Genomic DNA, 53,577 nt, shown 5'->3' with positions numbered 1-53,577 from the left:
CCGTCCCGGCTGATCTCGGCGTGCGTGTGGACATCGATCGCAACGAGGCCGGCGACGTCCATCACGCGTCCGGGGCCTTCGGCGCGGGGATGCCGGCCTGGCAGTCGCTCGCCAGATCAACTGAACTGCGGAATCACCTCTTGGGCGAACCGCTGCATGGGCTCGTGGTCGTACGCCACCCGCGGCACGTAGACGATCACGTAGTCGGCGCCGGCCTCGGCCATCCGCTCGATCCGGCCCACGGTGTCCGCCGACGACTCGTTCAGATCCAGCTCCAGGCTCGTCGACTTGACGATCCGGTCGTAGTCGCGGCCCAGGTTGTCGCAGTGTCCGCGCAGCACCTCGAGCTTGCGGCGGATCAGCTCAGGGTCGCCGCCACCCACGTTGCAGGCGTCGGCGTACCGGGCGACCAGCTTCAGGGTCACCTTCTCGCCGCCACCACCGATCCAGAACGAGGGATGCGGCTTGCGTACGCCCTTCGGCTCGTTGATCGGCCGGTCGATCGAGTAGTACTTGCCGGAGAACTCCGGCCGCGGCTCGGTCCACATCTTGTGCACCACCTCGACCGCCTCCCGGAACGCCGCCATCCGCTGCGGCACGTCGGCCCACTCGTAGCCGTACGCCTTCCACTCCTGCTCGTACCAGCCGGCGCCGATGCCCGCGTAGAGCCGGCCGTGGCTGGCCACGTCGACGGTCGACGCGATCTTGGCGTACAACGACGGATGGCGGTAGCCGTTGCAGCCCACCATCTGGCCGATGTTGACCCGGCTGGTGTCCCGGGCCAGGGTCGAGGAGACCGTCCAGCACTCGAACGTCGTGTTCAGGGTGGGCTCGGGAATGGTGTGGAAATGGTCGTACACCCAGACCGAGTCCCACGGGCCCGCGTCGGCCAGCCGGGCGACGGCGGTCATCGCCTCGTACTGCTCGACCGGGTCGGCGATCTCCGTCAGGTCCATCTTCCAGCCCTGCGGCACAAACACTCCGAAGCGCATGCTCATGACCGCAACCTACCGCGATCTTGGCCGGTGTAAACGCCGGCCGGGAGTAAAGGCCGGCAGTACGTCCGACGCGATCAGATCCACGTGGTCCAGGTCCGCCATGTCGATGATCCGCAGGTAGACCCGGGACGCGCCGATCGCCGCCAGCTCCGCGATCCGGTCCACCAGCACCCCCGGCACGCCCACCACCGGGTCCTCCGGCGGCAACGCGCTGGGCACGTGCAACGGCGCCGCCCGCCGCCCGGCCTCCCGGTCCGTACGCCCCAGCGCCACCACCACCCCGGCCGACAACGCGACCGTCCGGCCGTACCGGGAAGCCGCCTCCCGTACCCGCCCGAAAGCCTCCGCCGTCTCCGCGACCGTGCGGAACGGCATGTTGAACTCGTCCGCGAAGCGGCCCGCCAGATCCGGGGTACGCCGCGGCCCCCGCCCGCCCACGATGATCGGCGGCCCCGGACGCTGAACCGGCTTCGGCAGCGCCGGAGCGTCCACCAACCGGTAGTGCTTGCCCTCGTACGAGTACGGTCCCGGCGCCGACCACAGACCCGTGATGATCTCCAACTGCTCGGCCAGCCGGTCGAACCGCTCACCGCGCGGCGGGAACGGGATGCCGTACGCCGTGTGCTCCCGTTCGAACCAGCCGGCGCCCAGGCCCAGCTCGATCCGGCCACCACTCATCGCGTCCACCTGAGCCGCCATGATCGCCAGCGGGCCGGGCAGCCGGAACGTCACCGAGTTGACCAGTGTGCCCAGCCGGATCCGGGACGTCTCCCGCGCCAGCCCGGCCAGCGTCAGCCAGGCGTCGGTCGGGCCGGGCAGGCCCGCGTCGGCGCCCATCGACCGGTAGTGGTCGGCCCGGAAGAACCCCTCGAACCCGGCGTCCTCGGCGTGCCGCGCCAGCCGCAGCTGAGTGTCGTAGGTGGCGCCACGGTGCGGCTCGGTGAACAGGCAGACACGCATCGAGGCAGACTAATACGCTAGACCGGGTCCAGCCCTCTCGGTCGGAAGGAAACACGTGCCCAGGAAGACCTTCATCCGTACGCTCGCAGCGGCGGCGCTCTCCCTCAGCCTCACCGCCGCGGCCGGTTGCGCCGGCGACACCGACCAGCCCGGCCCCGGCGCCCCGGCGCTCGAGAAGGTCACGTACCTGACCTCGTTCGGCACGTTCGGCCGCGACGCGTACGCCTACGTGGCCAAGGAGAAGGGCTACTTCCGCGACGCCGGGTTCGACGTCGAGATCAAGGCCGGTAACGGCAGCCTGGAGAACATCAAGAACGTCGTGGCCGGCCAGGTCCAGTTCACCCCCGTCGACCTGACCGGCGGCCTGCTCGCCGCCGGCGGTGAGCAGAAGGTCACCGGCTTCACCGCGGTCGCCGCGATCCAGCAGCACACCATGGCCGCGATCATGTCGCTCGAGGGCTACGGCATCACCGCACCGAAGGACCTGGCGGGCAAGACCCTCGCCGACACCCCGGGCTCTGTCGTTCGCAACCTCTTCCCGACGTACGCGAAGAAGGCCGGCGTCGACCCGGCCGAGGTGACGTTTGTCAACGGAACGCCGCAGACCCTCTTCAGCACCCTGGTCCAGCACAAGGTCGACGGCATCGGCCAGTTCGTCGTCGGCAAGCCCACCGTCGAGGGCATCGCGAAGAAGGACGCCGTCCTGCTCCCGTACCGCGACTTCCTCCCCGACCTCTACGGCAACGTGCTGATCACCTCCAGCGAGTACGCCAAGGAGCACCCCGACAAGGTGCGGAAATTCACCGCCGCCCTGCTCGAGGGCCTGCAGGACGCGATCACCAACCCGGACGAGGCCGGCGCTCTGCTCAAGAAGAACGTGGCCACCGCGAACCCGCAGAGCGCCGCCGCCGAGCTGGCCCTGATGGCGCCGTTCGTCCGCGGCGACGCCGGTGTGGTCGTCGGCGCGCTGGACCACGCCCGGGTCACCAGCGGCATCACCATCCTGCGGGAGTCCGGCCAGATCCCGGCCGGACTCACACCGGGCCAGGTCATCAGCTTCGACCTGGTGCCCAAGACCTGACCCGCGACGAGACATGACCGACACCGACCGGCCGAGCCCCCCGCGCCGTCGTACCGCCTCCGCCGTGCTCTGGCCCCTGCTCGGCCTGAGCGTGACGATCGGCGCCTGGTGGACCGCCACCACCGTGTTCGCCGTCAACACGGTGGTGCTGCCGTCCCCGCCCGACGTGCTCGACGGCTTCCAGCGCTACCGCGGCCTCCTGGTCGCGGAAACCTGGCACACCACCGTCGCCGCCGCGCTCGGCTTCGCCCTGTCCGCGATCGCGGGCGTGCTGATCGGGACGGCCATCGCGGCGTGGCGTCCGTTCGAGCGGATGTTCTCGCCGCTGCTGGTCGCCTTCAACGCGGTGCCGAAGGTGGCGCTGGCCCCGCTGATGCTGATCTGGTTCGGCTACGGGCGCACCCCGGTGCTGGCGATGGCCTTCATGGTCTGCTTCTTCCCGATCGTGCTGTCCACGGCGGTCGGTCTGACCACCACCCCCGCCGATCTGGCCGAGCTGGCCCGATCGGTGAACGCGACCCGATGGCAGACCTTCCGATGGGTACGGCTGCCCGCCGCGTTGCCGCAGATGTTCGTCGGACTGCGCGTCGCCATGCCGCTGGCGGTGATCGGGGTGGTGGTCGGCGAGATGCAGTACGGCGAGACCGGCCTCGGCATGATCATCGTGCAGACCAGCGGTCAGGGCGACACCGCCACGGCGTTCACCGCGATCACCCTGCTGGCCGTGGTCAGCATCGTGCTGTACTACCTTCTCCTGATGGTCGAGCGGCTCGCGCTGCCGTGGGTACGAGCCACGACATCAGCGCGCTGACGACGAATTCGCTGGGGGAAGCCGATGAGCACGCCGTTGCGCACGAGCGATCCGACCCGCCTCGGCGACTACGAGCTGCTCGGCCGCCTGGGCGCGGGTGGCATGGGCACCGTCTATCTCGGCCGTGGCGCCGACGGCCGCCGGGTGGCGGTCAAGACCCTGCGCCATGAGTACGCCTGGGACGCCGTGCTGCGCGGCCGGTTCCGCAGCGAGGTCAACCGGCTCCGCCAGGTCCCGCCGTTCTGCACGGCGGCCGTGCTGGACGCCGACCCGGACCACGAGCCGCCGTACCTGGTGGTCGAGTATGTGTCCGGCCCCAGCCTGGCCGACGAGATCCGGAAGAACGGTCCCCTCGGCCCCGATCTGCTGCCCGGCGTGATCATCGGCGTCACCACGGCGCTCGCGGCCATCCACGGCGCCGGGGTGGTGCACCGTGACGTCAAGCCGACCAATGTCCTGCTCACCCTGGGCGGCGTCAAGGTGATCGACTTCGGCATCGCCCGGCCGATCGACCTGACCAGCGAGCACACCCTGACCGGCCAGCTCGTCGGCACGGTCGAGTACATGGCCCCCGAGTGCTTCGACACGGTCGGCAGCGCGGTGAGCCCCGCCGCCGACATCTTCGCGTGGGGTGTGCTGGTGGCGTACGCCGCGACCGGCCGCACCCCGTTCACCGCCGGCACCGCCGCGGCCACGGCGGTCCGGATCGCCACCCAGCCGCCCGACCTCGGCGCGCTCTCGGGGCGGCTCCGCGATCTGGTCGGCCGCGCCCTCGCCAAACGACCCACCGACCGCCCGACCGCCCGCGAACTCCTCGACACGCTGCTCGGCACGGCGCCGGTCGCGGCCCGTCCGCCGGTTTCGCGGCCGGTCCCGCCGGCGATACCGCGGCCGCGGCCGCCCCAGCTCCAGAGGCCGACGCCGAGGCCGGCGGTTCGCGAAAACCCTCGCCACACCCGGGTCTTCGTCGTGCTCATGGTGCTGACCGGCCTGCTCGGCACGATCCTGACCCTCACCCTCCTGTGGGTGCTGGACGACTTCATCTCGTAGCCGGCCTTGACGACATCGGTGATGGTCGATGTATGGTGGGAGCGCTCCCAGACCGCGTCCGCCACTCTGCTCGAGGAGCCGACATGTCTCGTAGGCGTCATCGCCTGGCCACCCTGCTGGCCGGCCTGCTCGTTCTGGCCCTTTCCACGCCATTGCTGACGTCGGCGCCGGTCGCTGCCTCCCGTACCCATGCCGTGCCCCTGGCTGAGCTGACGGTGGTGTCCGAACAGGTGGCCTCCGGCCTGCGGCGCCCGATCGCGATCACCGGGCTGCCGGACGGCCGGATGCTGATCGCCGAGAAGGACGGCACCGTCCGCGCCTACCACCCCGCCACCGGCCTGTCGGCCGAGCCGCTGCTCGACCTGACCGCCCGGATCGACACGTCGGACAACGAGCGCGGCCTGCTCGGCCTCACGCCCGCCCCGAACTTCGCCCGGACCGGCATGCTCTACATCGCCTACACCAGCCTCCCGGCCGGTGCGCTGACCCTGGCGCGCGTGCCCATCAACGCTCCCGAGCGGCTGCAGGTGCTGCTCACCCAGGAGCACGCCGAGTACGGCAACCACAACGGCGGACAGGTGGCGTTCGGCCGCGACGGCTACCTCTACTGGTCACTCGGCGACGGCGGCCACGCGAACGACCCGTTCAAGTCCGGTCAGAGCCTCCGCACCCTGCTCGGCAAGATCGTCAGGATCGACGTCAGCCGCACGTGCGGGGCGAAGCCGTACTGCGTGCCCGTCACCAACCCGTTCGTCCGCGAGCCGGGCGCGCGGCCGGAGATCTGGCTGTTCGGGCTGCGCAACCCGTGGCGGTTCTCGGTCGACCCGGTCGACGGCTCGCTGTGGATCGGTGACGTCGGTCAGGGGCTGGTCGAGGAGATCAACCACATCCGCCCGTGGCAGGGCGGGGCGAACCTCGGCTGGTCCTGCCGGGAAGGCACCCCGATCTTCGACCAGCAACAATGCCGTCCCGGTGTGCGGTACACCGACCCGGTCTTCGAGTACGACCACTACAACGACAACTGCTCGGTGACCGGCGGCGTGGTGTACCGGGGCACGCTGACCCCGGAGGCGTGGGGAACCTACGTCGCGAGCGACTACTGCTCCACCCGGGTGTTCGCCGTGCGTCCCCGGCCCGAGGGCGGCTACGAGACCGCCACGATCGGCAACTTCCCCACCCAGCCGTCCGCGATCGGCACCGACGTGCACGGCGAGTTGTACGTGCTCAGCGACCTCCCGGGAGGGATGAGCCGGGTGCGGTTCGAGCGGGTACCGCCACGGGCTGCCCCGCCCGCCTGAGCGCCCCGCCGGCGCGGAAGAATGGCGTCATGACCGACGACTCCAGGTTGGACACCACGGTTCCGCATTCGGCGCGGATCTGGAACTACTGGCTCGGCGGCAAGGACAACTTCAAGGCCGACCAGGAGGCGGGCGACGAGGTCATCGCCCACATCCCGGACATACCCATCGGCGCGAGGTCCCACCGCACCTTCCTCAAGCGGGTGGTGAGATTCCTGGTCGAGGAGGCCGGCGTCCGTCAGTTCCTCGACGTCGGCACCGGGCTCCCCTCGGCCGACAACACCCACGAGGTCGCGCAGTCGCTCGACCCGCGCTGCCGGGTGGTCTACGTCGACAACGATCCGCTGGTCATGGCCCATGCGCGTGCGCTGCTGTCCAGCACCCCGGAAGGTGCCTGCGACTACCTCGAAGCCGACCTGCGCGAGCCCGAGACGATCCTCGCGTCCGCGCGGCAGACCCTCGACTTCTCGCAGCCGATCGGGCTCATGCTCCTCGGCGTCGTCAACCACCTCATGGACGACGACGTGGCGTACGACTGCGTCGCGCGGCTGGTGCGGGAAATGCCCGCCGGCAGCTACCTGGCGCTCACCCATTCCACCGCCGAGATCCACGGCGAGCCGATGCTGCGCGTGATGCGAGAGACCACCGAGCGCGGCGGTACGCCGATCCGCGCCAGGACGAAGGCCGAGCTCGAGCGCTTCTTCGACGGACTGGATCTGGTCGAGCCCGGCGTCGTGACGTGCTCGCGCTGGCGCCCCGAACCGCAGTCCGGCGAGCCGGAGGTCTACCTGTTCGGCGGCGTCGGCCACATCAGCTGAACTCGCCCTCGATCATCACGGCTATATTCGGCAAAGCCGTGGGTTCCCGTCCCAGGACGGCACGAGCGCACGGAGACGCCTTGGTCGAGCACGAGGACGACAGCCTGATCAAACAGGTCGAGTTCTACCGGCGACGGCTGGCCGCCGTGGCGGAGTCGGCCGGTAACACCACGGAGACGGCGGCGATGGCGGCCGCCTTCGCCGAGGCGCAGCGGGTGGCCGCCCGGGGGCTTCGGTCGGCCGTGGAACTCGGGCTGGAACGGGGGCTGAGCTGGCGGCAGCTCGCCGAGCTGCTCGACATCCCGGCCTCGACGCTGCACCGCCAGTACCGCAGCGGCGCCGCCATCCTGACGGCCCGCGAATCGCCGCCGGACCGGCCCGACGCGCCCTCGACGGCGGGCCGGGTGCCGCCGTGGTTCGACACCTTCGTCGGCCGCGAGCGCGAACTCGCCGACCTGACCGATCTGCTGGGCCGGACGCGGCTGCTCAGCGTCATCGGCCCGGTCGGTGTCGGTAAGACCAGGCTCGCCGCCGAGCTGGCCCGGCGCGTCGAGCCGGCCTACCCCGGCGGGGTCAGATGGGTCCCGCTGGCGCCCGTGACCAAGCCCTGGCAGGTGGCGTCGGCCGTCGGCACGGCGGGTGAGCCCTCCGCGACCGGAGCCGCCCTGCTCGTGCTCGACAACTGCGAACACGTGATCGACGGCGTGATCGACGTCGTCTCGAAACTGCGCGCCTCAACCCCGCAGTTGCACATCGTGACCACCAGCCGGGAGGCGCTGCGGGCCCAGGGCGAGACCGTCATGGTGCTCGAGCCGTTACGGGCCGATGCGGTACGCCTGTTCGGCACCCGGGCGTCGGAGTCGACACCCGGCTTCGAGGCCGGCGCCTGGGCCGGCGTCATCGCGGAGATCTGCGACCGGCTCGACGGTCTGCCGCTGGCGATCGAACTCGCCGCGGGCCAGATGGACGTGCTGACGCCGGAGCTGTTGCTGCCGAAGCTCGCGGATCGGTTCGAGCTGCTCGTCGACGCCCAGCGCGGGCCGGTCGGCCGCCGGCGAAGCCTTCGCGACGCGATCCGGTGGAGCTACGACCGGCTGGACGAGGCCGGACGCGAGGTGTTCGCCCGGCTCTCCGTCCTGCCCGGCGGGTTCGACGAGCAGAGCGCCGCGGCCGTGACGGCCGGCCTCGGCCTGCCCCGGGCGCGGTTGTCGGCACTGCTGACCGGCTTGGCCCGCAAGTCGCTGATCGTCCTCGACGCGCAGCGGCCGGGCCGGTTCCGGATGCTCGAATCGCTGCGGGCGTTCGGCCAGGAGGTGCTGCTCGACGCCGGCGAACTCGCGCCCACGCAGGTCTTGTTGCTGGACTGGCTGGTCGGCTTCGAACAGCAGCTGGTGAAGTACCCCGGGGGCGACGAGCTGACGACGATCGAGCAACGGATCGTCGCCGAGCTGGACAACCTCCGCCACGCGGTGAACGTCGCGGCCACCATCGGTCACCCGGCCCACCCGATCCTGTCCATCCTGCTCGCGCGTTTCCTCGCCAACACCTCCGACCTGGCCGAGGTGGAAAAACTGCTCACCGACGTGCTGAGCAACCCTCTGACGTCGCCGCCGCACCGCTCGAACGCACTGACCTGGCTCGCGAAGAACGACACCCGCCAGGGCGATCTCGACGCCGCGGTCCGCCACTCGAACGAGGCCCTCGCGCTGGCCCGTGAGCTCGATGACGTGGAGACGCTGGCGATCGCGCTCACCAGCGTGATGTTCACGCGCGGCTCCACCGGCGACCTCCGCGGCGGTGTCCGGGTCGGAGGGGAACTGGTCGCGCTGCTGCGGCGGGAGGATCGGGCCGGCCTGGCCGGGTGGGTCCTCAACAAGCAGGCCTGGCTGCTCGTCGCCGACGGCGACCTGGCGGCGGCGCGCGAGGCGATCGCGGAGTCCATCCGGATCTACGAGTCGCGGGCCGACCAGGCCGTGCCGATCGCCGGCCGGTTCGCCAACCACGCCGGGATGAGCCTGCTGCACACCGCCGCGGTGACGGCCACCCTGCAACGGGACGACGCGGCCGCCGCCGAGTACGTCACCGCCGTCCTCGCCATGGCGGTGCCAGATCGCGACACCGTCCTGAGCGCCATCGAATGCGCGGCAATCCTGGCGGTACGACAGCAGAAGTACGCGCTCGCGCTCACCCTGACCGCCGGAACGACCGCCGTAGGCCGCCCGGTGCAGGAATTCTGGACCCGGCACCTCGAAGCGGCGACGAGCACGGCCCAACACGCCATCGGCCCGGCGGCGGCCGGGGCGGCGGCGGCCAGGGGCTCCTCGATGACCGTCGCGCAGCTCACCGATCTGGCGGTCAGCGGGGGCACACCGGCCGACGAACCCCTCACCGACGTCCTGACCCGCCGGGAGCTCGCGGTGGCCCGGCGGGTGGCCGACGGTCTCACGAACGCTCAGATCGCGAAGGAACTCTCGATCAGTCCCCGCACCGTGGACAGCCACCTGATGAACATCCGCACCAAGCTGGAGGTCCGGACCCGGGTGGAGGTGGCGCTGTGGGTCGACCGGAACGGCAAGCACACCCGCCTACCAGGCGTATGACCGCGGGCCTCCCCCGGTCCGGGCCAGATCCGAGAGCCGCCGGTCATCCGGGTGGCTCGGTGAGGTTGCCGGCCGGCAGGTCCGGCGGCGGCGCCCTCGCCGGTGGCTGCTCTGGCACGGCGCTGCGATGGCCGGCTCCTACACCGCCTTGCTCACCGGCTTCTACGTCGACAACGGACCCCAACTACCGCTGTGGGACCGGCTGCCGCACCTCAGCTACTGGCTCCTGCCCGCCGCGGTGGCAATCCCGCTGACCTGGCGGGCTCTGGCCCGCAACAACGCTGTCGGCGGAAAGCGCTAGGTCGACTGTCCGCGGCGGCGGGCGCGAAGGAGTATGGGGGCCATGCGGGTTTCGGTCCTGTACTTCGCGGACGGCCCGAAGTGGGTGGATGCTGGACCCCGCCGACGAGGTCAGCCGCGATGCCACTTCTGGTTGGTGCCGCCGTTGCAGCCCCACAGGTGGAGTTCGGCGCCGTCGGCGGCGTTCCAGTTCTTGACGTCCACGCACTTGTTCGCGGCCGGGTTGACCAGGGCGCCGGCGGCGGTGAGGGTGAACTGCTGCGCCTGGTTGCCCGAGCACGTCGCGATCTGGATGACGGCCCCGTCCTGGGTGGAGCCGCCGGCCACGTCCATGCACATGCTGTTGCGGGTCCGGAGCGTGCCCCCGGTGAACTCCCACCTCTGGTTCTCGCCGTTGTTGCAGGTCCAGGTGGTGAGGCGTTGACCGTTGCTGTAGTTGGAGCCGGGCACGTCGATGCACTTGTCGCTGAAGTTGCTCAGGACGGCGTTCGTCGTGCCGGTCGGCCGGGACGACGGGGTGACCGCCTGCATGACGACCGCGCCGATGGCCTCGACCGTGGTCGTGCTGTCTCGTGGAGTCTGCGCATCCCAGCGGTTCCACGACAGGTTCAGATCGGTACGGCGCACACCCCACGCCGCGTCCGCGTTGCGCTTCATCCAGTCGTAGTACTGGGCCCACAGGCTGTTCTGCCGGACGAATTCGCCCATGCCCCGGGCGAACTCCGACTGCCAGGTGCCGTCCCGCCGGCCATCGGTCAGCAGCCCGTTGACGGTCCGGGCGCGGATGACCCAGTCGGTCGTACGCCTGGCGTCATCGAAGATGGACGACCGGCCGTTGTTGCGGTAGAGAGCTTGCGCCGCACCGACGAAGGCGCCCGCGGAGTAGACGGTCTGACCGCCGGAGAGATCGCCGGCGGCGGTTATCGTCTCGTGCACGGCGCCGGTGCCGCGGTCGAGCAGGGTGCGCCAGACCCAGTCGTAGATCGCCTGCGCCTTGTCCAGGTAACCGCGGTCGTTGGTCGACTCGTAGATCAGCACACCCAGAATGACCGCGGGGCTGTTGCTGAGGGCGTTCTTGTCCGCCTTGTCGACGCTCCACCAGACGCCGCCCCCGAGCGCGCCGTCCCACCCTCGGTCGTAGACCCGGTTGAAGGCGTACCGGGCCTGATCGAGGTAGGTTCGGTTGCCGGTGATCCGGTAGCCCCGGATGAAGGCGAGGCCGGCCCAGAGCAGGTCGTCGTTGTAGTTGTTCCAGTTCCAGTCGTAGAGCCCGCCGGATCCCTGGTTCTGCTGCAGGAAGGTGTCGAGAAGGCGGCCGATCAGGTCGCGGGTGGCGGAGCCGCGGGTGCTCTCGTAGACGTCCTCGGCCGCCTGGATGGCCAGCGCCTGGCGCCAGAAGTAGTCCTTCTCCCCCACGGTCAGCGATTCCTTGTAGTAACGCTGATTGCCGTTGCTCACCAGCAGCGCGCTGTTGAGCGCGTCGAACGCGGCGTTCGTGTTGGCGGTGAGCGGAGCGACCGCGCGTGGAATGGTGTCCGCGTCGCTCCGCACCGTGGTGACGGCGATCGAGGTCGTCACCACGGTGGCAACCAGCGTGAGGAGGGAGATTCGCCTGATCATCGATGTCCTCCGGAGCAGGGCGGGGGGCGAGGAACTGCTGCCATGCTCGCAAACTAATCGACTGCTATCAATGCGCAATTCGCGCAATCACGCGGATCGCGTTCCCATCCGGGACGCGGGCTCAGACGGATTTGAGGACGCGTACGCGGTCGGCGATGGCGCGCCGGGCGACGTCGGCGGTGAAGGCGATGGAGTCGAATTCGTGCGGGGCGCCGGGGTGCAGATGGAATTCGACCGGTACGCCGGCGCGGCTCAGCGTCGTCGCGTACGCCATGTCCTCGTCCCGGAAGACGTCGATCTGGCCGACCTCGATGTAGGCCGGCGGCAGGCCGGTCGCGTCCTCGAGCCGGGCCGGCGCCGCCGTGGCCGGGACGTCCGGTCCGCCGGCGGCGTCACCGAGCAACGCGGGCCACGCGGTGCGGCTGTCGTCATAGGACCACAACGCGCCCGGCTCGATGTACGGGTCGGGCGTGGTCGTGCGGTCGTCCAGCATGGGCATCAGCAGGATCTGCCGCGCGATCTTCGGGCCGCCACGTTCCCGGGCGAGGATCGTCAGGGCCGCCGCCATGCCGCCGCCGGCGCTGTCGCCCATCACGCCGACCCGCTCGGCGTCGACGCCCAGGTCGTTCGCGTGCTCGTGCAACCACCGCAGCGCCGCGTACGCGTCCTCGACCGGCGTCGGGAAGGGGTGCTCGGGCGCACGCCGGTACTCGACCGACAGCATCGGGACACCGCTGGCCGACACGTACCGGGACACCGGTCCGTCGAACAGGTCGATGTGACCGAAGATGTATCCGCCGCCGTGGAAGAACAGTACGGCCGGGCCCGGCGCCGCGCCGTCCTTGACATACCAGCGCATCTTGATCCGCGTTCCGTCATCCGCCGTCGCGTAGTGCTCGCTCGTGCGCACATCGACCGGGATCGGCTGCGCGGCGCCGGATGCGCCGATGATCGGCTCCCACAGGGCGCGGCGGCCCTCGACATCGCCCACGGCCGGCGGCTTGGCCTCGGCCATCGCGCCGGCCATCGGGGCCAGCGCCGCGGCGATCTCGGGATCCAGTGACAGTGACATGATCGTTCCCTTCCAGGTTGCTGAGGGCCGGCGGCTCAGGGCGCGACGACGACGGTCTTGCCGCTGGGCAGCGCGCCGGCGGCGGCCTGGGCGTGGACCGCCGGCAGGTCGGCCAGGGGCACCCGCTGGGCGACGTCGACGTGGAGCTCGCCGGAGTCGGCCAGCGCGACCAGGCGGGCGAGCTGCCCGGCGTCGCTGCGCACGAACAGGTCGATGCCGCGTACGCCGCGCTCGTCGTCCGAGGGCGCGGGCATCCAGACCGTGGTGTTCACCAGCACACCGCCCGGACGGATCAGGGTGACCAGGGCGGCCAGCCGCGCCGGGTCGACCGGGGCGAGGTTGAGCACGACATCGACCGGCTCGCTCACCACCGCGGCCACCTCGGTGGTGGTGTGGTCGACGACCTCATCGGCGCCCGCCTTGGTGGCCTGCTCACCGCTGCGGGGACCGGCGACGGCGATGACGTACGCGCCGGCGTTCTTGGCCAGCTGCACGGCGTAGCCACCGACCCCGCCACCGGCCCCGTTGATCAGCACACGCTGCCCCGCGGTCAGCTTCGCGTGCTCGAACAACGCCTGCCACGCGGTCAGCCCCACGGTCGGCAACGCGGCGGCATCGGCCAGCGCGACACTCGCCGGCGCGGCCGTCAGAACCTCGGCCGGCGCCACGACGTACTGGGCGGCCGCGCCGTCGGCGCCCATCGGCAGGAACCCGACCACCTGATCGCCGGCCTCGACCCCGGTGACGCCCTCACCCAGCGCCTCCACCGCGCCGGCCACGTCGATGCCCGGCGTGTGCGGCAACGCCACCGGGATGGGCCCCTGCATGAATCCGCCGCGGATGTTGCCGTCGACACCGTTGAACGACGTCGCGGCCACCCGGATCAGCACCTGTCCGGCCCCAGCGACCGGCTGCTCCACGTCCTCGAGACGCAGAACACCCGGGTCGCCGTACTCATGGAAACGCACTGCCTTCATCACCAGCACCTGGCCTTTCGATAATCTGTATGTGCTTCGATTTCGAAGCACATTTGAACCGTAGCATGCTTCGAGTTCGAAGCAAGGAGATGTGAGCGGGCCGACAGCCGCGCGGGTCAGCCGATGACGGCCAGCAGCTGGAGGTTGCTGTGGCTCGGGGAGCCGGGTGTCGCGGAGAAGACCAGCAGCTCCTGAGCCTGCTCGGGGTCGACCAAGCGCTGGCAGTACAGCTCCAGCTCCCCCAGCTCGGGATGCCGGTACCGCTTGAGGTCGTGGTGGTGCGTCACATCCACCTCGTGCAACCGCCAGACCTCGGCGAACTCACGACTGGCCGTCAGCAGCGCCGCGACGATCTCACCGGCCCGGCCCGCGGGGTCGGTCGTGTAGGCCGCCCTGATGCCGACGGTGAAGACGCGGCCCCGCACGGGGTGGTCCTCGTCCGGGTACAGGTCACGGCTGGCCGGGTCGGTGAACCAGCGGTAGACCAGGTACCGGGACAACCCGCTGAACCGGGTGTAGTCACCGAGCAGCGCGACCGCCGGACGGGTCTGCAGCAACGTCTCGCCGAACCGGGACATCACCAACGCCGGGGTGTCCGCCAGCCGATCGACGATGCGCATCATCGTCGGAGAGACATGATCGTCGCGCCGCACCTGCCGTGGCGCCGGATGCCCGCCGAGGTCGAACAGGTGGTCCCGCTCGCTCAAGCTCAGATGCAATCCCCGGGCCAGCGCGGCGAGCATCTGCTCGGACGGCTTCGGACCCCGCTGCTGCTCGATCCGGCTGTAGTAGTCGGCCGAGATGCCGGCCAGCGCCGCCACCTCTTCACGCCGCAGGCCACCGGTCCGCCGCCGGAGGCCCCGCGGAAGCCCTACATCCTCCGGCTGCAGCACCTCGCGGCGCGCCCGGAGAAAATCGGCCAGCAGTGCCCGGTCCATCGTCAGCCTCCCTACGTTCGACTGATCGAGCGTCGCGGAAACCGGAACGCGGATGAAGGTCGTCCTTATCCAGGGACGAGTTGTCCCCCTCACCCGGGCCGACTAGTTCTGCCGGGTCAGCAGGAGCTGGAGCTTGTCGAAGCTGGGCGAGCCGGGCGTCGCCGAGAAGACCAGCAGCTCCTGGGCCTGATCGGGGTCGACCAGGCGTTGGCCGTACAGCTCCAGCTCTCCCAGCTCGGGATGCCGGTACCGCTTGAGGTCGTGATGGTGGGTCACATCCACCTCGTGCAACCGCCAGACCTCGGCGAACTCGGGACTGGCGGCCAACAGCGCCGCCACGATCTCACCGGCCCGGCCGGTCGGGTCGGCCGTGTACGCCGCCCTGATGTCAACGGTGAAAACCCGGCCCCGCAGCGCATGGTCCTCGACGGGATAGATGTCGCGGCTGGCCGGGTCGGTGAACCAGCGGTAGACCAGGTACCGGGACAGGCCGCTGAACCGGGTGAAGTCACCGAACAACGCGACCGCCGGGCGGGTCTGCAGCAACGTCTCGCCGAACCGGGACATCACCAGGGCCGGCGTGTCCGCGAGACGGTCGACGATGCGCTTCATGGTCGGGCTGACCTGGTCGTCGCGGAGGATCCGGCGCGGCGCCGGGTGCCCGGCGAGGTCGAACAGGTGGTCCCGCTCGCTCAGGCTCAGATGCAGCCCCCGGGCCAGCGCGGCCAGCACCTGCTCGGACGGCATCGGACCCCGCTGCTGCTCGATCCGGCTGTAGTAGTCGACCGACATACCGGCCAGCGCCGCGACCTCTTCACGCCGCAGGCCACCGGTCCGCCGCCGGGGACCCCGCGGCAGCCCGACATCCTCCGGCTGCAACACCTCACGACGCGCCCGAAGGAAATCGGCCAGCAGTGCCCGGTCCATTTGCCTCCCAGCCCCCCAACGACGTGCCAACGGTATCGAGAAACCGGCTCACCCGGATCGGTAATTCACACCACCGCTTTACGCGGTGCTACGCACACCCAGCGTCATACTCCGCGTCGCTCCCAGGGGAAACGGTCGCGCCTGGTGTCCCATTCCGGAACGGCCGGTGCGGCGGCGGTCACATCGACACTCATGGTCCCGACACGACATGATGCGGCCCCGAGGCGACATGCGAGTGCTGGCCGCGTTGACCGGGGGCGCGGTGCGGCGTTGCGCCGCGTCCGGCGTACGCCTGATCCTGCTCAGCGCCGCGGACCCCTCGGACCGGCTGCCCCTGGGCCGGGTCATCCGCCGCCGGGCCACCGCGCTCACCGCGATGGTCGGCGACCTGGCCGACCAGCATCGCCGTTCCCCCGCTGTCGCCGGCGACATAGGTCCCCGCGGTCGCTCCACCGGGAGGCGAGTCATCCGGGGTTCACCTGTGCCTGGATGCGCCCGGCGAGCTCACCCAGACTCGCAGCATGACGACTATTCCCGATGACGACCCCACCCGTTCGCTGACCGTGGCCGATCACGACAACCCGGCCACGAAGTTCGTGTCTCTGGTGGGCAACACGTACGCCCTGCTGATCACCGGCGAGCAGACCGGCGGCCGGTACTGCCTCATCGACATGCGCGTGCCCGACGGTGGCGGCCCGCCGCCGCACCGGCACGACTTCGAGGAGATGTTCACCGTCCTCGAGGGCGAGATCGAGTTCACCTTCCGCGGCGAGAAGCACACCGTGCGGGCCGGGTCCACGGTCAACATCCCGGCCAACGCGCCGCACTTCTTCCGCAACGTCTCCGGCGCACCGGCCCGCATGCACTGCATGTGCACCCCGGCCGGCCAGGACGAATACTTCCTGCGCATCGGCACCGCCGTCGACGGCTGGGACGCACCACCACCGCACCTGTCCGACGAACAGGTCACCGAGCAGCGCCGCCGAGCCGCCGAGCTGGCCGCCACCTATCGCAGCGTGTTCGTCTGACCCGTCTCGGCCCCCGACGCGGGACGGCATCGACCCGTCAGCCGGGTCGATTACGTCCCGCGCGGGGCCGGGCTGACCGTGGCGGGGTGGCGCGCATGTGTTCGCGGACGCGGCCGAGAACGGTGCTGAGCGCGGCGAGGTCCCCCTCGGCCATCGGTTCGAACAGCAGCCGCCGGACGTCGTCGACGTGGCCGGGCAGCACGTGGGCGACCAGGGCGCGGCCGGCGTCGGTGACCGACACGATCACGCTCCGCTCGTCGTCCGGCGACGGCGAACGGACGACCAGGCCACGCTTGGCCAGCAGGCCGGCCTGATAGGTGAGCCCGCTGCGGCTGTAGACGATGCCGTCGGCCAGATCGGTCATCCGGAGCCGGCCGTCCGGCGCGTCGGCCAGCCGGGCCAGGATCTGGAACTGCACGTAGCTCAGATCGCCGGCGGCTCGCAGATGCTCGTCGACCGCGTACTGAAGAAGGCTGCTGACCTCCATCAGGGCGAAGTACGCACCAAGCTGGTCGGCGTTGAGGCCGGGCCTCGGATCACTCACCCGCATGATCGTACTTGCTTAGAATTCGAAGTGCGTCGCCGGACCCGGCGACGCACTTCGAGCACGGCGGAGCGCTCAGCCCACCATCGTCGTGGTGGACACCGGCTCCAGGGCGGCGTTCAACACCTCCCGGACGTCGGAGACGACGTGCACCGTCAGTGCCGCCAGCACGTCGGCGGGGACGTCGTCGAGGTCGGGTTCGTTGCGCCGTGGCAGGTAGACCTCGGTGAGCCCGGCCCGCTGAGCGGCGAGCAGCTTCTGCTTGACACCGCCGATGGGCAGGACCCGGCCGGTCAGCGACACCTCGCCGGTCATGCCGACCTCGGCGCGGACGTTGCGGCCGAGCAGCAGCGAGACCAGCGCGGTGGTCATCGTGACACCGGCCGAGGGCCCGTCCTTGGGCACCGCGCCCGCGGGCACGTGCAGATGGATCGGGTGGTCCAGCTGCTCCGGGGAGATGCCCAGCTCCTCGGCGTGGGCCCGGACGTAGGACAGCGCGATCTGCGCCGATTCCTTCATCACGTCGCCGAGCTGGCCGGTGACCGACAGGCCGCCTTTGTCGCCGGGCAGCAGGGACGCCTCGATGTAGAGGACGTCACCACCCATGCCGGTCACCGCCAGGCCGGTAGCCACGCCGGGGATGGCGGTGCGCTCGGCCGATTCCGGAGTGAACCGGGGCCGGCCGATCAGGCTGGTGAGGTCGGCGGCGTCGACGGTGGCGGGCAGGTCGCCCAGCGCGGCCCGGCGGAACGCCTTGGCCAGCAGCCGCTCCATCGACCGTACGCCGGCCTCCCGGGTGTAGTTCGCGGCGATCTCACGGAGCGCGTCCTCGGTGACGGTGACCTCGCCGGCCGACAGCGCGGCCCGCTCCAGCTGCCGGGGCACCAGGAAGTCGCGCGCGATGGCCACCTTGTCGCTCTCGGTGTACCCGTCGATCGAGATGAGCTCCATCCGGTCGAACAGCGCCTGCGGGATCGTGTCGAGCACGTTCGCGGTCGCGATGAACACCACGTCGGACAGGTCCAGGTCGAGGTCGAGGTAGTGATCGCGGAAGGTGTGGTTCTGGGCCGGGTCCAGCACCTCCAGCAGCGCCGCGGCCGGGTCGCCGCGGTAGTCGCTGCCCACCTTGTCGACCTCGTCGAGCAGGACGACCGGGTTCATCGAGCCGGACTCCCGGATGGCCCGCACGATCCGCCCGGGCAGCGCACCGACATAGGTCCGGCGGTGGCCACGGATCTCCGCCTCGTCGCGGACGCCACCGAGGGCGACCCGGACGAACTTGCGCCCGAGCGTACGGGCGACCGACTCGCCCAGCGACGTCTTGCCGACTCCGGGCGGCCCGGCCAGCAGGATCACCGCGCCGGACCCACGGCCACCGACAACCGCCAGGCCACGGGACTCCCGCCGGGCGCGGACGCCGAGGTATTCGACGATGCGCTCCTTCACCTCATCCAGCCCGTGATGATCGGCGTCGAGCACCGCCCGGGCGGCGCTCAGGTCGGTGTTGTCCGCGGTGCGGACGTTCCAGGGCAGGTCCAGGACGGTGTCGAGCCAGGTGCGGATCCAGCCCGCCTCCGGGTTCTGGTCGCCGGCGCGCTCCAGTTTGCCGACCTCGCGCAGCGCCACCTCACGGACCGCCTCGGGCAGGTCGGCCGCCTCGACGCGGGCGCGGTAGTCGTCGGTGCCCTCGGCCTCGTCCGCACCGAGTTCCTTGCGGATGGCCTTGAGCTGCTCGCGCAGCAGGTATTCCCGGTTGCGCTTCTCGACCGACTCGCGGACGTCGTGCTCGATCTTGTCGCTGACCTCGGACTCGGCGAGGAAGTCCCGGGTCCATTCGATCAGCAACCGGAGACGGGCCTGGACGTCGGGCGTCTCCAGCAGTTCCCGCTTGCGGTCGCTGTCCAGGTAAGGAGCCCAGCCCGCGGTGTCCGCCAGGTCGCCGGGGTCGTCGATCGCGCTGACCGATTCGATGACCTGCCAGGCCTCCCGGCGCTGCAGGACCGAGACCAGCAGCTCCTTGTACTCGGCCGCCAGCTCGCGGTCGCGGTCGCTCGGCGCGCCGGCCTCGACCGGTTCGACCTCGACCCACAGCGCCGCGCCCGGGCCGGTCACGCCGCCGCCGATCCGGGCGCGGACGCCCGTACGCAGCATGGCCGCCGCCGATCCGCCACGGGACTTGCCGACCTGTTGGACGCTCGCCACGACGCCGTGGGACGCGTACCTGTCCTCGAGCCGCGGAGCGATCAACAGCTCGGAGCCCGCTGAGGTGCGGGCCGCGTCGACGGCGGCCTGAGCCGCTTCATCCAGCTCGACCGGGACGACCATGCCGGGCAGCAGGACGATGCCGTCGAGAAACAACACGGGGAGACGCTTGCCGCTCATCCCGAACCTCCGAAAGTTGAGTATGTGCCGCTCAACCCCGAAGGCGCCGGCCCTCTTCCGGCGTTCACTGCGGGCGAAATCGAGCCGCCCCGGCCGGCCCGCCTACACGACGCTCGTCCGCTGTTCGGCCGCGCGCACGCACCGCGCGAGGGCGGCGACCATGTAGCGGCGCCAGAGCGGCGTGAACGGGCCGGCGAGAACCCAGCGGCGGCCGGGAAGCGGCTTGAACTCGTAGGTCCACCGGATCAGCGTGCCCGGCCCGTCGGGGTTGAAGTTCCATTCGCCTCGAACGCCGCTCGCGAGGCGGGAAAGGACGTTCGTGAACCCCGTCAGCTGGTACGCGAAACTCGAACCTTCGGTGTATTCGGTCAATTGTTCGTCGGCTTGCGATCCGTCGTCGAACTGAGGATTTCTGGTCGGGCCGGGGTGATCCCAGGCTTCGGTCTGATTGGCCACGCTGGTGATGCCGGGAAATGGCGCCACCGGGCGGAAGACGCTGGGCAGGTCGATCGGGGCGATCACTCGGAAAGCGTCACCCGGCGCCGCCGAGGTCCGCTGCTGGACGGTGATCGAAACAGTGTTGTCGGCCGGGCCGATCAGGAGCGATATCGTCATGCCGACAGTCTGCGATGACCGGCACACCGCAAACAGGCACAGCTCGTCCCTGGATGGCCGAGTCCCCCCGAGGCGTGCGGCCGGTGGTGATCAGGCGCCGAAGCGGAAATAGACGGTGCGGTGATAATCGCCGGTGGCGACGTTCGGCTGACTCTCGGGACCCAGCGCTCCGGCGCTGTGGAACTTGTTCCCGATGGGCGCGATACCGTCCAGGAACGACAGGCCCTTCGACGGGTACGGCGCCGTGGCGGTGATCGGGTCGGGCCCGACCGCGGGCGTGAACAGGCGCAGGAAGAGACCGTCCTCGGCGGCGACCATCGTGATGGTGCCCTCGGTGGTGCTCAGCGCCGCCCAGCAGGTACGGGCGTGGTAGCCCTTGAACTCCGGGTACTGGAACCCGCTGGAACCGGTGGCCGTGTTGTTGTACTGCTTGGTCCAGACGTCGGTCGACACGCCCCGCAGCCGGTTCTTGTAGACCCGGTGCGGCCCGTCGCCCAGCCAGGTCAGGCCCCGGACGTTCGCCTCCGGGTAGTCGAAGCCGACGCCGAAATAGCTGTGGTTGCCGGTCCGGCGGTAACGGTATTCGAGCTGGAGCCAGCCGTTGGCGTCCAACCGCCACCGCACGGTGCTCAGATCACCGGTGTAGGTCGCCTCGACCACCCACGCCGTGCCGTCCTGGAAATGGGTCAGGCCGCCGAAGGTCGACGAGCCGTCAGCCGGCGCCGGACCGTTGGTCAGCGATATCGGCATGCCGGCCTGCCGCACCCCGGTCACCCGTCCGTTCGCCTTGCCGATGGTGACGGCGGTCGGGCCGGAGGTCATGGTGATGCCGGTGGCATCCTCGACGGCGGTCACGCTGCCGGCGGCCGGGACCACCAGCCGCCGGGCGAAGTCGGCCGCCTTCTTGATCCGCCAGGTCCAGCCGACGACGGCGCGTCCGGTGGGATCCGTCGCGCTCAGCATCAGCGCGTCGGAATCGTTCCAGTCGGCCGGAAGGTCCAGCCGCAACGAGCCGACGGCGCCCGGGGCGATGGCCGGGCCGGCCAGACTGCCCTGCGCGGTGACGGTGTGCCCGGCGCCGGCTCCGGGCGCCGCAAAGGTCACCAGCTGCCAGTGGAACCGGCACTGGCCGACATCGGTGAAGGCGTACCGGTTCACGATCTTGACGGTCTGGTCGAACGACGCCGGGAAGGTCGAGGCGTAGTAGCCCGGGTTGTTGAGCTGGATCGGGGACCAGATGTCGCGGATCGTGAAGAAGCTGGCCTCCTTCTCCCGGAACGGGCCGAGGATGCCGTCGGGCGCCCGATTCCCGAAGGTGTCGAGGGCGCCGCCGCGGTCGTCGCGCACCACACTCTCGTCGAACAGCGCCCAGATGAACCCGCCGGCCGACCGCTGCCCGCCGCCCATCACCCGCCAGTAGTCGTTCAGACCGGCGCCGGCGCCACCGTCGTAGAGGCCGTGCAGGAACTCGGTGGGCATGAACACGGTGCCGCCGGCCGCCTTGCCGACCGTGCTGTCGTACGACTGGTAGTGGCTGGTGTCGACGTTGTTGAACGTGGTCCACGGGTGCAGGACGGTGCGCTTCTGCGGGTCGTGCTGGACGAAGTCGTCGTCGAGCCCGACGTTCCATCCGCCCTCGTTGCCGTTGTCCCAGAACACGACGGAGGGATGGTTGACATCACGGCTCACCAGCGCTTCGACCAACGGCGCGCCCACCCCCTCGTCGTAGCGCTTCTGCCAGCCGGCGAGCTCGTCGAGAACGTACAGGCCCAGCTCGTCGCACAGGTCGAGGAAGTACGGGTCGGGCGGGTAGTGCGACATCCGGACGGCGTTCATGTTCATGTCCTTCATCAGCCCGATGTCCAGCCGCGCGATCCGGGGACTGGAGGCCCGGCCCAGGGTCGGCCAGAAGGTGTGCCGGTTGGCGCCCTTGAGCACCACCCGGCGGCCGTTGACGTAGATGCCGTCCCCGGCGCGGACCTCGACCGTGCGGAAGCCGAACCGGGTGCCGACGGTGTGCAGCGGCGGGCCGGAGCCGGTGACCACCGAGATCTCGACCTGGTAGAGGTTCGGGGTCTCGGCGGTCCACAGCAACGGTGTGTCCACCGCCGTCGTCAGCGTCGCCCGGGTGGCGCCGGCCGGGACGGCGACCGAGAAGGCCGCGCCGACCGCGGTGCCGTCCAGCCGCCTGATCTGGCCGGTCACCCGCCCGGCGGCGGTGACACCGCCCAGCAGCACGTCGGCGGCGAAGGCGCCGTCGGCCCGTGCGTCGACCGCCACCCGGTCGATGTGAACGGCCGGGACGGCGCGCAACGAGACCGGCCGGAAGATCCCGCCGAAGTTCCAGTAGTCGCCGCGACGCTCGGCGTCGTTGACCGAGTTGTCGGAGGACTCCTTGCTGACCGTGGCCTCCAGCAGGTTGGCCTGGCCCAGCCGGAGCAGCGCGGTCACGTCGTACCGGAACTCGTAGAAGCCGCCGCGGTGCCGCGGCCCGGCCGAGGCGCCGTTGACCCACACCTCGGTGTCGGTCATGGCGGCCTCGAAGACCAGGTGGATCCGTCGCCCGGCCCACGAGGCCGGCGGGGTGAAGGTGTGCCGGTAGTTGCCCCGCTCGTCCGGGACCAGGGCGGACCCGTAGTTGTAGCTGCCGAATCCCTGGCACTCCCAGTTCGACGGAGTGGGAATCGTGCTCCACTCCCCGCTGCGGCGCCCGGCGGTGACCTGGAAGTCCCAGTCGACGGTGTGGTCGGCGTCGGTTCCGGTCAGCGTCATCGTCTCGGTCACCGGGCCGGCGAGCGCCGCCCGGGCCGGCGAACCGAACCCCAACCCGACCGCGGACAACCCCGCGGCCCCGACGCCGGCCGCGCCGATCGCCAACAGGTCACGACGGTTGATCTGCACGTTCGCCTCCCGGTCGTTCGCCGATCGATGTGCGGTCAGGTGCCGAGCGTCACGCGGAAGATCTTCTCGTCACTGTTGTTCGGGGTGCTGTCCTTGTCACCCGCGTTGCTGGTGGTCAGCCAGAGGCCGCCGCCGGGGGCGGGCTCCACGGTGCGCAGCCGGCCGTAGGTGCCGTTGAAGTAGGTCTGCACGTCGATCAGGCTGGTGCCGCTGATCACCTCGCGGTACATCCGGGTGCCGCGCTGGCAGGCCACATAGAGCACGTCGCGGACGATCGCGATGCCGGAGCACGAGCCCTCACTGGTCGGGTACGTGTGTTTGGGCGCGAGGAACCCGGCCGTGCCGCAGGTGCCGCTGGTGCCCTCACAGGCCGGCCAGCCGTAGTTGCCGCCCTTGGTGATCAGGTTCGTCTCGTCCATGATGCCGTCGCCGAACTCCTGCTCCCAGAGCCGGCCCTGCGAGTCGAAGGCCAGCCCCTGCGGGTTGCGGTGGCCGTAGCTCCAGATGTAGTTGCCGAACGGGTTGTCCGAGGGGACCGAGCCGTCCGTGTTCAGTCGAAGCACCTTGCCGTTGAGGTTGTTCAGGTTCTGGGCGTTGGCGCCGTTCTGCGCGTCGCCGGTGCTGGCGTAGAGCTTGCCGTCCGGTCCGAACCGCAGCCGGCCGCCGTCGTGGTACTTGTTGCGCAGGATGCCGGAGATCAGGATCTGCTCGGTGCCGGTGTTCAGGGTGTCGCCGTCGAGCCGGATCCGGACGATGCGGTTGTCGCTCGGCGAGGTGTGCATGATGTAGAGCCAGTGGTCGTTGGCGAAGTCGGCGGAGACGGCCAGGCCGAGCAGGCCGCCCTCGCCGTCGGTGTTCTGCACGTTCGGGACCGTGCCGAGGATGGTCTTGGCCCCGGTCGCCGGGTTGAGCCGGATGATGTCGTGGGCGTCGCGGCGGGTGTAGAGGATGGTCCCGTCAGCCAGCGTGACCAGGCCCCACGGCAGGTCCGTCTCGGTGGCGATCTGGGTGACCCCGCAGACCGAGCTGCCGCACGCCGCCCCGGTGGTCACCGTGACGCTGTTGCTGCGCGGGGACGTGTTGGCCTGCGCGTCCCGGGCAACCACGTAGTAGGAGTAGGCCGTTCTGGCCGTCAGCGCACTGTCGATGAACGACGTGGCCGGCGGGGTGGTGGCGGTTCCGGTGATCGTGCCGACCTTGGCGTTGTCCCGGAAGATGTCGTAGGCCCGCACGCCGATGTTGTCGGTGGCCGCGGTCCAGTTCAACGTGACGGTGGTCCCGGACGCCGAGCCGGTCAGCCCGGCCGGCGCGGTGGGGGGCTCGTCGTCGTCCTGGCAGTGCGGCGGGGTGATCGACACGGTGGTGCTGGCCTGGGACACGTTGCCCGCGGCGTCCCGGGCGTTGACGTAGAGACCCCAGGTCGCCCCGGCGACCACGGTCAGGCTGGTGGAGAGCGTGGTTCCGCTGACCGACTTCATCAGCTGCCCGTCGTGGAAGATGTCGTAGAAGGCCACCCCGACGTTGTCGGTCGAGGCGTTCCACGCGAACGTCACCGCGTCACAGACCAGATCACTCACCCGCGGATTGCCGGGCACACTCGGCGGCTGGGTGTCTCCCCCGGTCGTCCGCCATTTCTGGTTGCCCTGCCCGTTGCACGTCCACATCCCGACCTCGGCGCCGTTGGCCGTGTTGCCGCCCGTGACGTCCAGGCAGAGGCCGGACTGCACGCCGGTGATGCTGCCGTCGGAGTTGAGCCGCCATTTCTGGTTGGCGTTGCCGGTGCAGCGGTAGATCTGCACGACCGCGGGGGCGGTGGTGTCCTGACCGGCGACGTCCAAGCACTTCGGCTGGTCGTACACCCGCAGCTCACCGGCCGACGTCAGCGTCCAGGCCTGATTGGCCTGGCCGACGCAGTCGTAGAGGTTCAGCCTGGCGTTGTCCGCCTGGGACTGGGCGACGACGTCCAGGCAGCGGCCGGAATCCACGCCCACCACCGGCGACCCGGCCGCCGCCTCGGCCGGTGCTTGCACCGCCACGAACGCGAGCGTCATCACCCCGATCGCCGTCGTCGTGGCCAGTCGCCGCCGGAGCGCTACGTGCATGAAAGGAATCCGCATACAACCCATCCACCGGTAATCATGTTGACATTCGACAGCCTACATAGCCATTTAACGATGTCAATGGTTGCAAACGCGAATAGAGGACGGCGGGTTAAGCGTATAGACCGGCCGCGGGCCGCCAGAATAAGCAATTCACGCAGGTGCCGTCCGATGGATCCAGATCACTCAGCGTCAGAATGGCTGCACGGCGGCGGCCGACCCGTCCTATTTCGGGACGGCCCGGCTACCTGAACGAATCGTCGGAGGAGCGCAGGCCGGCGAGCAGCAGGGTGGCGTCGTCCTCCGCGGAACCCTCGTGGAACTCGGCGACCGCATGCGCCAGTTGCCGCAACGTTTCCGGCGCGGACAGCCCGGCCGCGGCGTGCCGTTCGGCGTGCTCGATGAGCCGGCCGGTCCCGAACATCTCCTGCTTCCGGTTCCGCGCCTCGGTGATGCCGTCGGTGTAGAACAGCAGCCAGTCGTTCGGATGCAGGCGGACGTGCCCGGTCGCCACCCGGACGGGGGGCACCCCGAGCGGCGTACGGCGCCGGCCGGGTAGTTCCATCACGAACTTGCCGTCGCGCAGCAGCAGCGGGGCCGGATGCCCGGCGTTGACGTACCGCAGGGAGCCGGTGTCCATGTTCAGCTCGGCCACGATCGCGGTGACGAACCGGGCTTCGGCCCCGAACTGCTCCAGCAGCGCCGCGTCGGCCGCCGCGACCTGCGCCGCGAGGTCACCGCCGGCCCGCCGGGCGGCCCGGATCGCCACCACCGCGACGGTGTACGCCAGCCCGGCGGGCAACCCGTGCCCCACCCCGTCGAAGACCGACATCCAGGCGGTCGATCCGTCGATGGCGTAGTCGAAGCCGTCGCCACCGACGTCGTAGCGTGGCTCGAGGATCGCGCTGATCGTCAGCCGCTCGCAACTGGCCGTCAACGGCGGCAGCATCCGGTCGAGCAGTTCGGCGCTGGCCGACATCGGCCGGGCCCGGCGCGCCCGCAGCAGGAAGTCGCCCTTGGGGGCGGTCACCGTGACCAGGTGACCGACCAGGCCCGCCATCGTCTCGCACCGCCGGCGCAGCACCTCGTCGCCGGCGTCCGGCCCGCCGGGGAAGGTGAACTCGATCACCCCGAGGCGATCCGTGCCGTTGACCATCGGCACCCACCAGCCCGTGTCGCCGGCCGGCTGCGTCCGCACCATGCGAAAGGCCTGGCCGGCGGCGGTGCCCTCGAGCGGCAACGGATCGCCCGAGGGCCGGTCACGGGTCGGGACGGGCCGGAGGGCGCGCTGCTCGTCGTCGACCAGGTAGATCGTCGTCCGGAGGCCCAATGGCGCCAGGGCGGTGGCCACCGCCGGCGCCAGCTCATCGGGCTTCCACAGGTGTGAGCGTTCCAGCACGCCGGTCAGCGCGCCGAGCCAGAGCCCCTCCTGCGTCGATGTCATGCATGCACCCTACGAGATCTTCCGGACGACATCGCGGGCTCGCCCGGCCGTCACGCCGGCGGGATGCGGAACTCGGCCCAGACGTGCTTGCTCGTGCCGTCGGAGTACCAGCCGACGGCTTCGGCCAGCTCACCCACGATGTGCAGGCCCAGGCCGCCCTTCCCGGGCTTCCGCGGCCCGGCGAGCTCGGGAACCGTGCCGGGATCCTCATCGGCCACGTCGAGCACGAAGGTGTGTTCGGTCCGGCGCAGGGAGACGCGGGTGGGCGGCCGTCCGTGCCGGATGGCGTTGGTCGCCAGTTCGGTGGCGACGATCGCCACCTGTTCCGGCACGTCGTCCAGCTTGCCGTCGGGCGGCATCGGCTCGCCGTTCAGGGCCTCGAACAGGCCGGCCCGCAGTCGACGCAGCTCGGCGAAGTTGTCCAGCACCCAGTGCTGGATGTCGTCCGCGGCGTCCGGCGGACGGGAAGCGGTTTCCAAAGACACCCCCCGAATATTCCCGGTGATCGCGAAGTTCAAGCCTCCCGTCACCGGAGGTTGTCGTCGATCAGGCGGGTCGCCGTTTCCGTCAGGGTGGAATCCGTCTCCGCGGCGTGCACGCACAAGGCGGTGAACGCGTGCGCCAGGCTGCCCCCGGACCGGGACATCAGCAGTCCGATGGCCTGCTGGATCCGTGCGCGGACCGTGAGGGCGCCGGCCAGGCCGGCGACCAGTTCGTTCCCGCCGGCGTCGAGGCCGTCGACCCTCCGGTCCACCGGTGTGTCCGTGTCGAACACCGCCCACACGGCCGTGGTCAGAACCTTCATCGCGTCCGGGTCGTGGGCGTACAGGTTCAGGGCGGCTATCGTCGTGCCCTGACCGGCGAACAGCGGGATGGACAACGAGGACCGTAGCCCCAGCCCGAAGGCGACCTCGCGGAAGGCGGGCCAGGCCATGGTGGCGGCGATGTCGGGAACCGCGACCGGCTCGTTCCCGGTCAGCGCCTCGAGGCACGGACCGGCGTTGTCGGTGTACTGGGCCGCGTCGACGGCGACGGCGATCTCGTTGCTCGCCGCCACCGTCGCGTAGGCGCCCTGATATCCGCTGGTCACCGACGCGTAGCTGACGGCGGCGACCCGTCCGGTGCTGAGCACCGCGATGTCGACCAGGTCGGCCCCGATGCGCGAGTCGTCGTCCACGCGGCCGGCCAGGGTGACGATGCGTTGGCGGAGGGGTGTGCCCGGCTGCCCGGGTGCCCTGGACGACAATGCGGTGCCTCCTCGAGGGGAACGCCTGGCCGGACGACTACCGGGTGACGGCGTCGATCAGGTCGCCGACCGGGCGGTCCGGCAGCGCCTTGGCCACGTCGGCGATGGCGACGATGCCGATCAGCCGGTGCCCGTCGATCACCGGGAGCCGGCGTACCTGATGGCCGGACATGGTGCTCAGCACCTCGGCGACGTCGTCGTCGGCGCCGACCGTGACCGGCTTGCCCTGGGCCAGCTCGCCCGCCGTGACCTGCGCCGGGTCGCGGCCCTGGGCGATCGCCTTGATGACGATGTCGCGGTCGGTGATCATGCCCTTGAGCCGGTCGTCCTCGCCGCAGATGGGCAGCGACCCGACATCCAGGTCGGCCATCTTCCGGCTGGCGTCGGCCAGGGTCTCGTTCTCGCCCACGCAGGTGACGTCGGGGCTCATGATCTCGCGTGCGGTGGTCATGGCTCTCCTCCCAATCGGTGGTAGCTGGTCGCGTACCCAGCGGAGCGCTCTTGATTCCTGCCTCCAAAATTTTCGAGTCCCTGAGGTTCCATCAGGCCGAGCCGGGGGATGCCGGTGTGGATCGAGGCGGAGCGGGAAGGAGTACGTCATGACCGACCGGATCGCCGATCCCTGGGGCGAGCGGACGCCGTACGGGCCGGGGGACGCCTGGCCGGCCCGGGTGGACACGCACCTGGCGGACGGGGTTCAGGAGCCGGACGTGGACCGCTGGGTCCAGTCCGCCTCGATCCTGCACTCGAACGGTGACGCGATGGACATCGCGGTCAAGGACGAGCGCATCGTGGGCGTGCGCGGCCGGCCCGGCGACCGGGTCAACCGCGGCCGGCTCGGGCCCAAGGACCTGTACGGCTGGCAGGCCAACCACAGTCCCGACCGGCTGACCCGGCCGCTGGTGCGCGACAACGGACGGCTCGTCGAGACCGACTGGGACACCGCGATGGACCGGCTCGTGCGGCGCTCGCGCGAGCTGCTGGACGGCCCGGGTGGCTGGGGCCATTTCGGCTTCTACACCAGCGGTCAGCTGTTCCTGGAGGAGTACTACACGCTCGGCGTGCTCGGCAAGGCCGGCATCGGCACCCCGCACATGGACGGCAACACCCGGCTGTGCACCGCCACCGCGGCGTCCGCGTTGAAGGCCAGCTTCGGAACCGACGGGCAGCCGGGCTCGTACGCCGACGTCGATCACTGCGACGCGATCGCGCTGTGGGGTCACAACGTGGCCGAGACGCAGACCGTGCTGTGGATGCGGATGCTGGACCGCCGCCGGGGACCGAATCCGCCGGCGATGCTGGCCGTCGATCCGCGGTCGACCCCGGTGGCCCGCGAGGCCGATCTGCATCTGCCGGTGCGTACCGGAACCAACCAGGCGTTGATGAACGGCCTGCTGCGGGAGATCATCGCGCGCGGCTGGTACGACGAACGGTACGTCGCCGAGCACACGATCGGCTTCGACGAGCTCGCGCGGGTGGTGCACGCGTACCCGGTCGATCGGGTCGCCGAAATCTGCGACGTGAAGGCCGCCGACGTGGAACGCGCGGCCGAACTGCTCGGCACCGCCGACCGTCTGTTGTCCACCGTGCTGCAGGGTTTCTACCAGTCCAACCAGGCGACCGCGGCGGCCTGTCAGGTCAACAACCTGCACCTGCTGCGCGGCGCGATCGGCCGGCCGGGCGCCGGCGTCTACCAGATGAACGGGCAGCCCACCGCGCAGAACACCCGCGAGACCGGCGCCGACGGCGACCTGCCCGGCCTGCGCAACTGGGGGAATCCCGACCACGTCCGCGAGCTGGCCGAGCTGTGGAACGTCGACGAGATGACGATCCCGCACTGGTCCCCGCCGACCCACGCGATGCAGATCTGGCGGTACGCCGAGCAGGGTTCGATCAAGCTGCTGTGGATCAGCGCCACGAATCCGGCGGTGTCGCTGCCCGATCTGGCCCGGATCCGCCGCATCCTGGCCCGGCCGGACCTGTTCGTGGTGGTGCAGGACCTGTTCCGCACCGAGACGGCCGAGTACGCCGACGTGGTGCTGCCGGCCGCGACCTGGGGCGAGAAGACCGGCACCTTCACCAACGTGGACCGCACGGTGCACCTGAGCGAGAAGGCGGTCGACCCGCCCGGCGACGCCCGCCCCGACCTGGACATCTTCCTGGACTACGCGCGGCGGATGGACTTCCGCGACCGTGACGGCGAGCCGCTGATCGGCTGGTCCACGCCGGAGGAGGCGTTCGAGGCGTGGAAGCGCTGCTCGGCCGGGCGGCCCTGCGACTACAGCTCCATCACCTACGAACGGCTGCGCGGTGGCGGCATCCAGTGGGGCGGCGAGCGACTCTACTCCGACGGCGTGTTCAACACCGACCCGGACCGCAGCGAGACGTACGGGCAGGATCTCACCACCGGCGCCGAGTTCACCGCCGAGCAGTACCGCGCGAAGCAGCCGGCCGGGCGCGCGTTCCTGCACGCCGCCGACTACCGGCCGTCGCCCGAGGTGCCGTCCGAGGAGTTCCCGCTGCTGCTCAGCACCGGGCGTACCGTCTACCAGTTCCACACCCGCACCAAGACCGGCCGGGCCCCCGAGCTCAACGCCGCGGCGCCGGACGTGTGGGTGGAACTTCACCCCGACGACGCAGCGCGGCAGGACATCGCCGACGGCGATCTGGTCGGCATCGCTTCCCCGCGAGGTGGCATCGAGGCCCGCGCCCGGATCGGCGGCATCCGGCCCGGGGTGGTGTTCGTGCCCTTCCACTACGGCTACTTCGACGTCGCACCGGACGACCGCCGGCCCCGCGCCGCCAACGAGCTGACCGTGACCGCCTGGGACCCGGTGTCCAAGCAGCCGATCTTCAAGGTCGCGGCGGTCCGGATCGCGAAGATCGCCGGACCGGAGGAGTGATCCCATGCACCTCGCCCACTACCTCGGGCTGCTGCACCGCGCCCAGCTCACGCTGGCCGACGCCTTCCGGGAGGTGGCCGGCGCCCACGGCGACGAACCGGACATCGACCACCTCTGCCGGCAACAGGCCGAGCGATGCGACGACCACGCCGCGCGGCTGGAACCGTTCGCCCGGCGGTACGCCGAGGACGCTCCCGACGAGCCGGAACGGTTGCACTCCGACCTGTTCCGCGGCACCCGCACCGGCGGGATCGGCCTGCTGCGCGACCTGCACGACCTCTACCTGATGGCCGTCGAGTGCGAGGTGTGCTGGACGGTGGTCGGGCAGGCCGCGCGGGGCGCCCGCGACCGCGACCTGGTCGAGGTCGTGACCGCCTGCGAGGGCGAGACCACGTTGCAGCTCACCTGGTTGCGGACCCGGATGAAGCAGGCCGCCCCGCAGGCCCTGGTGGTGGCCGACTGACCCGCGCCGGCCGGCCGGTTCCTACCTGCTGACGGTCGTGCGCAGCGACCGCACCGCCTCCGACAGGAGGTCGCGCAGGGTTCGCGTCTCGCCCGGCCGCGTCCATTTCTGGAACGCCGCCTGCTGCGCGAGCATGGCGGCGCCGGTGGCGAACAGCGCGGTCTCCGGATCACAACCCCGCTCGCGGAGCACGGCGGCGATGGCCTCGGCGAGGACGGCGTTCTTGCGCAGTTCGCGCTCCTGCAGCTCGGGGTTGGCGGCCAGGATCGCGTGCCGGCGCGTCACCGCGGCCCGGCGGTCCTCGAACATCGTGTCGGCCGCGATCTCCAACGCGCGCACGACCGCGTCGAGCGGTGGCAGATCTTCGTCGCCGGCCGCGATCTCCCGGATGACCTCCTGCTGGATCTCGGAGCTCAACCCGAACAGCACCTCGCGCTTGTCGGCGAAGTGGTTGAAGAACGTCCGCTGGGTGAGCCCGGCCCGCTGGGCGATCTCGGCGACCGTCGTGCGCTCGAACCCCTGCTCGTCGAAGAGCTCCAGGGCGGCGCCATGGAGGCGCTCGACTGCGTCCGGTTTCCATCGCGGCATTCCCCGAGCCTAGCGATTGCAGCTTGTGAAGTCATGGGTGTACGGTGACTTCACAAGCTGCAATCACGACTTCAGGAGGCTCTTCATGGCCGCTGTATCGATCGTCGGCCCCGACGAGGGCGAGATCATCGCCAGCGGGGCGCTGCAGATCCGGATCCTCGAGGACGGCAGCAACACCGATCACCGCCTGGGCATCGGCATCCTCCCCCTCGCCCCGCACACCTCCGGCCCGCCGCAACATCGCCACGCCAAGCACGACGAGGGCTTCTACATCCTCTCGGGCACCGTGCGGTTCACCATCGGCACCGACAACTACGACGTCGGCGCGGGCAGCTGGGTCACGGTTCCGCCGGGCGTACCGCACACCTTCGGCAACGCGACCGACGACCCGGCGGTCATGCTGACCACCTTCACCCCGGATCTGTACGTGCACTACTTCCGCGAGATCAAGAACCTGGTCGATTCCGGGCAGCCGATGAACCGCGAGACCATGACGCCGATCTGGAAGAACTACGCCACCGAACCATCCACCGAATTCGCTCCGTAACCCCGGCCGGACCGTCAGTCCGCGGCCCGGCCGACGCGCTCACAACCGCAGGTCCGGCCGACGACCAGGTTGCCGGTGAGGCGCACGTGCGCCGCCGCGGTGCCCGGGCGGCGGATCTCCGCCAGGAGCTGCGCGCACGCCGTCCGGGCCAGGTACTCGACGTCCTGCCGCATGCTGGTCAGCGGGGGAATCGTGTAGCGCGCGGCGCCCGTGCCGCCCATCGACACCACCGCGACGTCGTCCGGCACCCGCAGGCCGAGCTCCCAGCACGCGTGCAGCACGCCGATGGCCTGCACGTCCGAGGCGACGAACAGGGCCGACGGGCGGCGGCCGTACAGCGTCCACGGCCGGCCGTGGCGGCTCAGCAGCAGGCCGGCCGCCTGGTAGCCGCCGCCCTCGCTGACCTCGGCGAAGGCGACCAGCCCGTCGCCGGCGGGCCGGCCGGCCCGCCGCTGCTGCGCCCGCCAGCCCTCCAGCCGCAGGCCGTCCGTGCTGACGTGCGGCGGACCGGTGATGCAGCCGATCAGCTCGTGACCGTGGATCTGCAGGTGGTCGACCGCGCGGGCGGCGTCGCGTTCGTCCTCGGTGCTGATGGTGGAGATCCGGTCGTCCGGGTCGGAGCGCTGCTCCAGCAGCAGCACCGGCTGCTCGAGCTCGGCCAGCTCCACTCCCCCGGCCAGCGCCACCCCCGAGGTGATGATCAGGCCGTCGGCCTTGCGGTCGACGAACGTCTGGAGCAGGCGCTCCTCGCTGGCGCGGTAGCCGTAGGTGCTGCCGGTCAGGGTCAGATAGCCCTGTTCGCCCAGGGCCCGCTCGATCGCCTCGGCCAGCGAACCGTAGAACGGGTTGCTGCGGTTGGGCGTGAGCAACCCGATGGTCTGGGTGCTGCCGCCACGCAGCGCGCTGGCGATCGCGTTGGGCCGGTAGCCCAGCTGGTCGATCGCAGCCAGGACCCGAGCCCGGGTGGTGGTGGCGACGGGGCGGGGACCGTTGTTGAGCACGTAGCTGACCACGGCCGGCGAGACCCCGGCGGCCCGCGCCACATCCGATCGAGTTACCGCCACGCCCGGACCTCCCCGTCGCCGCCGTCCGTCACACGCCCGTCACGACCTGGCCTTCGGCGGACTCGAGCCCGATGTCCGCCGGAGAAGGATACGACGACTGCGCGCCGGGGCTCTGCACGGCGAACGTGCCGGCCCGTACGCCGATCGTCACCGCCTCCTCGAGGCCCGCGCCCGCCGCCAGCCGCACGGCCAGCGCACCGACGAAGGCGTCGCCGGCGCCGGTGGTGTCGACCACCGCGGACGGGACCGGCGCCGGCACGTGGCCGTCGTTCTCGGCGTCGGCCCAGCAGGCGCCCTCGGCACCGACCGTGACCACCACCGAGCGGGTCCGGTGCCGGAGCTGCCCGACCGCGCGCTGGGCGGCGGCCGCGCCGCGCACCTCCCAGCCGAGCAGCCCGCTGGCCTCGGCCTCGTTGACCACCAGCGGGTCGCACCGGGCCAGGAGCTCGGGATCGACGCGCTGGTAGGGCGCCAGGTTCAGGATCACCCGGGCGCCGGCGCCCGCGGCCGCGCTGATGGCCGCGGTGATGATCTCGGGCAGCACCTCGGCCTGGGCCACCATCGTCGCCGCCCCGGTCTCCGCGATGATCCGGCCGACCGTGCGGGTGACCCGATCGGCGGTGAGGGCGAAGTTGGTGCCGGGCACCACGGTGATCGAGTTCTCGCCCGAGTCGTACACCAGAACCAGCGCCAGACCGGTACGGCCGCGGCTGATGATCTCCACGTTGGTGGTGTCGACGCCTTCCGAGCGCAGCTCACGGATCAGTTGCGCGCCGTCGGCGTCGTCGCCGACCGAGCCGACGAAGCTGACGTCCCCGCGCAGCCGCGCCATGGCCACGGCCTGGTTGGCGCCCTTGCCGCCGGGCTGCCGGAGCAGGCCGCTGGCCAGCACCGTCTCGCCGGGGCCGGCGGGCACCGGCACCCGGACGATGTAGTCCTGGTTGGCCGAGCCGACAACGATGATTCCGGCCGCGCCGCGATCGTTGTTCACTTCTCCCCACTTCCGATCGATAGCCGTCCGAAGAACCGCTGGAGCACGAACATACTGATCGCGGGAACCAGGGTGAGCACGATGGTTCCGGCGAAGTTCTGCCCGTAGTCGGCCGCGTGCTCACCGAACGTACCGGCGAGCGCGACCGGCGCGAGTTGCTGACGGTTGTCACTGACGATGAGCAGCGGCCACAGGAACGCGGTCCACTGGCCGATGAAGATCAGCAGGGCCGAGTTGGTCAGCGCGGGCCCGCTGAGTCGCATGTAGAGCGAGAACAGGATGCGCGGCTCCGAGGCGCCGTCGAGCATCGCGGCCTCCCGGTACGAGTCCGGGATGCCGAGGAAGTACTGCCGCAGGTTGAAGATGGCCAGCCCGTTGCCGATGCCGGGCAGGATCAGCCCGATCAGCGAGTTGCCCAGGCCCCAGTCGGTGAACTGCTGGGCCAGCGGGATGGCGATGGCCTCGAACGGCACCATGAAGCTGATCACGATGATCGCGAAGATGAGGTTGCGGCCGGGGAACTGGAAGACCGCCAGCGCGTACGCCGCCATCGACGACATGATCAGGCCGAACAGCACCGAGGCGATGCAGACGATGAACGAGTTCAGCAGCGCCCGCGCGAAGCCCGAGTCGAGCAGCAGCCGGACATAGTTGTCCAGCGTCCACTCGGACGGGATGATCAGATGCCAGCTCAGCGGCGACATCGTGGTGAGGATCTCCAGGGTCGGGCGGAACGACCCGATGAGGATCCACAGCGCGGGCAGCACGAACGCCATGCCGAGCACGACGGCCACCGCGGTCAGGATCACCCGGGAGATCGGCGTGCGCTTCTTGCGTACGGGCGCGGCCGGCGCCGGGGGCCGGCCGGTCGGAGCGAGCTTGGCCGGAGTCACGGTCATCGCGGCGTCTTCTCCTCACGCAGCAGCCGGAACTGCAGCAGGACGAAGAAGATCATGATCGCGGTGAGGATCACGACCTCGGCCGCGCCGAGGTTGCGGCTGCCGTACCCGTACGTCGTCCGGTACGCGTCGAACATCAGCAGCGTGGTGCTGGCCTGCGGGCCGCCCTGGGTGAGCAGCTGCACCGGGACGAACAGCACGAAGTTGGCGACCGTGTCGGCGACCAGCACGAACAGCAGCGGGCGCTTGAGCATCGGGATGGTGATGCTGAAGAAGGTCCGGATCGGGCCGGCCCGGTCGACCTTCGCCGCGTCGTACAGCTCCTCCGGGATCGCCTGCAGGCCGGAGATCAGGAACATCATCCAGTAGCCGATGCCGATCCAGCTGGCCAGCACGATGATGCAGGCCAGGGCCTGCGACGGCGAGGTGAGGAACGGCTGCGGGTCACCGCCGACCGCGCTGATCAGCGCGTTGACCGGCCCGTTCGGGTTGAGGGCGGCGCCCCAGGCGATGGCCGAGCCGACGATGGGTACGGTCACCGGCACGAAGACCAGCGTGCGCCAGACGCCGGCCAGCGGGATCTTCTGGATGAACAGCACCGCCAGCATCAGGGCGATGGCGATCTGCAGCGGGTTGATGATGACGTTGAAGACCAGGGTACGAAGGATCGTGTCGACGAACGCGGGGTCGGAGAACAGCGACCGGTAGTTGCCCAGCCCGGTGAACGTGGCCTCGATGATGCCGCCCGGGAACGCCTTGTAGAGGCTGTCCACGATCGCTCCGACGGTCGGCACCACCCGCAGGACGGCCAGCGCCACGACCGCCGGGGCCAGGAACACCACGGCCCAGAGCATCTCCTGCCGGCGACCGGCCCGCCGCCGCCGGTTGGCGGCGGCGGGCTTGGTGGTGACGGGCAACGCCATTACTTGTACTTCTTCCAGGCGGTCGTCAGCTGCGTCTGCGCGCTGTCCAGCGCGGTCTTCGGGTCGGCGCCGTTGCGGATGTCGGCGAACGCCTGGTTCAGGATCGTCTCGAACTCGATGTAGCCGATCGTCTGCACCCGGTTGACCGCCGTGTTCGCGGTCTCGAAGTCGATGATCGTGGCCGCCTTCTTGCCCTCCGGCGAGGAGAAGACCGACTTGTCGAGGTAGATCTTCTTGCCCACCGGGCCGGCGGCGAGCTCGGGGTCGGACCGGTACTTGATGTAGCCGCCGCCCTCGTCGATCGTCATCCACTTGAGGAAGATCGCGGCGGCCTCCTTGTTCTTGCTGAACGGGTTCATCGCCAGCGACCAGGAACCCGTCGGGGTGGCCGGCTTGCCGCCCTCGAACACCGGTTGCGGGGCGACGCCCCAGTCCACCTTGGACGCGCCCAGCTGAGGAATGAGCCACGGACCCTCGACGATGTACGCCGCCTGGCCGGCCACGAACGCGGGGTCGGTCTCCTCGGACTTCATCCCCTTCGGCGCGACGCCCTGCTTGAACAGGTCGCCGTACCAGGTGAAGGCCTTGACCCACTGCTCGGAGGTGAAGTCCGGGGTCAGGTTGCCGTCGCCGGACGCCCCGACCGTTCCGCCCAGCTGCACCGGCAGCGGCTCCAGCTGGTAGTAGCGGTCGAACTGGCCGAACAGGAAGCCGTACTTGGCGCCCGCGGCCTTGGCCTTGGCCGCGTCCTGGGTCAGCTTCTCCCAGGTCATCCGCTGGCCGGTCGAGGCCGGCGGCTCAGCCAGGCCGGCCTTCTTGAGCAGCGCCTTGTTGTAGTAGAGCAGCTGGGTCGAGTTCGCGATCGGGAGCGCCCACAGTTTGTCCTGGTAGACGCCCGCGTCGTACGCCGTGGGGTCGAACTGGTCCTTGGCGCCGGCGAAGGCCTTGGTGAGGTCCTCGGCCATGCCGCGCGAGGCGAGGGCCGAGACGCGGGGCTGGTCGGCCCAGTAGACGTCCGGGTCGCCGCCCTTGTTGGCGATCCGCGAGTCGAGCGTGCTGTTCAGGTTGTCGAAGGGCACCGACTGATAGTCGATCTTGATGGTGGGGTGCGCCTTCTGGAAGGCGTCGATGACCGACTGCATGTTGGCGGTCTTCAGGTCGAGAATGCTGACGACCTTGATCGTGGCGGTGGGATCGGTGCTCGGCAACGACCAGCCGGAACCGCCACCGGTCGCGGTGTCGTCGCCGCCACAGGCGGTGAGCAGCAGCGCCGCGGCGGTCGCCGCGGCCAGGCCGGAGACCAGCCGGCGCCGGGTCAGATGGACACTCATGATTGCGCCTTCCGTAAATCCGTGGTCCTCAGAGATCTTTGATCAAGCCCATGAAGTGATCGGTGAAAGCGCCGGGGTTGACCCCGACCGCGACGCGGCAGTTGGCCGGCGGCGGGTCCTGACCCTCCCGCCGGTCGGTGATCATCACGCCGCGGGCCTCGCCCTCACCGGTGATGATCGAGACGGCGACCTCGCGGAACTCGCAGATCTCCGGGTGGGTGAGCACGGCGACGGCGAGCGGGTCGTGCATCGCGCAGGAGTCGGCGTCGATGGCGCTGCCGGGGTAGCGCTGCTTGAGGTAGTCGATCCAGGCGATGGTGAACTCGCCGGCGAAGGGGGCGAACGGGGTCTCGGCGGCGAGCATCTGCGCGGCGTGCTCCCGGGTGAGCCGGACCTGCATCGTGACGTCCAGCCCGACCCAGCGCTGCGGGGCGCCGGAGCGCAGGACGGCCTGCGCCGCCTCGGGGTCCATCCAGACGTTGAACTCGCCGGGCAGGCTGCGGTCGGTCATCGTCCCGAAGAAGATCCCGCCCATGATCACGATCTCCTTGACCGTGGACGCCAGCCGCGGCTCGAGGTTCAGAGCGGCCGCGACGTTGGTGAGCGGCCCGATCGCGACGAGGGTGATCTCGCCCGGGTTGGCCATGATGAGCTCGGCGATCGCGGCCGCGGCGTAGCCGGGTGTGGCCGCGGGGACGCGGTCGCGCCGGGCGGTGACGTGGTCGGCCGGCACGCGGACGACGCCGGGCCGGGTGAGGGCGGCGGCCGCCCCCTTGATGATCGGGACGTCCTTGATGCCGAGGCGCTGGACGAGCTCGCCGGTCAGGATGGTGGCGCTCTCGACGTCGGTGTTGCCGTTGACCGTGGTGAGGAGTTCGAGCTCGATCCCGGGGTCGGCGTGGGCCAGAGCCAAGGCGAAACCGTCGTCGATGTCGGAGCCCGGGGCCCCCATCGCCAGGTCCATGTCAAGGATGATCCGAGGCATCGCGTCTCCGTTCAACTCGTGTTGCATCGCAGTAAACACGAGTTGAATGTGTCGCACAACACTCGTCGGCAATGTTCTCGAAACTTGTCCCCGGCCTTCGACCGCACGTTTACGCAGGTCACGGGCCCGGCTTAGGCTTGTCTGACACATTGCCGTTCACCATCACCCAGCGTTACCGCCTGGCCAGCCGGGCCGGCGACGAGGTCAGGCGGGGCGGTTGGCGAAGACCCGGGCGAGGAAGACCGTGGCGACGCCGGCCACGACCACCGTGAGCAGGCCGACGCGCAGGCTGGTGAGGTCGGCGACGAACCCGACCAGCGGTGGCGACAGCAGGAACCCGACCCGCAACAGCCAGCTGACGATGGTCAAGCCGGTGCCGTGCGGGATTCCCGGCAGCTCGTCGGCGGCGTGCATGGCGGCGGGCACGAGCGTGGCGAACCCGAGGCCGGCGAAGGCGAACCCGGCCAGCGCCGTACCGACCGACGGCACGGCCAGGGCGGCGCCCATGCCGGCCGCGGCGAGCGCCGCCCCGGCGCGCGCGACCGTACGCTGACCGAAACGGTCCACGACGCGATCGCCGGCGAGGCGGCCCGCCGTCATGGCGATCTGGAAGACCACCACGGCCAGGCCGGCGACGGCGGCGCCGGCGTGCAGGCCGGTCAGGTAGAGCGCACCCCACGAGGCGCCGGAGTCCTCGACCAGGGCGCCGAACGCGGCCAGGGCGCTCAGCGCGGCGAGCATCCGCACCGCGGGGCGCCCCCACGTACGCCAATTGTTGGTCCGGGCCGGCGCGGCGGTGTGGTCCTGGGGTTCGGCTGCCCGTTCGGCGTCCTCCGGACCCGGCAGCAGGAACCGGTAGGCCACCAGCGCGACCATGCTCCAGGTCACGGCCGAGATGCCGAGGTGGACGGCGAGCGGGATGCCGAGGCCGGCGGCGGCCGAGCCCATCAGGCCACCGATCACGGCGCCGATGCTCCACACCCGTGCAGGGAGTTGAGGATGGACCGGCCGTACAGACGCTGCACACGCAGGCCGTGGGCGTTCTGCGCCACGTCGACCACCGCGTCGAGGGCGCCCACGACGACCAGCACGGCCCCGAACGCGACCCAGTGCGGCGCGATCGGGATGGCCAGCGTGGCGATGGCCGTGGTGACGATCCCGAACGCCGCCACCCGGGCCGACCGGAACCGGCGGATGGCGGCGCCGGCGTGCAGGCCGGCCACCAGCGCGCCGATCGAGTACCCGGCGATGGCGGTGCCGAGCACGGCGTTGCTGACGTCAAGGTCGTCCTTGATCTGCGGGTAGCGGGGGACGATGTTGAAGAACACGGCGCCGTTGGTGAGGAACAGGGCGGCAACGGCGCCGCGGGCCCGGCGGGCCTGCCGGGACGGCGCGGCCATGGTGGACGTGGACAAGGTGAACCCCCGGAACGGGTCGCGATGATCAGGAGTGGAGGAGCCGGGGCGCCGACGGGTCAGCGCAGGTAACGCTCGACCGCGTCGTGGATCTCCGGCGCGGTCATCGGGCGGGTCGACAACGAGTTGTGCAGGGTCAGACCCTCGATCAGGGCGTCGACCTCGCGGGCGGTGACCGGGTCGAAGTGGCGTTCGAGGGCTCGCCGGCTGCGCTCCATCCACGCCTGCGTGACGGTGCGCAACGCGGGATTGCGCGCCGCCGCCGCGTACAGCTCCACGGTGAGCACGAGGTCGCGGGACGAGCCGAACACGTCCTCGCTGACCAGGGTGATCACCGCTTCGATGGCCTCGTCGCGATCGGTGGCCGCGACCAGCCGCCGATCGAAGACCGCGGCCATCGACGCGGCGTGCCGGGTGAACGCCTCCACGAGAACCTCGTCGAGGCCGGCGAAGTGGTAGGTCATCGACCCCAGCGGCACGTCCGCCGCCCGGGCGATCTCCCGGTGTGTAGTGCCGGCCACCCCACGCTCGGCGATCACGCTCAGGGCGGCGTCGATCAGCCGGTCGCGGCGATGCGGGTCGTGCCGCCGGGACCGCCTCGGCGCGGGGGTCGCGCCGGCCGTGGTGGCTTCGGTGGCTTCGGTGGCTTCGGTGGGCTCACTCATCGGACGCGGCCTCGATCTCCTCGGAACCGGCCTCGATGACGCGGATCACCCGGGCCGGACTGCCGGCCGCGACGACGTTCGCCGGCAGGTCGCGGGTGACCACCGCGCCGGCGCCGACCACGGTGTTCTCCCCGATGGTGACCCCGGCCAGGACGATCGCGCCGCTGCCGAGCCACACGTTGTCGCCGATGACGATCGGCCGGGCGGCCTCCCACTTGGCCCGGCGCGTCTCCGGGTCCACCGGGTGGGTCGGCGTGAGCAGCTGCACGCTGGTGCCGATCTGCACGTCGTCGCCGATGGTGATCGGGGCGACGTCCAGCGCGACGAGACCGAGTTGGCGAACGTCCGGGCCCCGACGCGGAGGTGACTGCCGTAGTCCACCCGCAGCGCTTGTACATCGAACCGGCCCGGCGCCCGTGAGGGCATCCGGGCCGGTCAGGGCCGTGCACGCGTCAGCGAACGGGAGGCGCCGCCTTCCGCAGCGTCGCCTTGAGGCTGCCGCTGCCGGTGGACGCGAGCGACCTGGCCGCCGCGGCCGTCGGGTCCGGCGCCGGGACCGGTTCGCACTGCTTGTCGGACCGGTTGCCGCTGACCCGGTTCGGCAGGGCGCCGTTGTCCAGGTACGCCGCGATCGTGTCGTCGGTGCAGGCGATGCCGCTCAGCGAGCCGGCGTGCGTGGTGCCGCCGACGCCCTCGACGAGGACCGAGCGGGGGAACCGCTTGCGGATCTCGAGGCTGCCCGCGTACGGCGTGGCCGCGTCCTTGGTCTCGCTGATCAGCAGGATCGGCGGGGCCTTCTTGCCGTTGACGTTGACCGGCTTGCCGACGTCACCCTTCCAGAACAGGCAGGGCGCGTTGAACCAGGCGTTGTTCCAGGTGATGAACGGGTGGTCGGCGTAGATCCGCCAGTTGTCCCGCTCCCACTTGTTCCAGTTGGCCGGCCACCGCACGTCGGTGCACTGGGTGCCCAGGTAGATCGCGTACCCGTTGTCCGTGCCGGGGCCGGGCTCCGGGTAGAGCTCCAGCAGGCCGGAGGCGTCACCGTCGTTGACGTAGGCCGAGAACGCGGTGGCCACATCGGCCCAGCCGTAGACGTAGTACCCGGCCGAGACGAAGATGTCGTTCCACTCGTCCGGACCGATCTTGCCCTCGGCCGGCGCCTTACGCAGCTTCTGCAGCGTGGCGTAGTACTTGGCCTTCACGGCCTTGCCGGTGGTGCCCAGGTGGTACACCGCGTCGGACTTCGCCACCCACGCGAAGTACGTGTCCATGTTCTTGTCGAACTGGACGTCCTGGCTGAGGTTGGCCTCGTACCAGACGCCACGCGGGTCGACGACGCCGTCGAAGACCATCCGGCGCACCTGGGCCGGGTGCAGCGTGGCATAGACCTGACCGAGGTAGGTGCCGTACGAGAAGCCGTAGAAGTTGATCTGCTTCTGGCCCAGCGCCTTGCGGATGCTCTCCATGTCGGCCACGTTGTCGGTGGTCTTGAGATGGTCGAGCAGCGGGCCGCCGGCGCGCCGGCAAGCTTCCGCGTACGCCTTGGAGCGCGCCAGCCAGGTCTTCTCCAGCTGCTCGGTGACCGGCACGTAGTAGGGCCGGTTGTAGCCGGCGACGTTGCCGTCACAGATCAGCGACGGCACGCTGGAGCCGACGCCGCGCGGGTCGAACCCGATCCAGTCGTAGTCGAGACCGACGCCACCCGGGATCGCCGTCTGCAGCACCGAGTAGATCAGGCCGGAACCGCCCGGGCCACCCGGGTTGACCAGCATGACGCCCTGGTAGTCGGCGGCCGCGGAGGTGTGCTTCAACCGCGACACGGCGAGCTGGATCTTGGTGCTGCCCGGTCGCGCGTAGTCCAGCGGAACCACCACGAAGCCGCACTCGGCACCGCGCGCTTTCAGCGTCGCGTTGTCGCAGGTTCCCCAGGTGATCGGTGGCGGCGTGTAGCCGGGGGTGCCGCTGTGGGCCTGCGCCGACGACGGGATCATGCTCCCGCCGATCACCAGCCCCACGGTTGCGGCGAGGGTTGCCGCCAGAAGTCGTCTCATACCGAGCCTTTCATCCACGATTCACCCCAGGTTCACGCTCGGGCGATCTCCGGAGACTAGCCATCCAGACGCGGCGATGAGGCTGTCCGTTAGGACAGATTTCAGGAAACGCCCAGCTCCGGTCGTTACGGCGGGTCTCAGGGCCGGAGCCGGACCGGCCCGGCGTCGATCGCGACGCGGAACAACGAGTACGGATAACGCCGCAGGTCCTTGCCCCGCTGGTAAGATCCAGGTTCGGGGGTATGGCCGTTACCGGACATCACTCCCCTACCGGGCCTCGGGCGGAGCGTACGGTCGCGTCATGGCCGATTGGTACCGGCTCGACGTTCCCGCTGACTCCGCGCAGTACGTTGACGCGTGCCTGCAACCGCGGTTCACGGAGCAGGACGAGCCACGCGACATCCGGGCGATGGGCGGGATCGCCGAGATCGCCGCCGCCAGCCGAACCGAGGGGCGGGCCGGCAGCCGACGCGTCGCCGCAGACTTGCTGGCGCGGCCCGAGTTCGCCGATCACGACGTGCTCTACAGCTGGCTGATCGACGAGCAGCGCGACCCGTCCGGCGCGCTGGAGTCGCTGCGCGCGGGCCTGGATCGCTGCCCCCGCAAGCGCTTTCTCCTCGATCGCCTCGGCCTCGTCATGCTGCGGCTCCACCACGGACCCGAGGCGTTGTACTACTGGGCGCAGGCGACCGGCGGCGCCATCCGGGCCGGCCGGGCCGACGGCTTCTCGTCCTACCTGTTCCTCGCGCACGTCGCCCGGGCACTCGGCGCTCGGCAGGCTACTTCCCAGCTCGCCCGCCGCGCGAACCCGGAGGGCGGCGGCCCGCCGATCGAGCTGGAGCCCGAGCTGGCCGACGAGGTCACCCGGGTGTTCGAAGCCCAGCGAACCCGCCCGATGAAGGCGGTCGTCGAAGCCCTGGCGTGACGAGGCGTCAGGCCGCGCCGAGTGGTCCAGTCTGGATGATGCGGACGGCCTCCTCCAGGGGTGTCTCCCACGGGAGCAGGTCGCGCAGGATCCAGGTCACGCCGGCTGATTCGTATTCGGAGATCAGGTTGTCGGGCTCGGGAGGCAGGGTGCGGCTGACGACGACGTCGTACGGGGCGTCGGTGGTGCGGTGCTCGGTGATGTAGTCGATCATCTTGCGGGCGGAGTCCGGAGAGGACGGAAGGATGGAGAAGCCGTCCTCGCGGATGTCCATCTCGGCCGGTGCGGCGCCGTCCCAGCGCGCGGCCCGGCGGAACGGTCGTTTGTTCGGCCAGTAACCGGCCACCCACACCGGGACCTGATCTTGCACCGGTCGCGGCCGGAAGGTGGTCTCGCGGACGGTGTAGTGCTCCCCGCTGAAGGCGAACGGTTCGCCGGTGCACAGTCCACGCACGATGGTCAGGCACTCGTCGAGTTTGTCGGCCCGGACGCGTGCGTCCCCGTCCTCGCCGAACTGCTCGAACTCCGCCTCCCCGGAGAAACCGAGGCCGACGCCGAGGATCATCCGGCCGGCCGAGAGGTGATCGAGGGTGGCGACCTCACGAGCGACCTTCCAGGGCCGCCGGCGGGCGAGCTGGGCGACCATGGTCCCGATCTTGACCCGCTCGGTCGTGGCCGCGATCGCGGCCAGGACGATCCACGGATCCGTCACCGGAGGCTGGGTCCGCAGATCGAAGACCAGTGAGTCCCACACGAACACGGCGTCCCAGCCGGCCCGTTCCGCGTCCTGAGCCAGCTTCACCAGCACGTGCGGATCGGCGTACTCACCGATCACCGGCAGATTGACCGCGTACCGCATGGGTCGACCCTACGACGGTGTACTGGTCGTGGACCAGGGCTGTCGCGTCGGGTGGTGGGAGCGGCCGGTAGAAGTAGAAACCCTGGCCGACCGTGCACCCCATGTCGATCAGGGCGGCCGCCTGCTCGACCGTCTCGACGCCCTCGGCCACGACCGTCATCTTGAAGGCCCGGCTCAGGTGGACCACCGCCTCGCACACCGAGCGGGCCTCGGCGTCATCGGCGATGCCGGTCACGAACGAACGGTCGATCTTCAGGATGGTGACCGGCAGCCGGCGCAGGTAGCTCAGGGCCGAGTAGCCGGTGCCGAAGTCGTCGACCGCCAGCTCGATGCCGAGGTCACGCAACGCCTCCAGACGGCTGATGGTGAGCGGGTCGGGTTGCAGGATGACGCTCTCGGTGATCTCCAGGGTGAGCCGGTCCGGCGGGAATCCGGTCTCGGCCAGGATGGTCTCGACGGTCTGCACCAGGTCGGCCTGGGCCACCTGCTTCGGTGACAGGTTCACCGACAGCCGCAACGCTTCGGCGCCGGCGTTGTCGGCACGCCAGCCGACCGCCTCCCGGCAGGCCGCGCGCAGCACCCAGGTGCCCAGCGGCACGACCGCGCCGGTCTCCTCGGCCAGATCGATGAACTCGCCCGGGCCCAGCAGCCCGCGGGCCGGGTGGTTCCAGCGGACCAGCGCCTCGACCCCCCGCAGGTCGCCGGTGGCCAGGGCGACCGCGGGCTGGTAGTACACCACCAGTTCGTCGTTGGCCACGGCTCGGCGCAACTCGGCCTCGCGTGCCTTGGTGTCCATCACGTCCGAGTAGTACTCGAAGCGCGCGCGGCCGGCGCGCTTCGCCGCGTACAGGGCGGTGTCGGCCTGCTGCAGCAGGGTCTCGCCGGAGGCGTACGGATCGTCGCGGACCACCACGCCGATGCTCGCCTCGACCATGAGCACGTGTTCGCCGAAGATGACCGGCGTGCGCATCGCCTCCAGCAGGCGGGCGGCGACCGTCCCCGCGGTCTCCGGGGACGGCAGGCCCTGGACGAGGAAGGCGAACTCGTCGCCGCCGAGCCGACCGGCCAGGTCGCCGTCCCGGAGCACGCCGCGCATGGCCTCGGCCGCGGCGATCAGCACGGCGTCGCCCGCATCGTGGCCGAACGTGTCGTTGATGGGCTTGAACCGGTCGAGGTCGATGAGCATGACCGCGGTGTACCGGCCCGGGCGGATCGGCTGGCCGGCGAGCTGGTGCAGGCGCTCGGTGACCAGGGTCCGGTTGGCCAGACCGGTCAGTCCGTCGGTGATCGCCATCTCCCGGTTGTCACGCAGCGCGTGCATCTGACGCGCCATCACCAGCAGGGTCAGAACGGCCGAACCCAAGATCATTCCGCCGTACGGGTCGAGCGGCAGGTGTGACGACTGCTCGGCGAGCAGGAGGTAGGCGGCGACGCTGGCCGCGTACGGAAGAATGAAGACCGCGTTGCGATCCCCGCATCTCGGCGCGGGGTGCCGCGGCCGGCGATACTGCTGGTCGGCGGCCACCACCAGCAGGAAACAGCCGGCCAGCCACAGCAGGTCCGGCCAGGAGCCGCCGGTGAAACCGCCGTGCAGCTGGATCCAGCTGTACGAGACATCGGCGGTCACGGTCAGCGCGATCGACGCGGCGAGCAGCCGGATCGGGGCCGGCGACTCCCGCTGATGGCCCCGCAGCAGGGCGGTCGACACGGCCAGCACGAGCAGCAGATCGCCGATCGGCAGCAGGGCCGGGAACGCGCGCTCCCATGCGGTCATGCCCGGCAGGTTGAGGATCGGGCCGAGCAGCAGGTACCAGAGGGCGATGAATCCGCCGGCGCCGACGATCAGCGCGTCCAGCGCCAGCTTCTGCCGGTCCCGGCGGCGCCGGTACTGCCCGGGCAGCATCAGCAGCCCGGCGAACATGAACGGGGAGAAGAGCAGGAAGCAGTAGTCGGCGGTCGAGGGATAGCCGGTCGTGTGCAGGACGTGTCCCTGGGCGAACCAGGAGCAGTGCGCGGCCAGCTGCCAGGCGAACGCGACGGTGATCACCCGCCAGGCCCGCCGGGTCCGGGGCTCCTGCCGCTTCGACAGCGCCACCCGGGCGGCCAGCACGGTGAAGACAACCGCCTGCGGTACGTAGGAGGCGTCCGTGATCAGTGTGCTGACCTCGGCGCCGCCCCATCCGCCGAAGAACCAGGCCTGTTGCAGGACGAGCAGAACCGCGCAGGCGAGCACGCTCGCGGCGGCCACCGGGCCGGTCCGGATCCAGGTGAGCATCACCATCCTGTTCGGCAGCGCCGGTGAGTTCGTGAGCCGTTTCGACCTCGGAGGCGAAGATGTCGCAGCAGACCCGATTTCGGGCCGCCGGCCGGATCACGGGATCAGGAGATGCTTGCCGCGGGCCTGCCCCGAGCGGCTGACCGCGAGGGGCTCGCGCCAGTTCTCGAGGGGGTAGGTCGCGGCGATCGGGATGGTGAAGCCGCCCTGGGCCGCCAGTGCGGCGTATTCACCGAGGACGTCGTACCGCAGATTCATGGCGGTGCCGCGTACGCCCAGGTTCTGGAGCGCGGCGAAGTCGGTCACCGTGACGATGTGGGCGGGGTCGGTGACGGCGGTCAGCAGCTCCGGCATGGCGCCGGCCGGCGCGCTGTCGAAGACCAGGTCGACCGGGCCGCCGGCCAGCGTCGTCACCCGCTCGCCGAGGCCTTCGCCGTACGCGACGACCTCGGCTCCCCCATCGCGCAAGGCGTCGGTGTACGTCTTCCCGGCGCTGGCGATGACCCGGGCGCCGAGCCGCACGGCGATCTGGGCCGCCGCGAAGCCGATCGTGGTGCCGGCGCCGCTGACCAGCACCGTCCGGCCGGACACGTCGCCGAGCGCGGCGATGCCCCGGTAGGCGGTCTCGACCGCCATCGGCAGGGCCGCCGCCTCGGTCGCGCAGATCACCCAGCGGGCGAACCTGACCGAGCGGTCGTTCTACCGGTGGTTCACCGACAAGCGGGAGGTCCTGTTCGGCGACGACGACCTGGAGGCCTGCTACCTGCCCGCGATCGAGGCGGCTCCGGAGGGGCTCGGTGCGCTGCCGACGCTGCTGGCGGCCTTCGCGTCCACGCCGGAGGTGCTGCGGCCGCGTGAGTTCCTGATCGAGCGCGCCGCGGTGATCGCGGCCAGCCCGCCGCTGCAGGAGCGTGAGCTGATCAAGATGGTGACCCTCAACCGGAAGCTGGTCGCCACCCTGGTCGGCCGCGGCCACGACGGCCAGACGGCCTACCTGGCCGCCGACGTGGGCTCGGCGATCCTCCGGCTGGCCACCCACCGCTGGATCCTCGGCGACGACGCCGACTTCGCGGACCTGCTCGCCACCGCCCGGCAGGACCTGGTGGACGTCGCCGTGGCCTGAGCGGGATAAAAACTACTGCTCCGCGTCCGCTGTCGGCAGGGTCACCCGGAACGTGGTGCCCTGGCCGGGCGCGCTCAGCACCTCGACGGTGCCACGGTGGGCCCGGACGATGGCCGCCACGATGGCCAGACCGAGGCCGGTGCCGGTCGCCTCGCGGTCGGTGTGCCGGGTGCGGGCCTCGTCGGCTCGGTAGAACCGCTCGAACACCCGCGCCTTCTTCTCGTCGGTCAGGCCGGGCCCGGTGTCGGCGACCTCCACCACCGCGCGGCTGTCCGGTGCGACGTACAACCGCAGGGTGATCGCCGCCTGCGGCGGGGTGTGCCGGAGCGCGTTGGTCATCAGGTTGCCGATCACCTGCCGGAGCCGGGCGTCGTCACCGTCGGCGATCAGCGACGCCGGGCTGTCGCGGATGTCCAGGGTGATCGACCGGTCCGGGGCCGTCGCCTCGGCCGCCTGCACCGCGTCCAGCGCCAGCACCGGCAGCTCGACCGGGCCCAGGGCCAGCGGCCGTTCCTGGTCCAGCCGGGCCAGCAGCAGCAGATCCTCGACGAGCAGGCCCATCCGGGCGGCCTCGTCATGGATCCGGCGCACCAGCCGGGTCGCGTCGGCCGGGTCGGTGACCGCGCCCTGGCCGTAGAGCTCGGCGAAGCCGCGGATGGTGGTGAGCGGGGTACGCAACTCGTGCGACGCGTCGGCCACGAACTGCCTCATCTTGGCTTCCGAGGCCGCCGCGCGCCCCTCGGACGCCCGCGCCGCCAGGGCCGCCTCCCGGGCCGCGGCCTCGGACGTCGCGCGGGCGATGAACGCCACCTCGATCTGGGCCAGCATGGCGTTCAGCGCGCGGGACAGCCGGCCCAGCTCGGTGGTGGGCTCCCCGTCGTGCCCCTCGGGGTCGGGCACCCGCCGGCTGAGGTCGCCGGCCCCGATCGCCGCGGCCGTACGCTCGATCTGCAGCAGCGGCACCAGGCTCTGCCGGACCAGCGCGGCGCCGACCACGGCCAGCATGATCAGCACGCCCGCGCCGACCAGCAGGTCGGCCCGGATCAGCCGGGCGATCGGATCGTCGATCCCGGTCATCCGCTGGCCCACGTGCAGCACCGAGCCGTCGCCGAGCCGGATCACCAGCATCCGCCACATGTACTTCCCGTTGGCCGACCGGGTCGTGTACGGCACACCGGCGTGCGCGTCGATCTTGTCGACGCCGGCGAGCAGCACCGGGCGGTCGGCGACGCCGAGATCGCCGCCCACCTTGATCCGGCCGACCCCGGAGGTCGTGGTGACCCCGGCGAGGTAGTCCGGGGTGACAACCACCTGGTAGTGGGTGGTGAGCGCCTGATGATTCGCGGCCGCGGTCTCGATCGAGGCACCCGCGAAGGCGGCGAGCTGGGCGTCCATCCGCGAGATCAGATAACGGTGCAGCGCGTACGTGCTCGCCATGCTGATCAGCGTGAGTGCCGCGACCACCAGAACCAGCACGGAGGCGACGAGCTTGGCACTCAGCGACACCCGGCGGAGGGTGGGCCGCGGGAGGATCGGGTGGCGAACCCACTCGGTCAGCGACACCGCGGGCTCAGCCGGCGGGTGGACAGGGCACGACCATGGACGAGATTCTCAACCACCACGCTGCGTACGCACTGCGCCGCGGCTGAGAGATCCCTGTCAATGAGTCTGGGCCGCCGGGGAACATCGTCAGCCGGTGGCGCACGGGTCGGTGCCGGGGGTGCCGGGACGCGCTGCTCGCCGCTGGTCGAGCAGGCGTTCCAGGACGGCCGGCTTCGACGACATCAGGCCGTCGGCGCAGGCGTCGATCAGGGCGCCGTACGTCGCCTCGTCCTCGGTGCCCGATCCGCTGAACCAGACGTGCACGGCGTACCCGTCGCTGTGTGCCCTCGAGATGAAACTCGGCGACGCGACCTTGAAACCCTGGAAGCCGACCGGGATCTGCAGCGCGACCGTCCCGTCGATCGGGCGGATGCGGAGGGTCAGATAGCGCAGCACCTCGTTGAAGCCCGGCGCCAGCCCGACGGCCGGCGCCCTCTTGTGGAACTCGGCGATCGCCTCGTCCTCGAACGAGGCCACGATGATGTCCTGGGTGCGGTTCAGGCGCTGGAGGAGTTCGGCGAGCAACCGCGCGTTGCGGACGAACGATCCGCTGTCATCGTCCGACGTGCCCTTGATCTCGACGGTGAACGGGGTCCGCGGGAAGCGGGTCAGCACCTCTTCGAGGGACGGCACCGTGAAGTCGCCGGCCGAGTACCCGGGCGGCGGCGGCCGCTCCCCGGTCCGGACCCCCCGCAGGTCGGAGTGGAACGCCGCGTCGAGTTGCCGCACCTCACGGAACGTCTTGCCCCGGATCGGCCCGCTGCCGTCGGTGGTCCGGTCGACCGTCGCGTCGTGCATGACCACCAGCACGTCGTCGGCGGTCGAGTGCACGTCCATCTCGAGCATGTCGGCGCCGACGTCGACCGCGCGCCGGAACGCGTACATGGTGCTGGACGGCGCCTCGTCCTCACCGCCCTGGTGCGCGATGGAGAGGAAGCGTCTGGCCATCCACGGGCCGGGGGCCGAGCCGCCGGGCCGGGCCAGGTTCACCACGAACCCGGCCGCCAGCACCACGACCACCGCGCCGGCGATGAGCCACTTCCGTCGAGCCTTCATCGTCGCCAAGCCTAACCGCCGATGATCACGGCACGAGGACGCGGATCCGGAATCGCGCATTCAAACCTGCGCCGGCGAAAATAACATTCACCATCTGCTATCCGCGCCGGCCATTTGATCAACGGCTTCCCATATGGTGAGGAAGCCGATTCAAGGGGGCCCACATGGCCGGCGTCGCCACCACCTCAGCCGCGGGACGCAACGATCAGGCCGGCCGCGAGCCGATGATCGGGCGCGGCATGATCCTCCTGTTCATCGCGCTGATCGGCTGCTTCACCGCCTGGGGCGTGGCGGCCGATCTGACCACGCCGATGGTGGCCGGATTCAAACGCATTTTCGACATGACCACATTCCAGGCGTCGCTGGTGCAGCTGGCCTATTTCGGCGCCTATTTCCTGCTCGCGCTGCCCGCCGCGTTCATCAATCAGCGGTTCGGCTACAAGGTGGGCATTCTGACCGGGCTCGGCCTCGCCGCGGTCGGCGCGTTCGCGTTCTATCCGGCCAGCCGGATCATGACCTACGAAGCCTTTCTGGTGGCGTTGTTCGCGATCGCCGCGGGCTGCTCGATCCTGGAGACCTCCGCCAATCCCTACGTGCTGTCGCTCGGGCCGGAGAAGACCGCCACCCGGCGGCTGAACTTCGCCCAGGCGTTCAACCCGGTGGGCACGAACATCGGTGTGCTGCTGGCGTCCACCCTGATCCTTCCCAAGCTCGCCGACCCGGTGGACATCGGATCACTGTCGCCGGCCGAGCTGCACACGATCCGTGCCGGTGAGCTCGGCGCCGTGATGGGCCCGTACCTCGGCCTCGGTTTTGTCCTGCTCCTCATCGCCGTGGCGATCGCCAGTCAGAAGGCGCCACCGATCGTCGAGGAGTTCCCCGACGCGGGTCCGGCCGACGGCGGCACCGGCAGCCTGTTCCAGGTGCTGTGGCGCAGCAAGCGGTACCGCTACGGCGTCGTCGCGCAGTTCTTCAACGTCGCGGCCCAGGTCTGCACCTGGACGTACCTGATCCAGTACGTGCAGCAGGCGCTCGGCGGCAGCCTCCAGAAGGGCGGCGCCTACCTGCAGGTCAGCCTGGTCGTCTTCCTGATCTCGCGGTTCGTGATGACCTGGCTCATCGGCCGCATCCGGCCGACCAAGATCCTGACCGCCCTGGCCTTCCTGGCCGTCCTGCTCTGCGCCTTCGCCATGGTCAGCCCCAACCGGGCCGGGGTGTGCGCCCTGGTGGCGGTGTCGTTCTGCCTGTCGCTGATGTTCCCCACGATCTACGGCGTCGCGCTCGAGGGGCTCGGCCCCGCCACCAAGTTCGGCGCCGCCGGGCTGGTGATGGCCATCGTCGGAGGGGCGATCATGCCGTTGGTGCAGGGTAAACTCGTCGATTCGACGAGCGCCGCGATCTCGTTCGTCGTACCCGCCGTCTGCTTCGCCCTCGTCGGTCTCTACGCCCTCTACGATCTGACGGCCCGGCCCGCGGTGAGCAAGGCATGAGAGCCCGATACCGTACGGCCGCAGCCGTCGCCCTGACCATGACGCTCGCGGTCAGCGCCTGCGGCGGTGGCGAGCCGACCAGCGCCACGAAGGACACCAACCGGCTCGAGGTGATGTCCTGGTGGACCTCCGGGTCGGAGGCCGCCGCCCTCAACACCCTGCTCGCCGCGTTCCAGCAGGCCCACCCCGGCGTGCAGCCGGTCAACGCGGCGGTCGCCGGCGGCGCCGGCTCGCAGGCCATCGTGGAGCTGGCGAAACGGCTGCGCTCGGGCAACCCGCCCGACGTCTGGCAGACCTTCGCCGGCAAGTCGGTCCAGGGGTACGCCGAGCGCGGAACCGTCCGGGACGTCACCTCGGTGCTGCCCGACCCGGTGAGCGCGGCGATGCAGCCGACCATCCGGCAGTCGCTGAACCGGGGCGGCAAGCCCTACGGCGTGCCGACCGGCGCGCACCGCAGCAACGTCCTGTGGTTCAACACCGACCTGCTCGAGAAGGCCGGCGTGGCCCCACCGGCCCGCGACTACCCGCTCGCCACGTTCCTGACCGATCTCCGGAAGGTCAAGGACTCCGGAGCCACCGCCCTGTGCCTGGGCGGCAAGGACCCGTTCACCACCGTCGAGCTGTTCGAGAACACCCTGCTCAGCACCATCGGGACGGCCGGCTGGAACGACCTGGTCAACGACCGGCTGGACTGGCGCGGCGCGAAGGTGCGAACCGCGCTGCGGTCCTTCGGCGACATGCTCACGTACGCCGACCCGGAGGCGAGCGGGCTCTCCTGGGATGCCGCGGCGACCAAGCTGGCCACCGGCGGCTGTGCCTTCGCCTCGGTCAACGACTCGGCCTACGGCGAGCTGATCGGGGCCGGGGCGCGGGAGGGCACAGACTTCGGCGCCACGGCCTTCCCCGGCACCGGCGGCAGCTTCCTCGCCGTGGTCGACGTGTTCGTCGCCGCCACCAAGGCCGACAACGCGAAGAACGCGCTGGAGTTCCTCGGCGGCATCAGCACACCGGCGACGCAGCTCGCCTTCAGCCGGGCGAAGGGCTCGGTGCCGGTGCTGCGCGACGTCGACGTCTCCTCGTTGCCCGCCTACCAGCAGCAGTCGTCGAAGGCCCTGTGGACCTCGCCGGTGCTGCTGTCCGTGGCGCACGGCGAGGCGATGAGCCCCACCTTCCAGGCGGGCTTCTACGACGCCGTCTCGACCTACGTACGCACCAGAAGCCCGGACGCCTTCGCCGACGACCTGCGCGACGCCGTCGCCAACGACACCATCCCGCAGCGCTGACTCACGGAAGAAGCCGCGGCTTCAGCGCCGGCTCCGGATTCCTTTGACCAGGTACCACAGGCCGACGATGATACCCACCACGCCGAAGACCGCTACGGCTTCCGCGTTCCGGCCGATCCGGTTCGTGGGGTTGCCGAACAGCGCGTAGCCCGCCAGAAGGGCGCAGAGCAGGATCGCCACGAGGACGCCGATGAGGTTGCCGACGGTGTATCGGCCATTTGTCCCGGCCACGATGCGTGCCTCCCGTTTCGAGTCGGAACCGGATAGGAATGGTGCCGTCTGTCCGGATCGGAGTGTTGCCGTCCGGCGACGTTCTGAAACCTCGGGGCGCCGGGCCGGCCGCCGCGCGGCCGGGTCGCGCATCGCGGCCAGCAGCACGCAGGTCGCGCCGGCCAGCACGATCGACCAGCGCAGGTGCGCCGGCGTCCAT

49 protein-coding genes are annotated in these 53,577 nt (G+C 70.5%); 15 read left to right on the top strand and 34 right to left on the bottom strand.

All coding sequences use genetic code 11. The features are described from left to right. Positions 1-116: 116 nt before the first annotated feature. Together AB0O15_RS34040 and AB0O15_RS34035 are read right to left on the bottom strand one after the other, a co-directional pair. A complete protein-coding gene (locus tag AB0O15_RS34040) occupies positions 117-998 on the bottom strand; it encodes an LLM class F420-dependent oxidoreductase (RefSeq protein WP_364327288.1) in 882 nt (293 codons plus the stop codon). Positions 999-1,007: 9 nt separating this feature from the next. Continuing rightward, the gene (locus tag AB0O15_RS34035) at positions 1,008-1,958 is read right to left on the bottom strand and encodes an LLM class F420-dependent oxidoreductase (protein WP_364327285.1); all 951 of its coding nucleotides are present in this window, start codon (positions 1,956-1,958) and stop codon (positions 1,008-1,010) included. Positions 1,959-2,013: 55 nt separating this feature from the next. On the opposite strand from AB0O15_RS34035, the gene AB0O15_RS34030 reads away from it, so the two are divergent. From AB0O15_RS34030 to AB0O15_RS34000, 7 genes are all read left to right on the top strand, one after another. Next, on the top strand, positions 2,014-3,039 hold the full coding sequence (locus AB0O15_RS34030; RefSeq protein ID WP_364327282.1) for an ABC transporter substrate-binding protein: 1,026 nt from the start codon (positions 2,014-2,016) through the stop codon (positions 3,037-3,039). Positions 3,040-3,052: 13 nt separating this feature from the next. Continuing rightward, positions 3,053-3,850 carry an ABC transporter permease gene (locus AB0O15_RS34025; protein WP_364327279.1) on the top strand — a complete coding sequence of 266 codons (798 nt, stop codon included), beginning with the start codon at positions 3,053-3,055 and terminating at the stop codon, positions 3,848-3,850. Positions 3,851-3,874: 24 nt separating this feature from the next. Continuing rightward, complete coding sequence (locus AB0O15_RS34020) at positions 3,875-4,900, top strand: serine/threonine-protein kinase (protein ID WP_364327276.1); 1,026 nt, start codon at positions 3,875-3,877, stop codon at positions 4,898-4,900. 83 nt (positions 4,901-4,983) lie between these two features. After that, positions 4,984-6,198 (top strand): PQQ-dependent sugar dehydrogenase, encoded by a 1,215-nt coding sequence (locus tag AB0O15_RS34015; protein WP_364327273.1) that lies wholly within the window; start codon positions 4,984-4,986, stop codon positions 6,196-6,198. Positions 6,199-6,227: 29 nt separating this feature from the next. Beyond that, positions 6,228-7,016: an SAM-dependent methyltransferase gene (locus AB0O15_RS34010; protein ID WP_364327270.1), complete on the top strand. Its 789-nt coding sequence runs from the start codon at positions 6,228-6,230 to the stop codon at positions 7,014-7,016. Positions 7,017-7,096: 80 nt separating this feature from the next. After that, a complete protein-coding gene (locus AB0O15_RS34005) occupies positions 7,097-9,616 on the top strand; it encodes a LuxR C-terminal-related transcriptional regulator (RefSeq protein WP_364327267.1) in 2,520 nt (839 codons plus the stop codon). 127 nt (positions 9,617-9,743) lie between these two features. Beyond that, complete coding sequence (locus tag AB0O15_RS34000) at positions 9,744-9,917, top strand: hypothetical protein (RefSeq protein WP_364327264.1); 174 nt, start codon at positions 9,744-9,746, stop codon at positions 9,915-9,917. 110 nt (positions 9,918-10,027) lie between these two features. Here AB0O15_RS34000 and AB0O15_RS33995 read toward each other — a convergent pair whose 3' ends face one another. From AB0O15_RS33995 to AB0O15_RS33975, 5 genes are all read right to left on the bottom strand, one after another. Then, positions 10,028-11,536, bottom strand: a complete 1,509-nt coding sequence (locus tag AB0O15_RS33995; RefSeq protein WP_364327261.1) for an RICIN domain-containing protein — start codon at positions 11,534-11,536, stop codon at positions 10,028-10,030. 121 nt (positions 11,537-11,657) lie between these two features. After that, entirely contained in the window at positions 11,658-12,608 is a 951-nt protein-coding gene (locus tag AB0O15_RS33990; protein ID WP_364327258.1) for an alpha/beta hydrolase, read from the bottom strand. 35 nt (positions 12,609-12,643) lie between these two features. Continuing rightward, entirely contained in the window at positions 12,644-13,585 is a 942-nt protein-coding gene (locus tag AB0O15_RS33985) for an NADP-dependent oxidoreductase (RefSeq protein WP_364327255.1), read from the bottom strand. Between the two features lie 116 nt (positions 13,586-13,701). Continuing rightward, on the bottom strand, positions 13,702-14,523 hold the full coding sequence (locus AB0O15_RS33980) for a helix-turn-helix transcriptional regulator (RefSeq protein ID WP_364327252.1): 822 nt from the start codon (positions 14,521-14,523) through the stop codon (positions 13,702-13,704). Between the two features lie 102 nt (positions 14,524-14,625). Beyond that, positions 14,626-15,450: a helix-turn-helix transcriptional regulator gene (locus tag AB0O15_RS33975; RefSeq protein WP_364327249.1), complete on the bottom strand. Its 825-nt coding sequence runs from the start codon at positions 15,448-15,450 to the stop codon at positions 14,626-14,628. A gap of 521 nt (positions 15,451-15,971) precedes the next feature. On the opposite strand from AB0O15_RS33975, the gene AB0O15_RS33970 reads away from it, so the two are divergent. After that, the gene (locus tag AB0O15_RS33970; RefSeq protein WP_364327246.1) at positions 15,972-16,478 is read left to right on the top strand and encodes a cupin domain-containing protein; all 507 of its coding nucleotides are present in this window, start codon (positions 15,972-15,974) and stop codon (positions 16,476-16,478) included. A 37-nt stretch (positions 16,479-16,515) separates the two neighbouring features. Here the strand turns inward: AB0O15_RS33970 and AB0O15_RS33965 are convergent, their stop codons facing one another. The 9 genes from AB0O15_RS33965 to AB0O15_RS33925 all read right to left on the bottom strand — a co-directional run bounded on the left by AB0O15_RS33965 (position 16,516) and on the right by AB0O15_RS33925 (position 28,160). Beyond that, the gene (locus AB0O15_RS33965) at positions 16,516-17,022 is read right to left on the bottom strand and encodes a MarR family transcriptional regulator (RefSeq protein WP_364327243.1); all 507 of its coding nucleotides are present in this window, start codon (positions 17,020-17,022) and stop codon (positions 16,516-16,518) included. Positions 17,023-17,097: 75 nt separating this feature from the next. Then, a complete protein-coding gene (lon, locus tag AB0O15_RS33960; RefSeq protein ID WP_364327240.1) occupies positions 17,098-19,404 on the bottom strand; it encodes an endopeptidase La in 2,307 nt (768 codons plus the stop codon). A 102-nt stretch (positions 19,405-19,506) separates the two neighbouring features. Further along, the gene (locus tag AB0O15_RS33955; RefSeq protein ID WP_364327304.1) at positions 19,507-20,019 is read right to left on the bottom strand and encodes an SRPBCC family protein; all 513 of its coding nucleotides are present in this window, start codon (positions 20,017-20,019) and stop codon (positions 19,507-19,509) included. Between the two features lie 90 nt (positions 20,020-20,109). Next, on the bottom strand, positions 20,110-22,920 hold the full coding sequence (locus AB0O15_RS33950) for a glycoside hydrolase family 2 TIM barrel-domain containing protein (protein WP_364327237.1): 2,811 nt from the start codon (positions 22,918-22,920) through the stop codon (positions 20,110-20,112). A gap of 35 nt (positions 22,921-22,955) precedes the next feature. Further along, positions 22,956-25,022, bottom strand: a complete 2,067-nt coding sequence (locus AB0O15_RS33945; RefSeq protein ID WP_364327234.1) for a PQQ-dependent sugar dehydrogenase — start codon at positions 25,020-25,022, stop codon at positions 22,956-22,958. A 241-nt stretch (positions 25,023-25,263) separates the two neighbouring features. Further along, complete coding sequence (locus tag AB0O15_RS33940) at positions 25,264-26,463, bottom strand: PP2C family protein-serine/threonine phosphatase (RefSeq protein ID WP_364327231.1); 1,200 nt, start codon at positions 26,461-26,463, stop codon at positions 25,264-25,266. Positions 26,464-26,513: 50 nt separating this feature from the next. After that, positions 26,514-26,948 (bottom strand): ATP-binding protein, encoded by a 435-nt coding sequence (locus tag AB0O15_RS33935; protein ID WP_364327228.1) that lies wholly within the window; start codon positions 26,946-26,948, stop codon positions 26,514-26,516. A gap of 41 nt (positions 26,949-26,989) precedes the next feature. Continuing rightward, the gene (locus AB0O15_RS33930; protein WP_364327225.1) at positions 26,990-27,709 is read right to left on the bottom strand and encodes a GAF and ANTAR domain-containing protein; all 720 of its coding nucleotides are present in this window, start codon (positions 27,707-27,709) and stop codon (positions 26,990-26,992) included. A 37-nt stretch (positions 27,710-27,746) separates the two neighbouring features. Next, positions 27,747-28,160 carry a CBS domain-containing protein gene (locus AB0O15_RS33925; RefSeq protein ID WP_364327222.1) on the bottom strand — a complete coding sequence of 138 codons (414 nt, stop codon included), beginning with the start codon at positions 28,158-28,160 and terminating at the stop codon, positions 27,747-27,749. A 148-nt stretch (positions 28,161-28,308) separates the two neighbouring features. Here AB0O15_RS33925 and AB0O15_RS33920 point away from each other — a divergent pair, with 148 nt between their 5' ends. Together AB0O15_RS33920 and AB0O15_RS33915 are read left to right on the top strand one after the other, a co-directional pair. Then, complete coding sequence (locus AB0O15_RS33920) at positions 28,309-30,612, top strand: nitrate reductase (RefSeq protein WP_364327219.1); 2,304 nt, start codon at positions 28,309-28,311, stop codon at positions 30,610-30,612. A 4-nt stretch (positions 30,613-30,616) separates the two neighbouring features. Next, positions 30,617-31,075 (top strand): hypothetical protein, encoded by a 459-nt coding sequence (locus AB0O15_RS33915; RefSeq protein WP_364327216.1) that lies wholly within the window; start codon positions 30,617-30,619, stop codon positions 31,073-31,075. Positions 31,076-31,096: 21 nt separating this feature from the next. On the opposite strand, the gene AB0O15_RS33910 is transcribed toward AB0O15_RS33915, so the two are convergent. Next, on the bottom strand, positions 31,097-31,663 hold the full coding sequence (locus AB0O15_RS33910) for a TetR family transcriptional regulator (protein ID WP_364327213.1): 567 nt from the start codon (positions 31,661-31,663) through the stop codon (positions 31,097-31,099). A gap of 85 nt (positions 31,664-31,748) precedes the next feature. Here AB0O15_RS33910 and AB0O15_RS33905 point away from each other — a divergent pair, with 85 nt between their 5' ends. Continuing rightward, a complete protein-coding gene (locus tag AB0O15_RS33905) occupies positions 31,749-32,210 on the top strand; it encodes a cupin domain-containing protein (protein WP_364327210.1) in 462 nt (153 codons plus the stop codon). Between the two features lie 14 nt (positions 32,211-32,224). Here AB0O15_RS33905 and AB0O15_RS33900 read toward each other — a convergent pair whose 3' ends face one another. The 11 genes from AB0O15_RS33900 to AB0O15_RS33850 form a co-directional block, all read right to left on the bottom strand. After that, a complete protein-coding gene (locus AB0O15_RS33900) occupies positions 32,225-33,274 on the bottom strand; it encodes a LacI family DNA-binding transcriptional regulator (protein WP_364327207.1) in 1,050 nt (349 codons plus the stop codon). Positions 33,275-33,302: 28 nt separating this feature from the next. After that, positions 33,303-34,265, bottom strand: a complete 963-nt coding sequence (locus AB0O15_RS33895; RefSeq protein WP_364327204.1) for a ribokinase — start codon at positions 34,263-34,265, stop codon at positions 33,303-33,305. Next, on the bottom strand, positions 34,262-35,164 hold the full coding sequence (locus tag AB0O15_RS33890) for a carbohydrate ABC transporter permease (RefSeq protein WP_364327201.1): 903 nt from the start codon (positions 35,162-35,164) through the stop codon (positions 34,262-34,264). The genes AB0O15_RS33895 and AB0O15_RS33890 overlap by 4 nt, the downstream gene beginning before the upstream one ends. Further along, the gene (locus AB0O15_RS33885) at positions 35,161-36,087 is read right to left on the bottom strand and encodes a sugar ABC transporter permease (protein WP_364327198.1); all 927 of its coding nucleotides are present in this window, start codon (positions 36,085-36,087) and stop codon (positions 35,161-35,163) included. Before AB0O15_RS33885 ends, AB0O15_RS33890 begins: the two co-directional genes overlap by 4 nt. Beyond that, positions 36,087-37,418, bottom strand: coding sequence for a sugar ABC transporter substrate-binding protein (locus AB0O15_RS33880; RefSeq protein ID WP_364327195.1), 1,332 nt, complete (start codon positions 37,416-37,418; stop codon positions 36,087-36,089). Before AB0O15_RS33880 ends, AB0O15_RS33885 begins: the two co-directional genes overlap by 1 nt. Before the next feature lie 28 nt (positions 37,419-37,446). Continuing rightward, positions 37,447-38,382: a nucleoside hydrolase gene (locus tag AB0O15_RS33875; protein WP_364327192.1), complete on the bottom strand. Its 936-nt coding sequence runs from the start codon at positions 38,380-38,382 to the stop codon at positions 37,447-37,449. Positions 38,383-38,607: 225 nt separating this feature from the next. Continuing rightward, positions 38,608-39,366: an MFS transporter gene (locus AB0O15_RS33870; protein WP_364327189.1), complete on the bottom strand. Its 759-nt coding sequence runs from the start codon at positions 39,364-39,366 to the stop codon at positions 38,608-38,610. After that, positions 39,363-39,818: an MFS transporter gene (locus AB0O15_RS33865; RefSeq protein ID WP_364327186.1), complete on the bottom strand. Its 456-nt coding sequence runs from the start codon at positions 39,816-39,818 to the stop codon at positions 39,363-39,365. Before AB0O15_RS33865 ends, AB0O15_RS33870 begins: the two co-directional genes overlap by 4 nt. Before the next feature lie 59 nt (positions 39,819-39,877). After that, complete coding sequence (locus tag AB0O15_RS33860) at positions 39,878-40,483, bottom strand: TetR family transcriptional regulator (protein ID WP_364327184.1); 606 nt, start codon at positions 40,481-40,483, stop codon at positions 39,878-39,880. Next, the gene (locus AB0O15_RS33855) at positions 40,476-40,769 is read right to left on the bottom strand and encodes a DapH/DapD/GlmU-related protein (protein WP_364327181.1); all 294 of its coding nucleotides are present in this window, start codon (positions 40,767-40,769) and stop codon (positions 40,476-40,478) included. Before AB0O15_RS33855 ends, AB0O15_RS33860 begins: the two co-directional genes overlap by 8 nt. A 166-nt stretch (positions 40,770-40,935) precedes the next feature. Continuing rightward, the gene (locus tag AB0O15_RS33850; protein WP_364327178.1) at positions 40,936-42,534 is read right to left on the bottom strand and encodes an alpha/beta hydrolase; all 1,599 of its coding nucleotides are present in this window, start codon (positions 42,532-42,534) and stop codon (positions 40,936-40,938) included. 301 nt (positions 42,535-42,835) lie between these two features. Between AB0O15_RS33850 and AB0O15_RS33845 the strand changes: the two genes are divergently transcribed. Then, a complete protein-coding gene (locus AB0O15_RS33845; RefSeq protein ID WP_364327175.1) occupies positions 42,836-43,459 on the top strand; it encodes a hypothetical protein in 624 nt (207 codons plus the stop codon). A gap of 7 nt (positions 43,460-43,466) precedes the next feature. On the opposite strand, the gene AB0O15_RS33840 is transcribed toward AB0O15_RS33845, so the two are convergent. From AB0O15_RS33840 to AB0O15_RS33830, 3 genes are all read right to left on the bottom strand, one after another. Further along, the gene (locus AB0O15_RS33840) at positions 43,467-44,318 is read right to left on the bottom strand and encodes an LLM class flavin-dependent oxidoreductase (RefSeq protein WP_364327172.1); all 852 of its coding nucleotides are present in this window, start codon (positions 44,316-44,318) and stop codon (positions 43,467-43,469) included. After that, the gene (locus tag AB0O15_RS33835; RefSeq protein ID WP_364327169.1) at positions 44,284-46,593 is read right to left on the bottom strand and encodes a bifunctional diguanylate cyclase/phosphodiesterase; all 2,310 of its coding nucleotides are present in this window, start codon (positions 46,591-46,593) and stop codon (positions 44,284-44,286) included. Before AB0O15_RS33835 ends, AB0O15_RS33840 begins: the two co-directional genes overlap by 35 nt. A gap of 96 nt (positions 46,594-46,689) precedes the next feature. Then, positions 46,690-47,262, bottom strand: coding sequence for a zinc-binding dehydrogenase (locus AB0O15_RS33830; protein WP_364327166.1), 573 nt, complete (start codon positions 47,260-47,262; stop codon positions 46,690-46,692). 172 nt (positions 47,263-47,434) lie between these two features. Between AB0O15_RS33830 and AB0O15_RS33825 the strand changes: the two genes are divergently transcribed. Then, on the top strand, positions 47,435-47,716 hold the full coding sequence (locus tag AB0O15_RS33825) for a hypothetical protein (protein WP_364327163.1): 282 nt from the start codon (positions 47,435-47,437) through the stop codon (positions 47,714-47,716). 12 nt (positions 47,717-47,728) lie between these two features. Here the strand turns inward: AB0O15_RS33825 and AB0O15_RS33820 are convergent, their stop codons facing one another. Further along, positions 47,729-49,279 (bottom strand): HAMP domain-containing sensor histidine kinase, encoded by a 1,551-nt coding sequence (locus AB0O15_RS33820; RefSeq protein WP_364327160.1) that lies wholly within the window; start codon positions 49,277-49,279, stop codon positions 47,729-47,731. 126 nt (positions 49,280-49,405) lie between these two features. Further along, positions 49,406-50,374 (bottom strand): glycerophosphodiester phosphodiesterase, encoded by a 969-nt coding sequence (locus AB0O15_RS33815; protein ID WP_364327157.1) that lies wholly within the window; start codon positions 50,372-50,374, stop codon positions 49,406-49,408. A 164-nt stretch (positions 50,375-50,538) separates the two neighbouring features. Here AB0O15_RS33815 and fucP point away from each other — a divergent pair, with 164 nt between their 5' ends. Continuing rightward, a complete protein-coding gene (gene fucP, locus AB0O15_RS33810; protein WP_364327154.1) occupies positions 50,539-51,864 on the top strand; it encodes an L-fucose:H+ symporter permease in 1,326 nt (441 codons plus the stop codon). Next, a complete protein-coding gene (locus tag AB0O15_RS33805) occupies positions 51,861-53,147 on the top strand; it encodes an ABC transporter substrate-binding protein (protein ID WP_364327151.1) in 1,287 nt (428 codons plus the stop codon). The genes fucP and AB0O15_RS33805 overlap by 4 nt, the downstream gene beginning before the upstream one ends. A gap of 21 nt (positions 53,148-53,168) precedes the next feature. Here the strand turns inward: AB0O15_RS33805 and AB0O15_RS33800 are convergent. Then, positions 53,169-53,577: hypothetical protein (locus AB0O15_RS33800; protein ID WP_364327148.1), on the bottom strand; the 409-nt coding region annotated here is incomplete at its 5' end.

It is taken from the genome of Actinoplanes sp. NPDC089786, from assembly GCF_040684855.1.
Taxonomy (GTDB): Bacteria; Actinomycetota; Actinomycetes; order Mycobacteriales; family Micromonosporaceae; genus Actinoplanes.
The sequence above is the reverse complement of the archived record's forward strand: the minus strand, read 5'-3'. Positions and strand labels throughout refer to the sequence as shown.

Bases quoted from the DNA above. Each gene is read 5' to 3' on its own strand.
- AB0O15_RS33910 (WP_364327213.1), bottom strand. From the start codon at position 31,663: ATGCCGCGATGGAAACCGGACGCAGTCGAGCGCCTCCATGGCGCCGCC.
- AB0O15_RS33845 (WP_364327175.1), top strand. From the start codon at position 42,836: ATGGCCGATTGGTACCGGCTCGACGTTCCCGCTGACTCCGCGCAGTAC.
- AB0O15_RS33805 (WP_364327151.1), top strand. From the start codon at position 51,861: ATGAGAGCCCGATACCGTACGGCCGCAGCCGTCGCCCTGACCATGACG.
- fucP (WP_364327154.1), top strand. From the start codon at position 50,539: ATGGCCGGCGTCGCCACCACCTCAGCCGCGGGACGCAACGATCAGGCC.
- AB0O15_RS34015 (WP_364327273.1), top strand. From the start codon at position 4,984: ATGTCTCGTAGGCGTCATCGCCTGGCCACCCTGCTGGCCGGCCTGCTC.
- AB0O15_RS33875 (WP_364327192.1), bottom strand. From the start codon at position 38,382: ATGGACCTGGCGATGGGGGCCCCGGGCTCCGACATCGACGACGGTTTC.
- AB0O15_RS33840 (WP_364327172.1), bottom strand. From the start codon at position 44,318: ATGCGGTACGCGGTCAATCTGCCGGTGATCGGTGAGTACGCCGATCCG.
- AB0O15_RS33955 (WP_364327304.1), bottom strand. From the start codon at position 20,019: ATGACGATATCGCTCCTGATCGGCCCGGCCGACAACACTGTTTCGATC.
- AB0O15_RS33815 (WP_364327157.1), bottom strand. From the start codon at position 50,374: ATGAAGGCTCGACGGAAGTGGCTCATCGCCGGCGCGGTGGTCGTGGTG.
- AB0O15_RS33990 (WP_364327258.1), bottom strand. From the start codon at position 12,608: ATGTCACTGTCACTGGATCCCGAGATCGCCGCGGCGCTGGCCCCGATG.
- AB0O15_RS33905 (WP_364327210.1), top strand. From the start codon at position 31,749: ATGGCCGCTGTATCGATCGTCGGCCCCGACGAGGGCGAGATCATCGCC.
- AB0O15_RS33925 (WP_364327222.1), bottom strand. From the start codon at position 28,160: ATGACCACCGCACGCGAGATCATGAGCCCCGACGTCACCTGCGTGGGC.
- AB0O15_RS33970 (WP_364327246.1), top strand. From the start codon at position 15,972: ATGACGACTATTCCCGATGACGACCCCACCCGTTCGCTGACCGTGGCC.
- AB0O15_RS34040 (WP_364327288.1), bottom strand. From the start codon at position 998: ATGAGCATGCGCTTCGGAGTGTTTGTGCCGCAGGGCTGGAAGATGGAC.
- AB0O15_RS33915 (WP_364327216.1), top strand. From the start codon at position 30,617: ATGCACCTCGCCCACTACCTCGGGCTGCTGCACCGCGCCCAGCTCACG.
- AB0O15_RS33850 (WP_364327178.1), bottom strand. From the start codon at position 42,534: ATGAGACGACTTCTGGCGGCAACCCTCGCCGCAACCGTGGGGCTGGTG.
- AB0O15_RS33980 (WP_364327252.1), bottom strand. From the start codon at position 14,523: ATGGACCGGGCACTGCTGGCCGATTTTCTCCGGGCGCGCCGCGAGGTG.
- AB0O15_RS33940 (WP_364327231.1), bottom strand. From the start codon at position 26,463: ATGACATCGACGCAGGAGGGGCTCTGGCTCGGCGCGCTGACCGGCGTG.
- AB0O15_RS34025 (WP_364327279.1), top strand. From the start codon at position 3,053: ATGACCGACACCGACCGGCCGAGCCCCCCGCGCCGTCGTACCGCCTCC.
- AB0O15_RS33995 (WP_364327261.1), bottom strand. From the start codon at position 11,536: ATGATCAGGCGAATCTCCCTCCTCACGCTGGTTGCCACCGTGGTGACG.
- AB0O15_RS34000 (WP_364327264.1), top strand. From the start codon at position 9,744: ATGGCCGGCTCCTACACCGCCTTGCTCACCGGCTTCTACGTCGACAAC.
- AB0O15_RS33920 (WP_364327219.1), top strand. From the start codon at position 28,309: ATGACCGACCGGATCGCCGATCCCTGGGGCGAGCGGACGCCGTACGGG.
- AB0O15_RS34020 (WP_364327276.1), top strand. From the start codon at position 3,875: ATGAGCACGCCGTTGCGCACGAGCGATCCGACCCGCCTCGGCGACTAC.
- lon (WP_364327240.1), bottom strand. From the start codon at position 19,404: ATGAGCGGCAAGCGTCTCCCCGTGTTGTTTCTCGACGGCATCGTCCTG.
- AB0O15_RS33860 (WP_364327184.1), bottom strand. From the start codon at position 40,483: ATGAGTGAGCCCACCGAAGCCACCGAAGCCACCGAAGCCACCACGGCC.
- AB0O15_RS33985 (WP_364327255.1), bottom strand. From the start codon at position 13,585: ATGAAGGCAGTGCGTTTCCATGAGTACGGCGACCCGGGTGTTCTGCGT.
- AB0O15_RS33975 (WP_364327249.1), bottom strand. From the start codon at position 15,450: ATGGACCGGGCACTGCTGGCCGATTTCCTTCGGGCGCGTCGTGAGGTG.
- AB0O15_RS34035 (WP_364327285.1), bottom strand. From the start codon at position 1,958: ATGCGTGTCTGCCTGTTCACCGAGCCGCACCGTGGCGCCACCTACGAC.
- AB0O15_RS33885 (WP_364327198.1), bottom strand. From the start codon at position 36,087: ATGGCGTTGCCCGTCACCACCAAGCCCGCCGCCGCCAACCGGCGGCGG.
- AB0O15_RS33835 (WP_364327169.1), bottom strand. From the start codon at position 46,593: ATGCTCACCTGGATCCGGACCGGCCCGGTGGCCGCCGCGAGCGTGCTC.
- AB0O15_RS33880 (WP_364327195.1), bottom strand. From the start codon at position 37,418: ATGAGTGTCCATCTGACCCGGCGCCGGCTGGTCTCCGGCCTGGCCGCG.
- AB0O15_RS34010 (WP_364327270.1), top strand. From the start codon at position 6,228: ATGACCGACGACTCCAGGTTGGACACCACGGTTCCGCATTCGGCGCGG.
- AB0O15_RS33890 (WP_364327201.1), bottom strand. From the start codon at position 35,164: ATGACCGTGACTCCGGCCAAGCTCGCTCCGACCGGCCGGCCCCCGGCG.
- AB0O15_RS33945 (WP_364327234.1), bottom strand. From the start codon at position 25,022: ATGCACGTAGCGCTCCGGCGGCGACTGGCCACGACGACGGCGATCGGG.